Source organism: Streptomyces sp. HNM0575, from assembly GCF_012726265.1.
Taxonomy (GTDB): Bacteria; Actinomycetota; Actinomycetes; order Streptomycetales; family Streptomycetaceae; genus Streptomyces.
This window is the reverse complement of the sequence record NZ_JAASAG010000005.1, coordinates 402,983-460,653: the sequence shown is the minus strand read 5'-3', so window position 1 is coordinate 460,653 and position 57,671 is coordinate 402,983. Positions and strand designations below refer to the sequence as shown.

Below are 57,671 nucleotides of genomic sequence, written 5' to 3'. Positions count from 1 at the left end.
GAGCCGCTGAAGGCGATGGGCCGCTTCCAGCACGAGGCCGTCGCCTTCGACCCGCGCAACGGCGTGGTGTACGAGACGGAGGACGCCTTCGAGAAGCCGTTCGGGCTCTTCTACCGCTTCCTGCCCGAGAAGCCGCTCGGCGGTTACGGCTCCCTGCACGCCGGCGGAAGGCTCCAGGCGATGCGGGTGCCGGGCGTGCCCGACCTGTCCGTCGTACAGGAGCCGGGCACGGGCTTCGAAGGCATCGAATGGGTCGACGTGCCCGACCCGCTAGCCAAGGAGACCGCGATCCGCTTCCAGGACTTCGGCAAGGGCGGCATCACGCACGCCCAGAAGCTGGAGGGCTGCTACTGGGGCGGCAAGTCGGTCTACTTCGTCTCCAGTTACGCCAAGAGCGAGGAGGGCTCGAAGGCCGACCACTACGGCCAGATCTGGCGCTACGACCCGAAGCACAAGAAGCTCACGCTCGTCATCGTCTTCGGGCCCGACACGGATCTGAACCTGCCGGGCGAGGAGCCGGACAACATCTGCCTGGCCCCGAGCGGCGGGCTCATGGTGTGCGAGGACGGCGAGGGCGCACAGCACGTCTTCGGCCTCACCAAGGAGGGCGCCGTCTACCCGATGGCGCGCGGGAGGCAGGACGTCGGTACGCCGGAGGAGCCCGCGTGGGGCGAGTTCGCGGGCGTGACCTTCTCTCCGGACAACCGGACGATGTACGTCAACTGCTATGACCCGGGCACCACGTTCGCGGTGACCGGTCCCTGGAAGCACTGAACCGGGGGCGGCACTGAACAAGGGGTGCCACTGAACAAGGGGTGCCACTGAACAAGGGGGCGGCGCGACCGGGTTGAGACCCGGCGCCGCCCCTTCGCCCCCTTCTCCGGCCGTGCGGCCCGGGCCCCTCTCGGGGGGGGCACCGGGCCGTACGGGGTTCCCGGGGCGGCGGCGCGGCTCCCGCACGGCCTCAACTCCGCCTGGACGCCTGCCGGCAGGCGAAGCCCACGGCCGCCGCCGCGACGGCGACGGAGAGACCGGCCGGCATCCAGGGCACGGTCACCGTTCCCGTATGGGAGCCCGTCACCAGTCCGGAGACCGCGGCGTTCGCGGGCGAACCGCCCGCCACCAGCACCAGCAGCGCGGCAACCACCGCCGACGGCACGGCCACGCCCGTGCTGCGCAGCACCGGACGGCTGCACAGCGCACCGACGGCCGTGCCGAAGAGCGCGCAGGCTGCGACCGCGAGCAGCCCGGCGCCCGCCGCCTGCGGCAGCGGCACCTCGACATGCCCCTCGGAGCTGTGGGGTTCGCTGACCGCAACCGCGTAGAGCGTCGCCGCGGCGCCGAGCACGCACGCGGCGAGCAGCGCCGTCAGCACGCTCGCCAGATGTACGCGCCCCGGTCCCGCGGCCGCCGCGGTGCAGTGCCGGGCCGCGGGCGGTTCGCCGCTCACGCAGACCCGTACGAGCCACACGGCCACGGGCAGCAGCGCGGCGGCCGAGTAGCCGAGCGCGTCCAGCAGCGGCCTGCCCCACTGGACGCCCAGGCCCAGGAACGCCGCGTACAGCAGCAGCGGCGGCAGCCACCGCTGGGACCGCACGAGCAGTTCGGTCTGGTAGGCGAGCAGCGCCTTCACGGGGAGGCCTCCTCGACTGCGACGGAACGGATGTGCCAGTGCCCGGCGAGCAGGCTCCGCAGCAGCGCGTCGGAGTACGGGGCCGAAGCCGTCAGCACCGTGGCCCCGTCGGGGGTCCGCTCCGTGCGCGGGGCGCCCGGCAGCCCGGACGGCAGCGCGGCGCCGGGCGGGCCCTCGGCCTCGATGCGCACCCGCGGTCCGTCCGCGGGGACGCCGGCGTGGCCCGGCGGCACAAATCCGGCGACCTCTTGCACACCGCCGTGCTCGACCCGGTACGTCACATCGGCGGCACCGGCCAGCCGCGCGGGATCGTGGTCGACGAAGACGACGGTGCCGCCCTCCGCCACGCGTTCGGCGACCGAACGGTCCAGCACGGTACGGGCGTTCTCGTCCAGCCCCGTCCAGGCCTCGTCCAGGACGAGCAGGGCGGGGCGGGCCATCAGCGCCTGCGCGACGGCGACCTTCTGGCTGCTGCCCTTGGAGAGTTCGGCGAGAGGCGTGCGCGCGTAGGACGCCGCCCCGAAGCGCTCGAGCCATTCGCGGGCCTCGTCCGCGGCCGCGTCCCGTCGCAGCCCGTGCACCGTGCCCATGCGGGTGAGATAGCCGAGAGCGGTCAACGGCATGGCCGCCGGGAAGCGTTCGGGCACATAAGCGCTCTGCGGGCGGCCGGTGATCCGGCCCGCGCTGGGCGCGTCGATGCCGGCGAGCAGCCGCAGCAGCGTGGACTTTCCGCTGCCGTTGGCGCCCTGCACGCGCACCAGTCTCCGCCCGGGTAGCGACAGGCCGACGCCGCGCAGGACCCAGCTCCCGCGCAGACCGTAGCGGCGGCCGACTCCGTCCAGTCTCATACGAGTTGACAGTAGCGGAGCCCTGGCAGACTGACCTGGTGAGCGACGCAGGACAGGACGTACGTAAGGGCACGGGCCGCGAGGCGGGGCGCGCCTCGGACCGGGAGACGGGCCAGGAGCCGGGGAAGGACGCCGGAACACACCCGGAGCGGGCCCCGCGGGGACAGGCACACGAACCGGAGCAGGCGCGGGAGTTCGCGCTTCCGCTGGTCGTACGGCTGGAGCGCGGCACGCCCCCGCACCGTACCGACGCCCTGGAGACGGCAGCCCGCGCGGTCCTCACCCTCCTCGCCGACGAACGCTCCGCGGACGGCGGCGAGTGGTCGGAACGGGTGCGCAGCTGGGAGGACACCGCCATCCGCAAGGTGGTGCGGCGTGCGCGCGGCGCGGAGTGGCGCCGGGCGGAGGCGCTGCCGGGGATCACGGTGACGGGCCGTACCGCCGAGGTACGGGTCTTCCCGCCCGTGCCCGTCGGCGACTGGCCGAGGGACCTGGCCCGTTTGCAGGTCTCCGGCACCGAACTGACCGATCCGGAGCCGCCCCCGGCCCCCGCACCCGCGATGCCGGTGATGTGGCTGGCGCCGGATCTGGAGATGTCGGCGGGCAAGGCGATGGCGCAGGCGGCGCACGGCGCGCAGCTGGCGTGGTGGCGGCTGCCGGACGCGGCGCGGAAGCGGTGGCGCGAGGCGGACTTCGCCCTCGCCGTGCGCACGGCGAGCGGTGTCCGGCAGTGGTCGCGCCTGCTGGAGTGCGGGCTTCCGGTCGTACGGGACGCGGGGTACACCGAGGTCGCCGCCGGCTCGGTGACGGTGGTGGCCGACTTCGCGGGGCTGCTGGACGTGGACGCCCGGGGCTGAACGGGACGCGAACCTCAAATACGGCTCTGAATACGCGGCTTGGCGGATTCGGCCGCCCGCCGCGTGGCAGAAGCACGGAGACGGCGAGCGTACCGCTCGTATACAGCACGTATGCGCAGCCGCCCCGGCACCGGCCAGGCACCGGCACCGGCGGGCACGGCACCACACCGCGGTCTGCCGACCGCCGGGGAGACACAGCACGGAGAAGGAGGGGGGCGCACATGGGGACGACCGGCACCAGGGTGCGGCTGGGCACCGGCATCGGCTGGCGGCCCGAGATCGCGGACGGCATAGCGGCGCTGCCCGGCATCGACTGGGTCGAGGTGGTCGCCGAGAACGTCTGCCCGGATCCGGACCATCTGCCCGACGGGCTGCGGCGCCTGCGCGAGCGCGGCACGACCGTCGTCCCGCACGGCGTCTCCCTCGGAATCGGCGGCGCCGAACTCCCGGACCCCGCACGGCTGTCGGCCCTGGCCGAGCGCGCCGAGGCGCTGGACGCGCCGCTCGTCACGGAGCACATCGCCTTCGTGCGTGCGGGCGGGCCCCCGACCGGCGTGCCGCGGATGGAGGCGGGCCATCTGCTGCCGGTGCCCCGCACCCGCGACGCCCTGGACGTGCTGTGCGAGAACGTACGCGTCGCACAGGAAGCACTGCCGGTGCCGCTGGCTCTGGAGAACATCGCGGCCCTCGTGGCATGGCCCGGCGAAGAGCTGAGCGAGGGCGCCTTCCTCGCCGAACTCGTGGAGCGTACGGGCGTGCGCCTGCTCATCGACGTCGCCAATCTGCACACCAACCACGTCAACCGCGGCGAGGACCCGTGCGCCGCGCTGGACGAACTGCCCCTGGACGCGCTGGCGTACGTGCACGTGGCGGGCGGCTTCGAACGGGACGGCGTCTGGCACGACAGCCACGGGCACCCCGTCACCCGGCCCGTGCTGGATGTGCTCGCGCAGCTGCGCGCCCGTACGGAGCCGCCGGGCGTGCTGCTGGAACGGGACGAGAACTTCCCACCCGTGAGCGAACTCGCCGAGGAGCTGGAGAGCATCCGCTCCGTGCTCCAGGACACCGCTCCGGCAAGGGAGTTGAGGGAGCCGAGGGAGCCGGGCACCTTGCCCGCAGGGGGCGCTGGTCCCGGAGAGGAGCGCCGCGGGCGCGCCACCGCCAGCGCCGCAACGGAGACCCGGCAACGCCCGGCGCAGGCGCAGGACCGGCTCGCGCAGGCACGGGAACGCCTCGCGCGGGCGGAGGCCGGGCTGCTCGCCGCGCTCGTCGCGGACGCGCCCGCGCCGGAGGGCTTCGACCGCGAACGGCTCGATGTGCAGCGCCGTGCGCTGGCCGCCAAGCGGCGGGACGTGGTGGCCAAGGTGGCACCCGAACTCCCGTCGATCCTGGGCGAGAAGACCTTCCGCAGCGCCTTCGCCGCGTACGCGCGCACCGTTCCCCTGACGGGCGGCTACCGGCGCGACGCGCTGGACTTCGCCGCGTACACGCTGGACGAGGGCGCCGCGGGCGGACGGCGGACGCACGGAAGGCTGCGGACCTGGTGGCTTGAGCGCTCCGCGCCCGAGCCGCCGCCCGGCGGCCGGGTGCGGCGCATGCTGCACCTGACGCGGGAGCGCGTCCGCATGCACCGCTGACCACGGGCTCGCCGCCACCGGCTTCCACTGCCATGAGGGCCCACCGCGGTAAAGGGCCTACCGCCCTAAGGGACGGGAGCCCACCGCCGGGCCGCCCCGCCGCATTTCGCACGGCAGCGCCCACACTCCCCGCTTCGTGCGCATCACCCCCGACATCCGCCCGGGGTGCTTTACTTCGCCAACTCCCGTACGGAGCATGCGCGTTGCAGGTGTGATCACACGCTGCGCACGGACGCTCACGCACGGCACTGCTCCGAGGCCCCTGGTACGGCCGTCGGCCGACCCCTTCCCACCCTCCGGGCGCCCGTTCGCACCACGACAGGAACGAGGCACCCGGTGCGCTCAACCGCCTTGTACGGCACGCTCGGTGCCCTCGCCCTCACCGTCATGACCGTCGTCCCGGCAGGCCCGGCAGGCCCGGCCGGTCCTGCCGGTCCGGCCGGTCCGGCAGTCGGTGGCCCCAGCACGGCCTGGGGCAGGGGCACGGGCACAGCCGCGGCCAGCGCCACCACCGCTTCCGCAGCCACCAGTTCAGCAGCCACCATCACGACCGCACACGACGGTCTGCCGCTGCCCCTCCGCGACGCCCGCGCGGCCGTCGGCACGGCGATCGCAGCCGAAGCGGCGGCCGAGGCGGGCATCGACTGGTCGCGCTGCCCCGCTTCCGAGGAGCTTCCCGCGTACGCCGAGTGCGGCAAGGTCGACGTGCCGGTCGACTACGCGGACCCGGACGCCCGGAAGATCGCCCTCACCGTGAGCCGTAAGCGCGCGACGGGCCCCGCCTCCGTCCGGCAGGGCCCGCTCCTCCACAACCCGGGCGGCCCCGGGGCCGACGGCATGGGCTTCCCGCTCCACCCCACCCTGCGGGGCGGAGTGTGGAAGAAGCTCAACCGCGCCTATGACTTCGTCGGTTACGCGCCCCGCGGCGTCGGACGCTCGGCCCCCCTCCGGTGCCGGGGCCCGGAGCACACGCGCCGAACAGCGGCCCGCGGCGCACGGGCTGGGAGCGCGGAAGCGGAAGCGGGTGCGGAAGCGACGGCCGTGCCACGCTCACCCCGTACGCCCTCCGCCGCGTTCAAGCGCGAACTTCGCGCTCAGGCGGCCGCGTTCGCGAGGGCCTGCGCCCGCCGGTACGGCGACACGCTCGCCCACTTCACCACCGCCGACAACGCCCGCGACCTCGACGTGCTGCGAGCCGCCCTGCACCAGGAGAAGCTGAGCTTCTTCGGGACGTCGTACGGCAGTTACCTCGGCGCCGTGTACGCCGCCCTCTTCCCCGGCCACGTGCGCCGCCTCGTACTCGACGGCGTCGTCGACCCGCGTCCGCACCGGATCTGGTACGGCGACGCGCTCGCCCAGAGCAGCGCGTTCCAGCGCCGCTGGCGGGACTTCACGTCCTGGACCGCGCGCCGTCACTCCGTCTACGGTCTCGGCCGCACCCCGCGATCGGTACAGCGCCACTTCGACACGGCACGAGCCGCCCTCGACCACGACCCCGCCGGCGCCGCCGATTCACCGGGGGGCCAAGGCGCCGGGCTGCAACTCCTGCGCGCCGCTCTGCGAGCCGGCCACGACCAGGGGAGCTGGCCCCGACTCGCCCTGGCACTCGCCGAGTTCAGCCGGGGAGACCCTGATGCGCTGACCCGGATCGCGGCCCCCGACCCGCGCACGGAGGCCGAGCGCGACAACAGCGACTCCGTCTACAGCGCCGTGCAGTGCTCCGAGGGCCACTGGCCGCGGCGGTGGCCGCGCTGGGACCGTGACAACACCGCGATCGGCGGGGCCGCGCCGTACCAGACGTGGGAGACCGTGCGGGCCGACCTGCCCTGCGCGTACTGGCGGGGCGTGCGCTCCAGGCCCGTCGACGTACGCACCGCGCCGGGCGAACTGCCGCCGGTGCTGCTGCTCGCGTCGACCCGGGACGCCGCCACACCGTACGAGGGCGCCGTCGAGACGTGGAAGCGGCTGTCCGGCTCGTCCCTCGTCACCGAGCGGGGCGCCGTCACGCACGGCGTCGCGGGCGGAAACCGGTGTGCCGACGCTCATCTCGCCGTGTACCTGCTGGACGGCCGCACGCCCGGCCGCGCCGCGGAATGCGCGGCCAGACCCGCACCACGGGCCGCGGCCCGGCCCGGCTCCGAGGACGTGCCCTAGACGAGCCGAGCCCCCGAACCGGCCGTGACCCGGACCAACCGTGCCCCGGACCGCCCGTCCCCTCAGACGAGCCCTGCCCCTCAGACGAGCCCCGCCACCAGCTCCGCGACCGGCTTGCGCCGCCCGGTGAAGAACGGCACCTCTTCCCTCACGTGCATCCGCGCCTCGGAGCCCCGCAGGTGCCGCATCAGGTCGACGATGCGGTGCAGTTCGTCGGCCTCGAACGCGAGGATCCACTCGTAGTCGCCGAGGGAGAAGGCGGGCACCGTGTTCGCCCGTACGTCCGGGAAGCCGCGGGCCATCCTGCCGTGGTCCGCGAGCATGCGGCGGCGGTCCTCGTCCGGCAGCAGATACCAGTCGTAGGAGCGCACGAACGGATACACGCTCACGTACGCCCGCGGCTCCTCGCCCGCCACGAAGGCCGGCAGGTGCGACTTGTTGAACTCCGCCGGGCGGTGCAGCGCCATGTTCGACCAGACCGGCTCCACTGCGCGGCCCAGCCGGGTGCGGCGGAAGCGGTTGTAGGCGTCCTGAAGGGCGTCGGACGACTCGGCGTGCCACCAGATCATGAGGTCGGCGTCGGCACGGAGCCCCGAGACGTCGTAAGTGCCGCGCACCACCACGTCCTTGGCGGCGAGCTGCGCGAACAGCTCGTCGACCTCGGCCGCGTGTCCGGCGCGGTCGTCGGGCAGTTCGCCGCGCAGCCGGAAGACCGACCACAGGGTGTATCGGACGACCTCGTTGAGGTCCTTGGCCTTCTTCCCCGCGTTGGGGGCCTTCTCCGGCTTGCCCGGCTCCGGTGCAGCAGTCATGCGGCTATTCTCGCGCGCCGCCCGCGGGTGCCCGCGCCAGGGTCTCCTGGATCTCACCGGCCGCGCGCCGTCCGCTCGCGACGCACGCAGGGATGCCGACGCCCTCGTACGCCGCTCCGCACACCGCCAGCCCGGGCGCCCGGGCGACGGCGGCACGGATGCGGGCGACGCGGGCGGTGTGGCCGACCGGGTACTGCGGGAGGCCGCCGTGCCAGCGGCTGACCAGCCGGTCGACGGGGCGGGCCCGCAACCCGGTCGCGGCCGCCAGATCGTGCAGCGACAGTTCGGCGATCTCGGAGTCCTCACGCTCCAGCACGGCCTCCTCCCCGTACCGGCCGACGGAGGTGCGCAGCACGAACAGCTCCGGGTCCTGCGCGGCCACCCATCCCCACTTGTTGCCGGAGAAGGTGGCGGCCTTGATGGTGCGTCCGTCGACGGGCGGCACCAGGAATCCGCTGCCGGCGGGCGGCGGTTCGGAAGCCCGTTCCAGCTCCGAGCGCCGGAACGCCATGGTGACCAGCGCCATCGACGCGTACTCCACGGTGCGCAGCTCGGCCGCCGCCACGGGCACCTCGTCGGCCAGCAGCCGCGCGGCCTGCGGTGCGGGCACGGCGACGACGACCGCGTCGGCGTGCAGGCTCTCGCCGCTCTCGGTGACGACGGACCAACGTCGGCCGGCACCGGCATCACGACCGGAAACGGAACCGGCACCACGACCTGAACCGGCACCGGAACCTGAACCGGCGTCAGTACCGGCCACGGAAGCCGGTCCGGCCCCGGAACCCGGAACCGCCCCGTCCGCGACGGCCGACGCGTGCACGCTCCGTACGGGAACCCCCGTCCTGATCCGCGCCCCCTCCGCACGGCACGCGTCCGCCACCGCGCCCGGCAGCCGCCCGACGCCGCCCCGGATCCCCATGAAGACGGGCGCCCCCGGGGGCTGCACGGGCGCCCGCTGCTGCAAGGCGCGCACCCCCGCCAGCAGCGAACTCCCGCCGCGCGCCGCCTCGTAGAGCTGCGGCACGGCGGCACGCATCGAGATCCGGTACGCGTCGCCCGCGTACACGCCCCCCAGCAGCGGCTCCACCAGCCGGTCCACCACCTCGCGGCCGAGGCGCTCCGCCACGTACTCGCCGATCGCGGCGTCCTCCCCGATCTCCGTGCGCGGCAGCCCCGCGTCCCGTTCCGCGCGTGCGATCCCCTCGTCGGAGACCAGCCCGCGCAGCGCCTCCGGATCTCCCGGTACGCCCATCACATGGCCCTTGGGCATGGGGCACATCCCGCCCCGTGACCAGATCGCGGCACCGGCGCCGGCAGGGGCTTCGAGCGACTCACCGAGCCCCGCCGCACGCGCGAGATCCACGCCCTCGTCGCGGCGCGCGAGCATCGACTCCGCGCCCAGATCGACGGCCGCGCTCCCGGCGACGGCGCCCGGCAGCAGCTTTCCGCCCAGCCGAGCGGACGCTTCCAGTACGGTCACCGAGGCGCCGCCCGAGGAGAGCCGCAGGGCCGCGGCGAGCCCCGAGATGCCGCCGCCGATCACGATCACATGCATGTGTCCATCGTCCCAGCGCGGGTACCGCCCGCCGTAACCAGGGGAACGGGACGGAAGCGGGAGACTCCCGGGCGGCGTCCCGGCGCAGGCCCCCGACCCGCCCCATCCACGCCCGGCCCGGCCACGGTCACGGCCACGGCCACGGCCACAACGGAGGGAGTACGGATCATGGCTGCCGCACGCCGCATGGTCGTCGTCGGGGGTGACGCGGCCGGCATGACCGCCGCCTCCCAGGCACGCCGCCTGCTGGGCCCGGACGAGCTGGAGGTCGTCGCCTTCGAGCGGGGCGCCTTCTCCTCCTACTCCGCGTGCGGCATCCCGTACTGGATCGGCGGCGACGTCTCCGACCGCGACGATTTGATCGCCCGTACGCCCGGAAAGCACCGCGAGCGCGGCATCGACCTGCGCATGCACACCGAGGTCACCCGCCTCGACACGGACCGCCGCCGGGTGCTCGCCCGCGAACTCGCCCCCGGAGAGCGGCAGTCGACGACGGAGTACTGGACGGACTACGACCATCTCGTCCTCGCGACCGGCGCCAGGCCCGTGCGACCCCCGCTGCCCGGAGTCGACGCCGAGGGCGTGCACGGCGTGCAGTCCCTGGAGGACGGCCAGAACCTGCTGGACGCCATCGACCGCACGGCGGCACCCGGCGGCGAGGGCAAGCGGAGCCCCGCGGGCCCGCAAGGCGCGGAGCCCCGGCTGAAGGCCGTGGTCGTCGGCGCCGGCTACATCGGCGTGGAGATGGCCGAGGCCCTGGTACGCCGGGAGTTCGAGGTGACGGTCCTCGACCGGTCCCCGCAGCCCATGACGACCCTCGACCCCGACATGGGCGAGCTGGTCCACGAATCGATGTGCGGCATGGGCATGGAGGTCGTCACGGGCGCGGCCGTCACCGGGATCGAGACCGGAGACGACGGCCGTGCCCGCGCCGTCGTCACGAAGGAGTCCACGTACCCGGCGGACGTCGTCGTGCTCGGCCTCGGCGTCGCGCCGGAGACCTCGCTCGCACAGGAGGCGGGCCTGCCGCTCGGCGGGTCCGGCGGGCTGCTGACCGACCTGGCGATGCGCGTACGCGGACAGGAGAACATCTGGGCGGGCGGCGACTGCGTCGAGGTCCTCGACCTGATCTCGGGCCGCACCCGGCACATCCCCCTCGGCACGCACGCCAACAAGCACGGCCAGGTCATCGGCGCCAACATCGGCGGCGGCTACGCCACTTTCCCCGGCGTCGTCGGCACCGCCGTCAGCAAGGTCTGCGACCTGGAGATCGCCCGTACGGGACTGCTGGAGGCCCAGGCCCGCGAGGTGGGACTCCGGTTCGTAACGGTCACGGCCGAGGCCACCAGCCGCGCGGGCTACTTCCCCGGCAGCCGGCCGATGCGCGTGAAGATGCTCGCCGAACGCGGTACGGGACGGCTGCTCGGCACGCAGATCGTGGGACGCGAAGGCGCGGGCAAGCGCGTGGACATCGCGGCGGTCGCCCTGACCGCGGGCATGACCGTCGAGCAGATGACGTATCTCGACCTCGGCTACGCGCCGCCGTTCTCCCCCGTGTGGGACCCGGTGCTGGTGGCGGCGCGCAAGGCGACGGCGGCCGTGAAGAGCGCGGGCTGACGTCGGCACAAGAGCCCCTGCGTACGGCCCTCTCCAAGTGCCGCGGCCGCGATTCCGTCAGCCGGTTCCGTCAGTAGATTCCCTCAGCGCGCCGTCTGCTCGTGCACGTACGCCACGAGCCGGGTCAGCGCGTCCGGGTCCGTCTCGGGAAGCACTCCGTGCCCCAGGTTGAAGATGTGGCTCCCGGCGCCGCGCGCCGCGTCCAGCACCCGCCGGGCCTGCACCTCGACCGCCTCGCGCGGCGCGAAGAGCACCGCCGGGTCCAGGTTCCCCTGCACCGCCCTGCCCGGTCCCACCCGCCGGGCTGCCTCGTCCAGCGGCACGCGCCAGTCCGCGCCGACGACGTCCGCGCCCGCCTCGCCCATGGCGCCCAGCAGTTCGCCCGTACCGACGCCGAAGTGGATGCGCGGCACGCCGTAGTGCGCCACGGACTCGAAGACCTTCTGCGAGGCGGGCATGACCGAACGCCGGTAGTCGGCCTCGGAGAGGGCACCGGCCCAGGAGTCGAAGAGCTGCACGGCCGAGGCGCCCGCCTCGATCTGCACCTTCAGGAACGTGCCCGTGATGACGGCGAGACGGTCCAGCAGCGCGGCCCACAGCTCCGGGTCGCCGTACATCATCGCCTTGGTGCGCTCGTGGTTGCGCGACGGGCCGCCCTCCACGAGATAGCTGGCCAGCGTGAACGGTGCCCCGGCGAAGCCGATGAGCGGCGTCCCGCCGAGCTCCCGAGTGAGGAGCCGCACGGCCTCCGTCACATATCCGACGTCCTCAGGCTCCAGGGCCCGCAGCCGCTCCAGATCCGCGCGCGTGCGTACGGGCTCCTCGACGACCGGCCCCACGCCCGGCCTGATGTCCAGATCGACGCCGATGGCCTTGAGCGGTACGACGATGTCGCTGTAGTAGATCGCGGCGTCGACGCCGTGACGGCGCACGGGCTGGAGCGTGATCTCCGTGACCAGCTCGGGACGCGTACACGAGTCGAGCATCGCGATGCCCTGCCGCACCTTGCGGTACTCGGGGAGCGAGCGCCCCGCCTGCCGCATGAACCACACCGGGGTGTGCGGGACGGACTCCCCGCGGCACGCCCTGAGAAAGGCGGAGTCGTGCGGTACGGCAGGAGCGCCCGTACGGGCCGGCTGGGGATCGTTGACACTCACGCACCGCAGTCTCCCACGCCTCGGAGGCCCCCCGGACCGCCGAGGCGGCGCAGAGGCGGGCACCCGCCCCCGTACTCCGCTACGGCGCTCTCCTCGCGCCGCCGACGAGCCGTCGGTTGTCAGCCAATCTCGGATCCCGGCCGGCGGCCCCCGGCGAACCGGTCCCCTCCCCGTCCACCCGCGGCGACCGCCCCCACGAGCCCTTCCGCTTCTTCAACACCCACCGCTCTTCGGCCACTTGCGAGTGTCCCTACGGGTGTGTGCCTCCGGCTCGCCCTACTCTTGCGCCCCATGGCAGCGGCGCGACCAAGGATGACGGAGGGCCCCGGAGGCCCGGGCGGCGGAGGCGACGGTGCCCCTCCGCCCTTCAAGCACGCGATGGCGGCCCTCAACTCCGCGCACACCAGGCCGGAGGTACAGCTCTCCGCGCTGCCCGCCCCCAAGCGTCTCGCCCCTTTCTCCTGCGCGCTGTCCGCCTCGGTCGTCGACCCCGCCGACGAGTCGTCGGAGCTCGCCGACGGCCGTTTCGTACTGCTCCACGACCCGGCCGGACAGGAGTCCTGGCAGGGCACGTTCCGCGTCGTCACCCTCGCCCGCACCGACCTGGAGCCGGAGATCGCCGGCGATCCGCTGCTGCCCGAGGTCACCTGGTCCTGGCTGACGGGCGCGCTGGAGGTGCACTCCGCCGCGTACTCCGACTCCAGCGGCACGGTGACGCGTTCCGGTTCCTCCTACTTCGGCGGCCTCGACGAACGGCCGCCGCAGACGGAGCTGGAGATCCGCGCCAGCTGGACTCCCCGCCCCGAGGACCCGGCCGCGCCCGAGGCCCTGCCGGACATGGCGGTTCATCTGACGGCCTGGTCGGAGCTGCTGTGCCAGTGCGCCGGGCTGCCGCCGGAGCCGGGCGACGGAAGCTCCGTGGTCTCCCTGCCGAAACGGCGCGGACCTCAGCCCCTCTGAAACCTCAGCCCCTCTGAAGCCTCAGCTCCTTGAAGCCCCCCGACCATCGCCCGGGGCTCCGGATCCCCCGCCGGACCTCCCACGGGAACAGGCCCCGACCGGCTTCGCCGCTCCTTCTCGGAGCGCGCCGGAAACCGTCGTCGAGCGGCTGTCCGATTCGGGAAATATCAGTCATCAATTGGTGATCTTCCCCTAAAGCAGGCCCCCCGACCTGCCGAAGGAGTCTATGACCCTTCCACACGGAACCCCGGCCCACCCCGCGCGGTCACCGGAATCGTTCCGTCCGCAGCCAGCCCTCGGAGGCCCGGTGTCTGTTCTTCTTGAGCACCCCACAAGCCTGGTCGCCTACCGCCCCAACAAACCGACGGCCATGGTCGTCGTGGCCGACCCCCGCGTCCGTTCCACCGTGACCCGACATCTGTGGGCTCTCGGCGTACGGGATGTGATCGAGGCGTCGTCGATCGCGGAGGCACGTCCCCGAGTCGGCAATCCACGCGACATCTGCGTGGCCGACGTCCACCTCCCGGACGGTTCGGGCCTCAGCCTGCTGTCCGAGACCCGAGCCGCGGGCTGGCCGAACGGCCTGGCCCTCTCGGCAGCCGACGACATCGGCGCCGTGCGCAACGCCCTGGCGGGCGGCGTCAAGGGCTATGTCGTCACCGGCACCCGCAACAACCTCGGCGCCATGCCGACCCGGCACGGCGCGGCCCCCATCGGTGCCGCCGCCGCCCGCATGCACCGCCGTCCCGGCGGCGGCCCCGGAGGCCCCGGGCACCCCGGTGGCCAGCGTGAGCTGTCCGGGCGCGAGGTGGAGGTGCTGCGTCTCGTCGCGGAGGGCCAGTCCAACAAGGCGATCGGCGTCTCGATGGGCCTCTCGGCACTGACGGTGAAGTCCCATCTGGCCCGTATCGCCCGCAAGTTGGGCACCGGGGACCGGGCCGGCATGGTCGCCGTGGCGCTCCGTACGGGAATCATCCACTGATCATGTGACTCACCGGGTTCTCCCCCACACCTTCGAGGCGTCCGCAGGCGGCACGATCCGCAGGCGGGCGCCTCGATGTGTGCCCGCCGCGGCATGCCCGACCCGCCGCATCGCTCCGCCGCACTCGACCTGCCCCGGACGTGGCGGGAATTCCGGTGCCGTGGGCAACGGTCTGCCCGGACATCAGGACAATCACCGGCCTCACGCAGCTACCCTTGACCGGTGACCGACGCCCGAGAGACCGCATCAGCAAACTCAGCTAAGGCCCAGGCCGAGGGCCAAGACCCTGGTCAGGCGCCGGTCCCCCTGCTGGAGCCCCGCGAGGGCGTTCCACCCGTGACGGGCGACGAGGCGGCGCTCACCGAGATCATCGCGGCCTTCGGCTCGGGCAGCGGTCCGGTCGCCGTCGATGCCGAGCGGGCTTCCGGATACCGCTACGGGCAGCGGGCGTATCTCGTACAGCTGCGGCGCGAGGGTGCGGGCAGCGCGCTTGTCGACCCGGTGGGCTGCCCGGACCTCTCCGGCCTGGGCGCCGTGCTCGCCGACTCCGAGTGGGTGCTGCACGCCGCCACCCAGGACCTGCCGTGCCTGAGGGAGATAGGCATGGTTCCGCGGCGGCTGTTCGACACGGAACTCGCCGGCCGCCTCGCGGGGTACGCGCGGGTCGGGCTGGGCGCGATGGTGGAGAACCTGCTGGGCTACGCGCTGGAGAAGGGCCACTCCGCCGTCGACTGGTCCACGCGTCCACTGCCGGAGCCCTGGCTGCACTACGCCGCGCTCGACGTCGAGTTGCTGATCGACCTGCGGGACGCGCTGGAGGAGGAGCTGGACCGGCAGGGCAAACTCGCCTGGGCGCGGCAGGAGTTCGAGGCCATCGCGGCGGCGCCTCCCGCTCCGCCCCGCAAGGATCCCTGGCGGCGCACCTCCGGGATGCACAAGGTGCGGCGGCGCCGTCAGATGGCCGTCGTACGGGAGTTGTGGACGGCGCGCGACCGCATCGCGCGGAAGCGGGACGTCTCGCCGGGCAAGGTGCTCGCGGACTCGGCGATCGTCGAGGCGGCGCTGGCGCTGCCGTCCGACGCGCGCACCCTCTCGGGCCTGCCGGGCTTCGGGCACCGGATGGGGCGCAAGCAGCTGGAGCAGTGGCAGGCCGCCGTCGACCGGGCCAAGGCGCTGCCGGAGTCGGCACTTCCGCAGCAGAGCCAGGCGACCAACGGGCCTCCCCCGCCGCGTTCCTGGGCCGACAAGGACCCGGCGGCCGCCGCCAGGCTCACCGCCGCGCGCGCGGCCGTGACGGCACGGGCGGAGGAGCTGTCCATGCCGCAGGAGAACCTGCTGACTCCGGACACGGTGCGGCGGCTGTGCTGGCAGCCGCCCAGCGCCCGTACCGAGTCGCAGGTCGTCTCCGCTCTGCGCGCGCTCGGCGCCCGCGAGTGGCAGATCGAGCAGACGGCTTCTCTGCTGACCGAGGCGCTGGCGACGCCCGCTCCGTCCAAGTAGCGCCCGGCGGACGGAGCGGAGCGCCCGCCGGAACGCTGTCGAAGCGCTGTCGGAGCCCCGCCGGAGCGCTGCCCTCCGCCTGCCGGACCGCCGCTCGGCGGGCTGTGATGTGACGTGTGCCCCTCCCCCAGGTACGGGCCTTGCCCCTCAGTTACCCACGGGTAGCATGGCTCTTGGGAAGCGCGCCGTACGGCGTATCTGCACCGCACCTGGAGGAGAGCCAAAGTGCCTCGTACCGCTAGGGACGTCGTCTTCGTCGACGGCGTCCGCACACCGTTCGGCAAGGCGGGCCCCAAGGGCATCTATCACGAGACCAGGGCAGACGACCTGGTCGTGAAGTGCATCCGCGAACTGCTGCGCCGTAACCCGGACCTGCCGCCGGAGCGCATCGACGAGGTGGCGGTCGCCGCCACCACCCAGATCGGCGACCAGGGCCTGACCCTCGGCCGCACCGCGGGCATCCTGGCCGGGCTGCCCGAGACCGTTCCCGGCTACTCGATCGACCGCATGTGCGCGGGCGCGATGACGGCGGTGACGACGACCGCCGGTTCCATCTCCTTCGGCGCGTACGACGCCGTGGTCGCGGGCGGCGTCGAGCACATGGGCCGGCACCCGATGGGTGAGGCCGTCGACCCCAACCCGCGCTTCGTCTCCGAGAAGCTGGTCGACCAGTCCGCCCTGTTCATGGGCATGACGGCCGAGAACCTGCACGACCGCTTCCCGCATCTGACCAAGCAGCGCGCCGACGAGTACGCGGTGCGCAGCCAGGAGAAGGCCGCCAAGGCGTACGCCAACGGCAAGATCCAGCAGGACCTGGTGCCGATCTCGATCCGCCGTACCAACGAAGAAGCGGGGGAGACCGGTTGGGGCCTGGCGACCGAGGACGAGCCGATGCGTCCGGGCACGACGCTGGAGAGCCTCGCCGGGCTGAAGACTCCCTTCCGCGCGCACGGCCGCGTCACGCCGGGCAACGCCGCCGGTCTCAACGACGGTGCGACGGCCTCGCTGATCGCCGCCGAGGACTTCGCCGAGGAGCTGGGGCTGCCGGTGAAGATGCGCCTCGTCAGCTTCGCCTTCGCCGGTGTCGAGCCGGAGGTCATGGGCGTCGGGCCCGTGCCGTCCACGCAGAAGGCCCTCGCCAAGGCCGGGCTGTCGATCGACGACATCGGTCTCTTCGAGATCAACGAGGCCTTCGCGGTGCAGGTGCTCGCGCTGCTCGACCACTACGGCATCGCCGACGACGACCCCCGCGTCAACCAGTACGGCGGCGCCATCGCCTACGGGCACCCGCTGGCCTCCTCCGGTGTGCGCTTGATGGCGCAGCTGGCGCGGCAGTTCGAGGAGCAGCCGCACGTGCGCTACGGGCTGACGACGATGTGCGTCGGCTTCGGCATGGGCGGAACCGTCATCTGGGAGAACCCGCACTGGAGCGAGGGAGCAGGCAAGTGAGCACCAACACCGCCGAGTTGCTGAAGGGCGCGGCCGAACTGTTCCCCGACGAGGTCGTCACGCAGGCGCACGTACGCCATCTCGACCTGCCGGGCGGCGCGGGCAAGTTCGCGCTGATCACCCTGGACAACGGCTTCGACCACACCAAGCCGACCACGTTCGGGCCGGCATCGCTGGCGAATCTGAACGCCGCGATCGACCAGGTCGAGAAGGAGGCGAAGGACGGCGGGATCGTCGGCGTCGGCATCACCGGCAAGCCGTTCATCTTCGCCGTCGGCGCCGACCTCAAGGGCGTCGAACTGCTCAAGGAGCACGAGGACGCCCTCGCGATCGGCCAGGGCGGACACGCGGTGTTCCGGCGGCTGGCCGACCTGGGCGTGCCGACCTTCGCGTACTACAACGGTGCGGCGATGGGCGGCGGCGTCGAGGTCGGACTGCACTGCACGTACCGCACCGTCTCGCAGGCCGTGCCCGCGTTCGGGCTGCCGGAGGTCTTCCTCGGGCTGGTGCCCGGCTGGGGCGGCTGTGCGCTGCTGCCGAACCTCATCGGTGCCGACCGCGCGGTCTCGGTCATCGTCGAGAACTCCCTCAACCAGAACAAGCTGCTCAAGGGCCCGCAGGTCTACGAACTGGGCATCGCCGACGCCCTGTTCGAGGGCGCCGACTTCCTGGAGCAGTCGCTGCGCTGGACGGCGTCCGTGCTCAAGGGCGAGATCGAGGTCGTACGGCCCGAGATCGACCGCGACGAGGCGTGGGACCAGGCCGTGGTCCGCGGCAGGCAGATCGCCGACGACAAGGTGCACGGCGCCGCTCCCGCCGCCTACCGCGCGCTCGACATCGTCGCCGCGGCCAAGAGCGGCGACCTTCGTGCGGGCTTCGACGCCGAGGACAAGGCGCTCGCCGACCTGATCATGGGCGGTGAACTGCGCAGCGGCATCTACGCGTTCAACCTGGTGCAGAAGCGCGCCAAGCGGCCCGCGGGAGCCCCGGACAAGTCGCTGGCGCGTCCCGTCACCAAGGTCGGCGTCGTCGGCGCGGGCCTGATGGCCTCGCAGCTGGCGCTGCTCTTCGCGCGCAGGCTGGAGGTTCCGGTCGTACTGACCGACATCGACCAGGAGCGTGTCGACAAGGGCGTGGGCTACGTCCACGAGGAGATCGACAAGCTGCTGCTGAAGGGCCGCGTCAACCAGGACAAGGCGAACCGGCTGAAGGCGCTGGTGACCGGGTCGCTGGACAAGGCCGCGGCCTTCGCCGACGCGGACTTCGTGATCGAGGCCGTCTTCGAGGAGATGGGCCTCAAGCAGAAGATCTTCGCCGAGGTCGAGGCGGTCGTGCCGGCGCACGCGATCCTCGCGACCAACACCTCGTCGCTGTCCATCACGGAGATGGCCTCGCAGCTCAAGCACCCCGAGCGGGTCGTCGGCTTCCACTTCTTCAACCCGGTGGCCGTGCTGCCGCTGCTGGAGATCGTACGGGCGGAGCGCACGGACGACGCCTCGCTTGCCACGGCGTTCTCCGTGGCCAAGTCCCTGAAGAAGACCGCGGTGTTGGTGAAGGACGCCCCGGCGTTCGTCGTCAACCGGGTGCTGACGCGCTTCCTCGGCGAGGTGCTGCGCTCGATCGACGAGGGCACCCCGGTCGACGTCGCGGACCGCGCCCTGGCGCCGCTGGGCCTGCCCATGTCGCCCATCGTGCTGCTGGAGCTCGTGGGCCCGGCCGTCGCCCATCACGTCTCGGGCACGCTGCACGACGCGTTCCCCGACCGCTTCGGCGTCTCGGAGAACCTGGGCCGTGTCGTCGAGGCGGGCAAGCGCAACCTCTACGTGCCGGGCTCGGCCAAGCCGGAGCTGGACCCCGAGGTCGAGGCGCTCTTCCAGACCGGCGACGTGGTCCTCACGGAGGAGCAGGTGCGCGACCGGGCGCTGGACGCCATCGCGCAGGAGGTCCGCCTCATGCTCGACGAGGGCGTGGTCGCCGAGGCGCAGGACATCGACCTGTGCCTGATCACCGGCGCGGGCTGGCCCTTCCACCTGGGCGGCATCACGCCGTACCTGGACCGCGAGGGCGTCAGCGAACGGGCCACCGGACGGCGCTTCCTGGAGCCGGGAGTGGCGAGCGTCCCCGCCTGACGCCTGGTCAGGGCCCGCAGCGGCGCCGAGGTCCCCCGCCGGACGGCGGGGGACCTTCCCATGTCCGAGACCGGACGGCGGTCATGAGACAGCCGGGTCCGAGACCGGACGGCGGTCATGAGACAGCCGGGTCCGCGGCCGGACGGCCGTCATGAGACAGCCGGACGGCTGTCATGAGCCCCGGGCGCGCGAACGTGCGTACAGGACCGCGCCGTCGGCGGTGCCCACGCGTTCGTAGTGACGGTCGAGATACGCGCGCAGCGTGGGGGTGCGGCGCGGGCCGTACGGCTTGCCGCGGGAGTCGTCGACGACCAACGCCGGGGGATTCTCCCGCAGTTCGCGGCGGAAGTACGGCCAGGCGCCGTCCATGGCGTACCGCTCCCCCACGCGTGCGCCGCCCCGTCCGCCGCTGAAGTTGGTGAGGAAGCCGGCGGTGAGATAGCGGGAGGCGGGGGTGCGTTCCGCGAGCCAGTAGCCCTCGGGGTGCATGCCCCACAGCAGGACGCGGTCGGCCGGCGCGGTGCGGGCGCGGACCTCGGCGGCCAGCCGCTGCTGGTGGGCGAGTTCGGCACGTGGGAAGAGGAGCAGCGCCCAGGCGAGGAAGGCGGCGGCGATCACGGCGTTCACGGAGAGCAGCGCGATCAGGGTTCGCCGGGTGAGGTGTCGCAGCGCCTTGGCGGCCAACAGGGCCAGGGCGGGGGTGAGTTGGAGGAAGTAGTGGCCGAAGAACTGGAAGCCGACGGTCACCGCGGCGGCGGATGCGGCCAGCCACACCCACACGTCCGCCGTGCGCGCGGCCCGCGCCCCCTCGCCCCGGCGGGTACTCAGGACGTACAGCAGTGCCGCGGTCATGGGCAGACAACCGGCCAGCAACAGACCGCAGTTGGCGAGTGCGCGCAGCAGCGCGTGGCCCATCGCACCGTCGGCCGAGACATAACTGCCGGAGCCGGTGGCCATCCAGTAGACGAAGCGGCCGGGCCCGTGTAGCAGGGCGGCGCACAGCACAGGCAGCGCGGCCGCCGCCGAGAGCCGCAACAGCGGCCACAGGCCCGCGCGTCGGGACCACAGCAGCCACAGCACCGGTACGAGCACGGCGCCGCCGGTCTGCTTGGTGAGCACCGCGGCCGCCACGCCCAGGCCCGCGTACGCCCAACGGCCGCGGTCCGCACACCACATGGCGAGCGCCGTCCACGGCAGCATGAAGACCTCGAACGTGGCGGCCTGTGTGTCCTCCGGTACGAGGGCCACCGACGCCAGTACGCAGCAGACGCCCGCCGACGCTCCCGCCCGGTCGCCCCAGCGGCGGCGCGCGATCGACGCGAGCAGCACCGCTCCCGTCAGCACCGCCAGCACGGCGGTCACCCTCAGCGGCCACAGCGATCCGTCGCCGAAGAGCGCGAACGCGCCCCGGTAGAGCCAGGGCAGCAGCGGCGGCTTGCGGTCCACCACCGTCTCGTACAGGGTGCCGCCGGCCGCCAACTGCCGTGCCTGCGTGGCGAGATAGCCCTCGTCCGGGTTCCAGAGGGGGCGGGCGAAGGACGGCAGCCGCGTCGCCGCCGTCAGCAGCGCCAGTACGGGCAGCAGCCGCGCCCAGAAGCGGCGTCCGCGGTCGCGGCGGGCCGCGGCATCGGGGGAACGGACGGCGGCGCCGTCGTCGTGTGCGGGCACCGCGGTCGTACGGGCGGGCGGGGGCGGCATGGCACACAAGCTAGCGGGAGGCGCGGTGGACCATGCGGCAGGGCCGGGTCCGGAGCCTTCGCTGACTCCGGACCCGGCCCTGTACTGCCTTGTCCTGTACTGCCTGGGCCCGTCCTGCGTGCCCTGGCCTTGACCGTGCCCGGGCCCGGCCTCCTGTGCGTAAGCCCCTACGGGAAAGCTCCGCCGCGGCGAGGCCGGTCAGTCGCGCGCCGCCTCCGCGGCCTGCGTCTCGTAACGCCCGTCCAGCTTCGCGACGAGACCCGTCACCTGGCGCGCGATGTCCGGCGCGGTGAGCCCGATCTCGGCCATCACATCGGCGCGGGAGCCGTGGTCGAGGAAGCGCTCGGGGATGCCGAAGTCACGCAGCGGCACGTCGACGTTCGCGTCCCGCAGCGACTGCGCCACCGCCGAACCCACGCCTCCGGAGCGGCCGTTGTCCTCGACGGTGACCACGACGCGGTGCTGCTCAGCCAGCGGCGCCAGCTCCTCGTCGACGGGCTTGACCCAGCGCGGGTCCACGACGGTCGTCGAGATGCCCTGCTTGTCGAGGAGTTCGGCGATCTCCAGGCACATCGGGGCGAGCGCGCCCACCGACACCAGCAGCACGTCGGGGCGCTGGGCGTCCGCGGGCCTGCGCAGCACGTCCATCCTGCCGACGCGGCCGACGGCCGGGACCGCGGGCCCCACCTTGCCCTTGGAGTAACGCACCACGGTGGGGGCGTCGTCCACCTCGACCGCCTCGCGCAGCTGGACGCGCACCTGCTCGGCGTCGCGCGGCGCCGCCAGACGAAGGCCGGGCACGCACTGGAGCACGGACATGTCCCACATGCCGTTGTGCGAGGGGCCGTCGGAGCCGGTGACGCCGGCCCGGTCCAGTACGAACGTCACGCCGCACTTGTGCAGCGCCACGTCCATCAGCAGCTGGTCGAAGGCCCGGTTGAGGAACGTCGCGTAGACGGCGAAGACGGGGTGCAGGCCGCCGGTGGCCAGGCCCGCCGCCGACACCGCGGCGTGCTGCTCGGCGATGCCCACGTCGTAGACGCGGTCCGGGAACTCCTCGGCGAAGGCGTGCAGTCCGAGCGGGCGCATCATCGCGGCGGTGATGGCGACGATGTCCTCGCGCTCGTGACCGAGCTTGACCATCTCCTCGCCGAAGACCGAAGTCCAGTCGGCACCGGCGGACTTGACGGGCAGACCGGTGTCGGGGTGGATGACGCCGACCTGGTGGAACTGGTCCGCCTCGTCCTCCAGCGCCGGCTGGTAGCCCCGGCCCTTCTCGGTGAGGCAGTGCACCAGCACGGGGCCCCCGAAGCGCTTGGCGCGCTGGAGGGCGGACTCGACGGCGGCCAGGTCGTGTCCGTCGATCGGGCCGACGTACTTCAGGCCGAGGTCCTCGAACATGCCCTGCGGGGCGATGAAGTCCTTCAGGCCCTTCTTGGCGCCGTGCAGCGTCTCGTACAGCGGCTTGCCCACGACGGGAGTGCGGTTGAGCACCTCCTTGCCGCGGGCGAGGAAGCGCTCGTAGCCGTCGGTGGTACGCAGCGTGGCTAGGTGGTTGGCGAGGCCGCCGATGGTCGGCGCGTAGCTGCGCTCGTTGTCGTTGACGACGATGACGAGCGGACGGTCCTTGGCGGCGGCGATGTTGTTCAGCGCCTCCCACGCCATGCCGCCGGTCAGGGCGCCGTCACCGATGACGGCCACCACGTGATCGTCCCTGTGGCGCAGCTCGTTGGCCTTCGCGAGGCCGTCGGCCCAGCCCAGCACGGTGGAGGCGTGGCTGTTCTCGATGACGTCGTGCTCGGACTCGGCTCGCGCGGGGTAGCCCGACAGCCCGCCCTTGCTCTTCAGCCTGGTGAAGTCCTGGCGGCCGGTCAGCAGCTTGTGCACGTAGCACTGGTGCCCGGTGTCGAAGAGGATCCGGTCCTTCGGGGAGTCGAACACCCGGTGGAGGGCGATGGTCAGCTCCACCACACCCAGATTCGGGCCGAGGTGTCCCCCGGTCTTGGAGACGGAGTCGACGAGGAACGACCGGACCTCCCCGGCCAGCTGCTCCAACTGCTCCGGTGAAAGCTCGTCGAGGTCGCGCGGTCCCTCGACTCGGGTCAGCAGATCCCACCTTCCCCGGCGCTGCGCCTTGGGGAACTCCACCGCCCCCGACCCGGGATGACGCGCTGAGCGCGGCCCCTTATCCACGGTGCCTCCTTGCTTTCGAGCGTGAGCGAGCTGTGCCGATCCGTCGAGTCTAATGTTCCTACTGCGAAGGGGGTGGCCTGGCGGTGCGAGATCGATCACCCGTCCGGCCGGTGGCCACCGCGCCATGAGGCTCACTTGCAGGGCCGAAGGCAAGCAAGGCACACCGTGCGGCAGACCCCCGATCCGGGGAACGGGAAGCACGCGGCGGCTGCGCACCACCCGGCGCGGCGGCTCGGCCTCGGCGGGCCGGTCCCGTCGCGCGGGTCCGTCAGGGGCCGTCTCCGACCGGTCCGTACGGGCTTCCCCGCCCTCGGAGACGGCGAGGCTCGGGGAACGGTTCCGGGCGCGACTCCGGGCACGGTTCCGGCCGCTGCTTCGGGGCCGCTCCGGGACCGAAGCCCGGTCCGGCCCCAAGTCCGTTGCGCATACCTGGATTTGGCGTCGGCACGGGACGACCCGAGCGTGGGCTCGGTCCGTACGCCCGGCATCCTGCTCCCGGGCGCCGAGCGAGCCGGGCGCTGCGACCGGCCGCGCCGGGCCTGCGCACGAGCGCCGCTTCGCGCATGCCGCGGGCCCCCGCGGGGGCGTACCCCGTGGAGGCCCGACCGCCCCGGGCCCAGGTGGGGCGGTTCCAGGGCGGGCAGGCCCTGGATGGTGGTGGCCGGCGGACGTAGCCGCACGGACCGGACGAGCTGCGGACGGACGGCCGGGGACGAACCCGGCGACCGGCCAACCCTGTGAACCGGACGGCCGGGACGAACCCGGCGACCGGCCAACCCTGTGAACCGGACAGCCGGGACGAACCCGGCCCGCCCCCGCCGCCGCCCACCGCACCCGCGCGGCAGACGGCGGCCGGAAGGGATCGCCGCTGCGGCTGCCGCTACGTGCGGCCCGCCGTCTTCTGCGTACGCCGCGACACCGAGTCGATGACCACCGCGGCCAGCAGCACGGCCCCCGTGATCATGTACTGGATCTCGCTCGCCATGCCCAGCAGGTTCAGGCCCTGCTGGATGGACTGGATGACGAGGATGCCCAGCAGCGCGGACCAGATCTTGCCGCGTCCGCCGAAGAGGCTGGTGCCGCCGATGACGGCCGCGGCGATGACGTTCATCAGGGTGTTGCCCGCGCCGAGGCTCTTGGTGGCGCCGCCGGACAGGCTCGCGATGAACAGCCCGCCGAAGGCGGCGAGCATGCCGGCGATGCCGAAGACCGTGATGCGGACCCACTCGACGTTGATGCCGGCCCGCCGCGCGGCCTCCGCGTTGCCGCCGACCGCGAAGATCTGCCTGCCGTACGTCGTACGGCGCACCGCGAAGTCGGCGATGACGAGCACCGCGAGGAACAGCACCAGCGCGAGCGGCAGCCCGCGCGACTGGTTGAGCACGTACGCCGCGACGAAGGCGACCACCGCCATCACCACGGTGCGCACCACGATCTCGCTCACCGGCCGCGACGGCAGCCGGGCCGCCCGGCGTCGCTTGGCGTCGACCAGGAGGGCCGCCGCGTAGGCGAGCACGGAGACCAGAGCGAGGCCGTACGCGGCGGAGATGTCCTCGAAGTAGTAGCCGGTCAGGTCCTCGACGACGCTGCTGTCGGGGGTGTTGATGCTGCCTTCCTGGCCCATCAGCCAGATCTGGAGACCGCTCCACCCGAGGAATCCGGCCAGCGTGACGACGAACGCGGGCACGCCGACCTTCGCGAAGAAGAAGCCGTGCAGCGAACCGATGACCAGTCCGGAGAGGATGGCGATCAGCACCGCCAGCCAGTCGTTGACGTGGTGGGTGACGCTGAGCACCGCCCACACGGCGGCGCCCACACCGGCCACGGAGCCGACCGACAGGTCGATCTCGCCCAGCAGCAGCACGAAGACGATGCCGGTGGCCATGATGCCCGTACCGGCGATGTAGACGCCGATGTCGCTGACGCTGCCCGCGGAGAGGAAGCTTTCGTTCAGCGACTGGAAGATGACGGCGATGATGATCAGGCCGAGGATGACGGGCAGCGAACCGAGTTCACCGCCGCGCACCTTGCGCTTGAACTCCGTGAGATAGCCCGCGAAGCCCTGTTCGCGCACGAGCAGCCGCGGGTCGACCACGCGGTCCGCGCCGCCGCCCGCGTCGCCGTCGCCCGTTGCCGCGTCCTGCACGGCGGCCCCGGTGCCGTGCTCCTTGTCGACGGTGTCGCTCACTGCGCCGCCTCCTTGTCCGTACGGGCCTGGCGGCGGGTGACCGCGTTGTCGGAGGCGCCGGTGATCGCGGCGATGACCTCCTCGTGGGAGGTGGTGGCCACGTCGAAGACGCCGTTGTTGCGGCCGAGGCGCAGCACCGCGACGCGGTCGGCGACCGCCTGCACGTCGGCCATGTTGTGACTGATGAGGATGACGGCCAGGCCGCGTTCGCGCAGCCGCTCCACCAGGTCGAGGACCTGTGCCGTCTGCTCGACGCCGAGAGCGGCGGTCGGCTCGTCGAGGATGACCACCTTCGGGTCGCCGATGAGGGCGCGGGCGATGGCGACGACCTGCCGCTGACCGCCGGAGAGCGAGGCGACGGGGATGCGGACGCTGGGGATGCGGATGGAGAGCGTGTCCAGCAGCTCCATCGCGCGCTTCTCCATCGCGATCTCGTCGAGCACGGCAGCGTGGCGCGACTCGTTCCCGAGGAAGAGGTTGGCGACGACGTCGAGGTTGTCGCAGAGCGCCAAGTCCTGGTAGACGGTGGCGATTCCGAGGTCCTGGGCGTCGTGGGGCCGGTTTACGGTGACCGGCCGGCCCTCCCATTCGATGGCGCCCTCGTCGATGGGGTGGACGCCCGCGACTGTCTTGACGAGCGTCGACTTGCCGGCGCCGTTGTCGCCGACGAGGGCGATCACCTCGCCGCGCCGTACTTCCAGATCAACGTCGGTGAGTGCCTGTACGGCACCGAACCGCTTGGAGATCCCGCGCAGCGCCAGCACGGTTCCGTTCTCCACTGGGAAAACTCCGATCTTCGGGCTCAGGAGCCGCCCCCGCTCGTGGCGGGGGCGGTCCCTGCGTTCGTTCAGGGGGGTTCAGGCGTGGGAGGCCGCGGGAGAGCGGGGCGTGTGCCGCGAGCGGGACACGCGCCGCGTACAGCAAGTGCGGCCTCCCGGCGCTCACTTCAGACCGGCTGCCTTGCAGGCCTTGGCGAACTGCGGCGTGCAGATCTGGCCGGCCTTGTAGACCTTGTCCTTGAGGATCGTGTCCTTGATGTTGTCCTTGGTCACGATCTTGGCGTCGTACAGCTGGGCGGGGACGCCCTTCTTGCTCTTGCTGTCGACCTTCTTCGGTGCCAGCGAGCCGATGTCCTTGCCCTTCAGCAGGTTGACGGCGATCTTGGCCGTCGTCTCCGCCTGCGGCTTGATCGCCTTGTAGATGGTGAGCGTCTGGTCGCCCTTGATGATCCGCTGGAGACCGGCGAGTTCGGCGTCCTGACCGCCGAGCGGGACGTCCTTGACGCCGCCCTTCTTCATGGCGGTGGAGACGCCGCCGGCCATGCCGTCGTTGGCGGCGTAGACGCCGTCGAAGCCGTCCTTGCCGAGCTTGGTGATCGCGGCGCCCATCTTCTTGTTCGCCTCGTCGGGCGACCAGTCCGGGATGTCCTGCTCGTAGACGACCTTCTTGACCTTCTTGTCGAGCACGCTGTGCGCGCCCTTCTTGAACAGCGGCGCGTTCGGGTCCGTCGGGGAGCCGTTGATCATCACGACGCGGCTGTCCTTGGCCTTGTCGCCGAGCGCCTGGACGAGGCCCTGCCCCTGGAGCTCGCCGATCTTGTAGTTGTCGTAGGAGATGTAGGCGGAGATGTCGCCCTCGGCGAGACGGTCGTACGCCACGACCTTGACGTCCTTCTTCGCCGCGCGGTCCACCCACGACTTGGTGGCCTGGGCGTCGACGGCGTCCAGAATGATCGTCTTGACGCCCTGTGCGATGAGGGCGTCGAACTGCTTCTTCTGAAGCTCGGAATCCTGGTTGGCGTTGTTGTACTTGACCTTGCAGTCCTTGCAGAGGGACTTGATCTTGTCGGTCATGTACGGACGGTCGAACGTCTCGTAGCGGGTGGTCTTGTTCTCCGGGAGCAGCAGACCGATGGTCTTGTTGTCGCCGCCGCTGCCCCCGTCACTGCCGCCGGCCTTGCCGCAGGCTGCGAGGGAAACGGCCATCGATATTGCTGCCGTACCGATGACGACGCGACGCACCTTTGCGTTCATGGGGTCCAACCTCCCTGACGAGGCCGCGTCGTATGCGGCCGAGGTGGTCGGAAGTCAACTCCCAGGTCACGCAACCGTCAAGAAGTAAATCATTAACGAGACGGCAACGATGCCATCCGTTATCTGCGTGAACCCAAAGCGCCACGTTGCGTACTTGAACGGATTCGGAGCGGAAGCGAAATCGTCATCTGCCCGGATCCGTCGCTGCTTTCCGCTCGCCTGCTGCGTTGTTCGTTCCCGCTGTCGTTCCCGCCAGTGTCCGGCGATTCCGCGTTCCCGGACTCGGGATCTCGGATTCTGGTCCTCCGAATCCGGTTCCCGGAAGGCGGATTCCCCGGGTCCGTTTCTCGGTCTCTCCGGGTGCGTTCCATACGACTCGTACGCCGGACTCCGGGCTCGGGCGTTCGTCAGAACGAGGCCGCGACGGCCCCGACGGGCGCCCTGCGTTCGCCGTCCACGGTCCCCGTCTCGCCGCCGCTCCGTGATCCGGTGGCGTGCGCGTGCGGCCCCGCGGACGAGTCCAGCAGCGTCGCGTCGCCCATCTCGCTGAGCACCAGCGCCAGCGCCCCCAGCACCTCGGCCCGACCCCCGAGAGTGCCCGGCACGATCGTCAACTGCCGTGCGGCGCTGGGGATCGCGTAACGGGCCACCGAGTCCCGTACGGGCCCGAGCACCACGTCGCCGGCCTCCGCGAGGTCGCCGCCGAGCACGACCCGGCTGGGGTTGAGCAGGTTGCACAGGTTGGCGACGCCGCTGCCGATGTGCCGGCCCAGGTCGCCGACGACCCGCCGGCACCCGGGGTCGCCCTCGCGCGCGAGCTGCACGACGCGCGCCATCGTCAGCCCCGTGCCGTGGCTGGAGTGCAGCAGTGGCAGTACGTAGCGGGCCGCGGTGAAGGTTTCAAGGCAGCCGCGGTTGCCGCAGCGGCAGACCGGGCCCGACTCGTCGAGGGTGATGTGCCCTATCTCGCCGGCGGTGCCACCCGGGCCGCGGTAGATCTGCCCGTTGATGACGAGGCCCGCGCCGACGCCGCTGGCGACCTTGATGTACGCCAGGTCGGCGGCGCCCCGCCCGTTGCCCCACACCTGCTCGCCGAGGGCCCCGAGGTTGGCGTCGTTGTCCACGTACACCGGGACGCCCAGCCGGGCAGCCAGCTCCTCGCGGGGGTGTGTGCCGCTCCAGCCCGGCAGGATGGACGTCGAGCCCAGCTCACCGGTGACGACGTCTATCGGGCCCGGTACGCCGAGGCCGACACCGATCAGCTTCTCGCGGGCGATGCCGGTGGTGGCGATGAGCCGGTGCACCAGCTGCTCGGCCCGGTCGAAGCCCTCCGCCGCCGAGGCGTCGACGTCGATCGGCTCGGCCTCCTCGGCGAGCACCTGGTGCGCCAGGTTCCCGACGGCGACGCGCAGGTGCGAGTGCCCGAAGTCCACGCCGACGACGGCTCCCGCGTCGCCGCTCAGCGACACCGCGCGCGCCCGGCGCCCGCCCGCCGAGGTGGGCGTGACCTGCACGGTCCCGCTCTCCTTCAGCTCGCGGACGATGTTGGAGACGGTCGCCGCGGAAAGACCCGTGGTGCGGGCGATCTCGGCCTGGGTGAGCGACCCCGCCATGCGTACCGCCCGCACGACCCGTTCAAGGTTCGCCCGGTGCAGCGAGGACTGCGACCCCGGAGTCTCCACCACTGAATCCACTCCCGCCTCGACTGCCGCCGGCGCGTGACGCGGCGCGACCGTCGGACCGTCCGCCGCACCGCGTATCCGGGAAACGGCATGTCTCCAACACCTGAACTCCAAGCAGAGCCCGAGCGGTTCTCATTCGTCAAGACCTTGAACGCAGTGGGCGCCTGCCCGCGGGAGTTTCCACGGAGGGTGAGCGGGCCGAGTCCTTACTTCAGCGCGCCCGCGGTCAGACCCGCCACGACCTGCCGCTGGAAGATGATGTACGCGGCGAGCACCGGCAGCATCGCCATCACCAGACCGGCGAACAGGCCCGACCAGTCGCCCTTGTAGCCCTGGCTGGCGGCCAGTTCGACCAGGCCCTGGGTGAGCACCCGCCGGTCCGGGTCGGTGTTGAGCACCGTGGGCAGCATGTACTGGTTCCACTGCCCGAGGAAGTTGAAGATGCCCACGCTGATCAGGCCGGGCTTCGCCATCGGCAGCATCACCTGGAAGAACGTCCGGGTGTGCGAGGCCCCGTCGATGAGCGCCGCCTCCGCCACCGAGGTCGGCAGGGAGCGGAAGAACGAGGTCAGGAAGAAGGTCGTGAACGGCAGCGAGTAGGCGATGTACGCCAGGATCAGTCCGTGCCGGGTGTTCAGCAGCCCGGTGTTGCTCATCACGTAGAACAGCGGCACCAGGGCCAGGATGATCGGGAAGCTCATCCCGCCGATGAACAGGAAGTAGAGGAAGCGGTTCCCGGGAAAGTCGAACCTGGCCAGCACGTACGCCACCATGCTGCCGAGAAGCATCGTGCCCAGCAGTGAACCGCCCACCACCACCAGCGTGTTGAGGAAGTACTCGCTCATGTGCGCCTGGCCCCAGGCGCGCGACCAGTTGCCGAAGTCGAGCGAAGTCGGCGGCGACCACGGCGAGGTGAAGATGCTCTTGTCGTCCTTGAAGGAGGTCATGACCGCCCAGAGCAGCGGCATCACCACCATCACGGCCCACAGGACGAGCATCCCGTGCGAGAAGACGTTGAGGGTCTTCCCCTCGCTGCCCCGGGTGCTCTCCTTGTCGGCGGTGCCGCGCAGCGGGTCCCCGGTGAGCGCCCTGCCCACCGTCTCGGGCTCCGTCGTCTCCGGCTCCTCCGGCAAAGTTCCGGCGGTCTTCATCAGTACTCCAGCCTCTCGCGGCGTCCGAGTTTCAGTACGACGGCCGCGAAGGCCAGGGTGACCACGAGCAGGGCCACGCCGATCGTGGTGGCGTAGGCGGCCTGCCCGTCACGGAACGCCTTCAGGTACACGTACAGCGGCAGCACGGTCGTGGAGTAGGCGGGGCCGCCCGGACCGGTGGTCATGATCTGCACCACGGCGAACGCCTCGGCGCCCAGCGCCAGGATGCCCATGTAGATCCAGCCGGACTGCACGGTGTCCCACAGCAGGGGCAGAGTGATCCGGAAGAACGTGGTGATCCGGTCGGCACCGTCCAGCAGCGCGGCCTCGTAGTAGTAACGCGGGATCGACGTCATCGCGGCCGAGAAGAGCACGACGAAGAAGCCCACGGTGCACCAGACCATCACGGCCATCACGGCCCACAGCGCGGTCTCCGGGTTCCCGAGCCACGCCGTCCTCAGCGAGGAGAGGCCCACCGCCTCCAGCGCCGCGTTGAGCGAGCCGCTTCGCGGGTTGTAGGCGAAGCGGAAGAGCAGGGCGACGATGGCGATCGACAGCACCTGCGGGAAGAAATAGACGATCTTGTAGAAGCTCGACCCGCGCACGCCGGAGACGGCGGAGTTCTTCCGCCGCCGCCCACCGACGTTGATCATGAATGCGAAGAACAGCGCGAGGCTGATCGTCACCAGCGGCAGCAGCAGAAGGAACAGCAGGCTGTGCTCCAGCGACTTCCAGAAGACGTCGTCGCCGAACAGCTTGGCGTAATTGTCGAAGCCGACCATCTTGAAGTCCGGACTCAGTCCGGTCCAGTCGGTGAACGAATAGTAGATCGACTGGACGAAAGGCCAGATGACAAAGACCGTGTAGATCGTGAGGGGAACGATCAAGAACCCCACGATGAACCGGTACTTGCCGTGCTCCATTACTCACCGACTCCGATCCGCTGTGGCTTGCCGCCGCTGGTGACGAATGTTCAGTTGTGCTTGTAGTGCGTGATGGAGTCGTCCTCGCGCGCTTCGTCGGTGTACTTCTGGGCCTTCTTCATCGCCTCGGCCGGGGTCATGCGGCCGGCCATCATCTCGCCCAGGCAGGCGACGCCGATCTTCTCCTTCTGGAGGGCCACGTACCAGTCCTGGATGCGGGGGTTGACGATGTTCTTGCCCGCCTTCTCGATGGCGCCCACGGCCGAGTTGAGACCCGGGGGCAGCGAGAGGCCGTCGGTGCCGCCGTCGAACGACGTCAGCGAGGACACCTGCTTGGTGAAGTTCTTCGAGGACTCCTCACCGAGCATGATCCGCAGCTGCTCCATGCCCCCGGTGGGGTTCTTGGCCTTGGCGGGCACGATGAACGGCTCGCCGCCGGAGGCCCACAGCGTGCCGAAGGGCAGCTTGTCGCCGCTGTCCAGGCTGGACGGCGCCGAGACCCGCATCTCGAAGTCCTTCGGGGTGGTCTTCTTCGCCTCGTTCTCCACCCAGGAGCCGTTCGGGATGAACAGCGCCTTGCCCTCGTTCCATGCGGTCTGCGACTCGATGTGGTCCAGGCCCGGGGTGCCGTCGAGGATGTAGCCCTTCTTGTACAGCTCGTAGTACGCCTCGAGGGCCGCCTTGACCGCGGGCTGCTTCCAGGCGCCGGGCTCCAGGTTGTCGATCTTGTCCAGTACCTCGGGGCCGCCGATCTTGGCCATGAAGGGGTAGAGGCTGAAGGGCAGGTAGTACGGGAACTTGCCCGCGTACGTCCAGCCCGCCATGCCCTTCTTCTTCGCCTTGGCACAGACGGAGAGCATGTCGTCCCAGGTCTCCGGGTACTCCACGTCGAGCTTGTCGAGGGCCTTCTGCGAGTACCAGACGCCGTAGACGGTGTAGGCGTAGTACAGGATCCACACCGGGCTGCCGTCGAACTGGCCCATCTCCACGACGCCGGGGCGCAGGGTGTCGCGCACCTTCTTGCCCGGGTCGTCGATGGAGGGCGCGTCCAGCAGCTCCGTGAGGTCGGTGAGCTGCTTCTTGCCCACCAGCACGCCCATGTCCATCTGCTCGGCGCCCGAGTTGTCGATCAGGTCCGGCGGGGTGCCGCCGTTGAAGCGGGGCTGAAGGACGGACTGGATCTTCTGCGTCGACTTCAGCTTGGTCTTCGCCTTGGGGAAGTTCTTCTCGTAGACGGCCTGGGCGTCCTTGGCGTACTTGGTGCCGAAGCCGCCGTCGAAGATGTAGACCTCCAGGGCCGCGGACTTGTTCACCCCGAGCGGGTTGTCCTTGGTCTTCTTGCCCTTCTCGACCTTGTTGTCCTCACCGCTGCCGCTGGCACAGGAGGTGAGCGCTCCGACGGCGGGGACGGCTATCAGACCGGCTGCGGCTGCCTGCTTGATCAGATTACGGCGGTTGACGTGGTTGGGTCCCATGCTCAAGTCCTCGCCTTCTCCAGGACTCAGGCGGTGTTCCGGGGTCTCCCGACGATTCGCCCACCGGCGAAGGGCCCGACACCGCGGGTCAGTTGACGCAGAGTTGTACGTTTCTCGCTACCGCCAGGAGCGCCGCGCGCACGGGCCCTCGTGAGGTGCCGACAGGTATAGTCCACTTGGCGTCAACAGGGCAAGATCGAAGCAACCCTTTCGGGCAGTCTTTCCCGAGTTGAGACCTGGAGGACTTGCGCCCGTGGGGCGAAGACCCGGTGGCCATGGGAACACGACGCGGCGGGTGCCGGGAGCGTTTCCCGGCACCCGCCGCGTTCGCCGGCTTCGCCGGCACCTCGCCGCGCAGGGCCCACGGGCCGTGGGCGGGCCCGTCGGCGGAAGCACGGCACGCCCGTAGGCGCGCGCAAGCGCCGGGCGCGACGCGGCGGGGAGCCCGGGCACCGGCCCGGGCTCCCCGCCGCGCGAAGGATCGGCTGCGCTCAGCGCAGCAGCGAGCGCAGCACGTACTGCATGATCCCGCCGTTGCGGTAGTAGTCCGCCTCGCCGGGGGTGTCGATGCGCACGGTCGCGTCGAAGGAGACGCCCGTGTCCGTGCCGACCCCGACGGTCGGCGGGATGCCGCCGTCGTTGAGGGCGGTGACCCCCGTGAACGTGAAGGTCTCCTCGCCGGTCAGACCCAGCGACTCGGCGTTCTGGCCCTCGGGGAACTGGAGCGGCAGCACGCCCATGCCGATCAGGTTCGAGCGGTGGATGCGCTCGTACGACTCGGCGATGACCGCCTTGACGCCCAGCAGCGCGGTGCCCTTGGCAGCCCAGTCGCGGGACGAGCCGGAGCCGTACTCCTTGCCGGCCAGGATGACCAGCGGGACGCCCTGCGACTGGTAGTTCTGCGAGGCGTCGTAGATGGAGGTGACCGGCGCGTCGGGCTGGGTGAAGTCGCGGGTGAAGCCGCCCTCGGTGCCCTGGGCGAGCTCGTTGCGCAGCCGGATGTTGGCGAAGGTGCCGCGGATCATGACCTCGTGGTTGCCGCGGCGCGAGCCGTAGCTGTTGAAGTCGCGGCGGGCGACGCCGTGCTCCGTGAGGTACTGCCCGGCGGGGCTGTCGGCCTTGATCGCACCGGCGGGCGAGATGTGGTCGGTGGTGACGGAGTCGCCCAGCTTGGCCAGCACACGGGCGCCCTGGATCTCCTCGACCGGGGAGGGCTCGAGGCCCATGCCGTCGAAGTACGGAGGCTTGCGTACGTACGTGGACTCCGGGTCCCACTCGAAGGTGTTGCCCGTGGGCACCGGCAGCGCCTGCCACTGCGCGTCACCGGCGAAGACGTCGGTGTAGCCCTTGGTGTACATCTCCTGCCCGATGGCCGAGGCCACGACCTCCTCGACCTCGTGCTCCGAGGGCCACAGGTCCGCCAGGTACACCGGGTTGCCGTCCTGGTCGGTGCCCAGCGCCTCGGTGGTGATGTCCACCTTCATCGAGCCGGCGATCGCGTAGGCGACGACCAGCGGCGGGGACGCGAGGTAGTTCATCTTCACGTCCGGGTTGATCCGGCCCTCGAAGTTCCGGTTTCCGGACAGGACGGAGACGACGGCGAGGTCGTTGTCGTTGACGGCCTGCGAGATCTCCTCCGGAAGCGGGCCGGAGTTGCCGATGCAGGTCGTGCAGCCGTAGCCGACGAGGTTGAAGCCGAGCTTGTCCAGGTACGGCGTGAGGCCCGCGCGGTCGTAGTAGTCCATGACGACCTGGGAGCCGGGAGCGAGCGTGGTCTTGACCCACGGCTTGCGCGTGAGGCCCTTCTCCACGGCCTTCTTGGCCACCAGCGCGGCGCCCACCATCACGTACGGGTTGGAGGTGTTGGTGCAGGAGGTGATCGCGGCGACCGCGACGGCACCGTGGTCGATCTCGTACGTCGCGCCGTCGGCGCCCGTGACCCGCACACGCTTGGTGGGGCCGCTGTCCGCGTCCGCGCCGATGGCGGCGTGCTGCGGCTTGCCGGACCCGTTCTCCTGGTGGCCGTAGGCCGGGGCGTCGCTCGCGGGGAAGGACTCGGTGCTCGCCTCGTCGACGGGCGACTGGGAGGTCTTCGGGGCGCCGCCCGCCGCCGCGCCCGCGTCCGGCACGTAGGCGGGCAGGTCGGCGAGGAACTGCCGCTTGGCCTCCGAGAGCGCGATGCGGTCCTGCGGGCGCTTGGGCCCGGCGATCGACGGCACGACGGTGGCCAGGTCCAGCTCCAGGTACTCGCTGTACTCCGGCTCGTGCGCCGCGTCGTGCCACATGCCCTGCTCCTTGGCGTACGCCTCGACGAGCTGGAGCTGGCTCTCCGAACGGCCGGTGAGCTTCAGGTAGTTGATGGTCTCCTCGTCGATCGGGAAGATCGCGGCGGTGGAGCCGAACTCGGGCGACATGTTGCCGATCGTCGCGCGGTTCGCGAGCGGCACCGCGCTGACGCCGTCGCCGTAGAACTCCACGAACTTCCCGACGACGCCGTGCTTGCGCAGCATCTCGGTGATGGTGAGGACGAGGTCGGTGGCCGTGGTGCCCGTGGGCAGCGAGCCGGTGAGCTTGAAGCCGACGACGCGCGGGATGAGCATCGAGACCGGCTGGCCGAGCATCGCGGCCTCCGCCTCGATGCCGCCGACGCCCCAGCCGAGCACGCCGAGGCCGTTGACCATGGTGGTGTGCGAGTCGGTGCCGACGAGGGTGTCGGGGTAGGCCTGGCCGCCACGGACCATGACCGTACGGGCGAGGTGCTCGATGTTGACCTGGTGGACGATGCCGGTGCCGGGCGGAACGACCTTGAACTCGTCGAAGGCGGTCTGGCCCCAGCGCAGGAACTGGTAGCGCTCGCGGTTGCGCCCGTACTCCAACTCGACGTTCTGCGCGAAGGAGTTGGCCGTGCCGAACTTGTCGGCGATCACGGAGTGGTCGATGACCAGCTCGGCGGGGGCGAGCGGGTTGATGCGGTCGGCGTCGCCGCCCAGCTCCTTGACGGCCTCGCGCATCGTCGCCAGGTCCACGACGCACGGGACACCGGTGAAGTCCTGCATGATCACGCGGGCCGGCGTGAACTGGATCTCCTGGCTGGGCTGGGCCTTCGGGTCCCAGCCGCCCAGGGCGCGGATGTGGTCGGCGGTGATGTTAGCGCCGTCCTCGGTGCGGAGGAGGTTCTCCAGCAGCACCTTCAGGCTGTACGGGAGGCGGGCCGAGCCCTCCACCTTGTCCAGCCTGAAGATCTCGTACGACTCGTCGCCCACCGGCAGCGTGCTGCGGGCGTCGAAGCTGTTCGCCGACACGACAGTCTCCTTAGTGCGTCTTGGCATCCGTCCCCTGGCCCTGCGGCCGGAGACCCCCAGTGGGCCGGGCTCGACGGCAAGCGGCGGCAAGCCTGCGAGCTCTGCTCAGCTGCGGTCGTATGGGTGGGCACGCCCTGGTGTGCGCGCGCCTGCAAGTTATCTCGATGTCGAGATAACCCTAATACACGTCCGCCGCCCGGTCATGCGCGGTGCGCACCGTTCTGCCGAGGAGGACGCACGGCGAACAGGACGTTCACCTCCCGTAACGGAGGCCCCGCGGAGGGGAGTCGGGGAGGGGGTCCGGGATCTGCGCGGGGAGGCGGCACGGGCCCGCCGTTATTCGATGGCGCGGCCGGCCGCGTGCTGGTTGACTCCACCGCCGTGACCGGACTCAACGATCCCGCGTTCTTCGACCGCTACGCCAACGAGTACGACGAGAACGATTACGAGCCGACGCCGACCGTCGACTTCCTGGCCGGACTGGTCCCGGAAGGCGGCCGCGTGCTGGAGCTCGCGATCGGCACGGGACGGGTGGCACTCCCCCTGGCCGCGCGCGGCGTCTCCGTCGAAGGCATCGACGGCTCGCCCGCCATGGTCGAGCAGCTGCGCGCGAAGCCGGGCGGCCGGGACATCCCCGTGACGATCGGCGACATGGCCGACGTGTCGGTCGACGGGCCGTTCCGCCTCGCCTACCTGGTCTTCAACACCCTGTTCAACCTGCCCGACCAGGCGCGTCAGGTCGACTGCTTCCGCAACGTCGCCCAAGTCCTCGAACCGGGCGGGCGGTTCGTGATCGAGTGCTTCATCCAGGACCTCACCGAGTTCGACCGCCATCAGCGGGTCGCCACCCGGGCCCTGTCCGAGGACGCGGTGAACATGGAGTTCCTGCGCCACGATCCCGTCGAGCAGGCGGTCACCTATCAGCGCGTCACGTTCGACGAGCAGGGCACCACGCTGCGTCCGCTGCGGCTGCGCTACTGCTGGCCGAGCGAGCTGGACCTGATGGCCCGGCTCGCCGGCATGCGACTGAGCGAGCGCTGGACCGACTGGGACCGCAGCACGTTCGACGCGTCCAGCCGCAAGCACGTATCGGTCTACGAGAAGCCGTGACCGGCCCCGGGGAGCGGCGGCCGGTGATGCTGCCACTCCCCGAAGACGGACGCTTCAGTCCGGCTCCGGCGCGGAGATCCGCTTCTCGAACCAGTGGTGCGCGTACGGCTCGTCGTTGAAGGCGGCGACCTCCTCGAAGCCGTACGTCCGGTACAGGCCGATCGCGGATTCCAGGGTCTTGTTGGTGTCCAGGCGCAGCACGTCGCGTCCGTGCCCGGCGGCCCGCGCCTCCAGCTCGGCCAGGAACCGGCGGCCCAGACCGAGGCGGCGGGCGCGCGGCGCGACCCACATGCGCTTGATCTCGGCCGGCGCGCCGGCCGGCAGCTTCAGACCGGCGCAGCCGACGGGCTCGCCCTGTAGCCGGGCGACGAGGAACAGGCCGTGCGGAGGCCGGAGTTCGCCCGCGTCGGGCAGCAGGCTCAGCGCGGGGTCGAAGCCCGTCTCGAAGCGCTGCTGCAACTCCGTGAAGTAGGACAGCAGACAGTGCCGGGCGTCGGGATGCTCCGGGTCGACGTCGTCGAGCGTGACCGTCGCGGCGGTCAGCAGCCGGTCGACCTCGGCCATGGCGGCGACCAGCCGGGCGCGCTGAGAGTCGTTGAGCGGCCCGAGCAGGGACCGGGCCAGCCCGTCGCTGCGGTCGTCGAGCATGGCGTGCTCCTCACGGCCCGTCTCCGTGAGCCGTACGGTGCGCACCCGCCGGTCGCTCGCCAGCGGCTCCACGGTCACCAGCCCGGCGGCCTCCAGCGAGCGCAGCAGCCTGCTGATGTAACCGGAATCGAGCCCGAGCCGCTCGCGCAGGCGCCGTACGTCCCGCTCCTCCTCGCCGATCTCCCACAGCAGCCGGGCCTCCCCGATGGGGCGGGCCCGTCCCAGGTAGCGGTCGTGGAGCACGCCCACGCGCTCGGTGACGGTGCGGTTGAAGCGGCGTACCTGGTCGATCTGAGCTGAGTCCATTCTCTGACTCTAGTCAGAGAAACCGCGGCGCGGCCAGGGCTGCCGGGGTGCGGGCCTCGGACCAGGCCTTGCAGTGCGGACGCAACCCGGGGCTTCGCCCGCGGATCCGGAATGAGCCCCGGCCTCGCGGAGCGCTCGACACCGCACCGTCCGCGCCCGCCACGCCCGGAGCGCGAGCGGTCCACCGGGGGCCGGAACCGGGCCTGAACAGGCCGTACACCACACGGACACAGGCTCGGTGCGAAGTCATCTCACATGTGAGATATTCTCATCGCATGACTGATGACTACCTGGCCCGCATCGGGCAACTCATCCGCGACGCCCGTCAGCACCGGGGCTGGACACAAGTGAAACTGGCGGAGGCCCTGGGCACGAGCCAGAGCGCAGTGAACCGCATCGAGCGGGGCAACCAGAACATCAGTCTTGAGATGATCGCGCGCATCTCCGAGGCACTCGACAGCGAGATCGTCTCGCTCGGCTACTCGGGCCCGATGCATCTGCGGGTCGTGGGCGGCCGGCGGCTGTCCGGCAGCATCGACGTCAAGACGAGCAAGAACGCCTGCGTCGCGCTGCTCTGCGCCTCGCTCCTCAACTCCGGGCGCACGGTGCTGCGTCGGGTCGCCCGGATCGAAGAGGTCTTCCGCATCCTGGAGGTGCTCTCCTCCATCGGCGTCCGCGCCCGCTGGATCAACGACGGTGCGGATCTGGAGATCGTGCCCCCGGCGGAGCTGGACCTGGAGGCCATCGACGCCGACGCGGCGCGGCGCACCCGCAGCATCATCATGTTCCTCGGGCCGCTGCTGCACAGGATGGAGCAGTTCAGGATTCCCTACGCGGGCGGCTGCGACCTCGGCACGCGCACCGTGCAGCCCCACATGATCGCCCTGCGCCGCTTCGGACTTGAGATCACGGCGACCGAGGGGCTCTACCACGCCGTGGTGGAGCGCTCCGTCACGCCCGGCGGGCCGATCGTGCTGACCGAGCGCGGGGACACCGTCACCGAGAACGCCCTGCTGGCCGCCGCGCGGCACGACGGCGTGACGGTCATCCGCAACGCCTCGTCCAACTACATGGTCCAGGACCTGTGCTTCTTCCTGGAGCAGTTGGGCGTGAAGGTCGACGGCATCGGCACGACGACGCTGACCGTGCACGGCGTACCGGTGATCGACGTCGACGTGGACTACTCGCCGTCCGAGGACCCGGTCGAGGCGATGAGCCTGCTGGCGGCGGCGGTCGTCACCGGTTCCGAACTGACCGTCTGCCGCGTGCCGGTGGAGTTCCTGGAGATCGAGCTCGCGGTGCTGGAGGAGATGGGCCTCGACACCGACCGCAGCCCCGAGTACGCGGCGGACAACGGCCGTACGCGGCTCGTCGATCTGACGGTGCGCCCCTCGAAGCTGGAGGCGCCCGCGGACAAGATCCACCCGATGCCCTTCCCCGGCATCAACATCGACAACGTGCCCTTCTTCGCGGCCATCGCCGCCGTCGCCGAGGGCCAGACGCTCATCCACGACTGGGTCTACGACAACCGCGCCATCTACCTCACCGACCTCAACCGGCTGGGCGGACGCCTCCAACTCCTCGACCCGCACCGCGTGTTGGTGGAGGGCCCGACGCGCTGGCGCGCCGCGGAGATGATGTGCCCGCCCGCGCTGCGACCCGCCGTGGTGGTGCTGCTGGGAATGCTGGCGGCGGAGGGCACCTCCGTGCTGCGCAACGTCTATGTGATCAACCGCGGTTACGAGGACCTGGCGGAACGGCTCAACGAAGTCGGCGCGCAGATCGAGACGTTCCGCGATATCTGATCCGCCGATGCCGTCGGGCCTGCCTGACCGGTGGAAGACGGGTCAGGCGGGTGACCGGCCCCGCCGCGCTCTATCCCCAGCCGAGCTCTATCTCCCCGCCAAGCTCTATCGATGCCTCGTACGGGAGTAGTGCGACCGCGCCTTCGCGCGGTTCCCGCAGCGGCTCATCGAGCACCATTGGCGGTTGCGCTGGGGCGACGCGTCCGCGAAGCGCAAGCCGCAGTCGTCCGCCTTGCAGACGCGGACGGTCTGCGGGTCCGTGGCCAAGTGGACGGCGTCCGTGGCGAGTACGGCGAACGCTGCGCCTGCGGGGTCGGCCGGGCGGGGCACACGGCGGGACACCGAGCCGTCCGCGGCGACGCTCAGCCGCGCGACGGGCGGCGGTGACGCGGCAGCCGTCTCGTTGAGCAGCCGTACGTCGGCGGCGCGCGGCCTGTGGCCCGATGCGACCGCCTCCAGTACGCGATCGATGCTCTCCCGCAGCTCACGCGCAGCCGTTACGTGTTCGGCGCGCACCGCGATCCTGCCGAATCCCGCCAGTCGCAGCCACTCCTTCAACGCCGCCGTGCCGACGAGCAGTTCACGTCCGCCGCGGACGCGATCGCGCAATGTGTTGACGAGATCGAGACACGGCCGCCCGCCGTCGAACACCCACTCCATGCGGACAATCTAACGCTTGCCCGGAGCGGAGCGGGCTCATTACCCTCTAACCCCGTAAGAGGGTTAGGAGAGGGGACCATGGAAGCAGCGACGGCGAAGGTGAACGGCATCCGCATGCACTACCTGCGCGGTGGGGACGGGCCGCCACTGGTGCTGCTCCACGGCTGGCCGCAGACGTCCCACTGCTGGCGGTTCATCGCCGGGCCTCTGTGCGAGACCCACACCGTGATCGTCCCGGACCTGCGCGGTTACGGCCGCAGCGACAAGCCGCTCGGCGGCTACGACAAGCGGACGATGGCCACGGACGTCGCCGAGCTCGTCGGCTCGCTGGGGTTCGACCGCGTGAGCGTCGTGGGACACGACCGCGGGGCCCGTGTCGGACACCGCTGGGCGCTCGACCGGCCCGACCAGGTCGAACGGCTGTCGGTTCTCGACATCGTGCCGACCCGCGAGATGTGGCGCCGCTGGAACACCGAGGTGGGCGCCGCCTACTGGCACTGGATGTTCCACCTCCAGCCCGACCTGCCCGAACTGCTCGCGGGGAAGGACGTCGCCGGCTATCTCGGCTACTTCTTCGAGCGCTGGACGTATCGGCGCGACGCCTTCGACCCGGCCGCGATCACAACGTACGTCAACGCCTTCTCCGCACCGGGCGCGCTGCGCGCGGGCTTCGACGACTACCGCGCGTCGTTCCCCACCGACAGCGAACACGACGACGCGGACGCCGATTCGGGACGCAGGCTCGTCATGCCGGTCCTCGCCCTGTGGGGCGGAAACGGACTGCTGGGGAAGCTCCCGGCACTGGAGATCTGGCAGGACTACGCCGACGACGTCCGCGGGTGGGCGATCGCCGACTGCGGGCACTTCCTGCCCGAGGAGCAACCCGGAGAGACTCTCCGCGCGCTTCAGGGATTCCTGACCGCCTGACCGGCCCACGGTCCGCTCGACCACACTCGACCACACTCGCCCACGCTCGCTCACCCGCTCAACGCCCCGCTGTCCGGGCGTTGTTGACGAACACGTTGACGGCCCTGTGCCGGATCGGCCCGCCTGGCCGGCCGGTGGACGACGGGTCAGGCAGGTGGGCGGAGAAAGCTCATCGGGGCCGAGCCGGCGCGGGCCGGCAGCGCGGAGCCCAGGCGTGAGGTGAGCTGCGAGACCAACTGCTCGGCCTGGGGCACCAGTCGGGGCCCCACCGAGGAGGTCCCGATGGCGACGGCCACTCCCGCCCAGGCCGTCGGGCCCAGAGGCGTACACCCGAAGAAGCGGCTGACGACAGGCGTCTGGACGAGAGCGGCGAGAACGGCGGCGGTGCCGAGGACCGTACCGAGGACCAGGGGGCTGTCGCGGCGTCCGGCCACGGTCTGGGTGAGCTGGGAACCGATCACGCCGCACAGGGCCATGGTGCTGGTGCGCTGTGCCGATCCGGGGGTGAGGCTGCCGATCAGCCACGCGGTGGCCGCGCCCGCTCCGGTGACCAGGCCACGCTGGCGGATCTCGTGCGTGAGCGGCTCCCCCAGGTCGGCGGGGCGTGCGGAGTGCCGCTCGGCCAGGGCGTCCTCCGAGGCGGGGCCCGGGTCGTGAGGCGTGACCGCGATCGCCATGGCCGGGAACATGTCGGTGAGCAGGTTGACCAGGAGCAGCTGGCGCGCGGACAGCGGCGACGTACCGGAGAGCAGCGTGCCCAGTACGGAGAAGCCGACCTCGCCCGCGTTGCCGCCGAGCAGGATGCTGATGGCGTCGGCCACGTTGCGCCACAGGGCCCGTCCTTCGGCGATGGCGTCGATGAGCACCGGGAGTTCGTTGTTGGTGATCACAAGGTCGGCGGCGTTGCGGGCGGCCGCCGAACCGCGTGCGCCGATGCCGATCCCCACGTCGGCGGCCCGGATCGCGGCGGCGTCGTTGGCGCCGTCCCCGACCATGCCGACGACGCGTCCCGCCTCCCGTAGCGCCTCGACGACCTGGAGCTTCTGCTCGGGCGCGACGCGGGCCACGACGCCGCAGTCCTTCAGGGCACGCGCACGGCCCGCCCGGTCCAGCGCCGCCAGGTCGTGACCCGTGACCACGGTGACGTCGTCGGGCCAGCCGAGGGTGACCGCCATGCACCGGGCGGTCTGGGGATGGTCGCCGGTCAGCATGACGGGACGTACGCCCGCCTCGCGCAGCCCGGACACGAGCGGGGCGGAGCCGGCGCGCGGGGTGTCGGCCAGAGCCACGAACCCGATGAGCTCCAGCAGTTCGAGCGGCTTGTCCAGGGCGTCGGCCGCCTCGTCCGCGCCGAGGGACCGCTGGGCCACGGCGATCAGCCGCAGTCCCCGGGCGGCGAGGGCGTTCGCCGTTCCGATCGCCGCCCGGTCAGCATCGGGGCAGCAGGGCAGTACGACTTCCGGGGCGCCCTTGACCACCAGCGTCCCGTCACCGTGCGCGCCCCTTCCGACGGCGGCTGCGAACCCGCGACTCGACTCGAAGGGCTCGGCCCGCACGGTGGTCCATCCGGTCTCACGCGGGGCGGCCGCCAGGACGGCCTCGTCGGTGGCGTGGGCGTGGACACCCACCCGGTCCCGCGGGGCCGGGCAGGCGCGGGCGGCGATGCGCAGGACCGGAAGCGCCTCGCGGTCGGCCGCCTCGTGGGCGTCACCGCTCGCGGTGACGACGCTGACGACCCGCAGCCTGTTCTCCGTGAGGGTCCCGGTCTTGTCGAAGCAGACGGCGTCGACTCGGCCCAGGGCCTCCAAGCTGCGCGGCGTACGGACGAGGACACCGAGCCGGCTGAGCCGCGTCGCGGCCGCCATCTGCGCCACGGTCGCCACCAGGGGCATGCCCTCGGGCACGGCCGCCACCGCGACGGCGAGCCCTCCCTGGAGTGCCATACGCATCGGGCGTCCGCGCAGCAAGGACAGCCCGGCGACGGCGGCACCGCCGACGAGGGTGAAAGGCAGCACCCGCCTGGTCAGCCTGTGCAGGCGTGCCTGGACTCCCGCCGAGACGGGGACCCTTGCGGCCAGGGACGCGGCACGGCCGGCTTCCGTCTGGTGGCCGGTGCCCACGACGACGGCTCGGGCGGAGCCGGCCACCACCGTGGTGCCCTCGAAGACCATGCAGCTTCGGTCGGCGAGCGAGGCGCCCGGAACGGCGGCCACGTGTTTGGGAGTCGGCAACGACTCCCCGGTCAGGGAGGATTCGTCGACCTCGCATCCGGCGACCTCCAGCAGCCGCGCATCCGCCGGGACCACGTCGTTGACGTGCAGATCGATCACTTCGCCCTGCGCCAGGCGGGCCGCCCCGACGACGGAGACCTCACCTGTCGACGGCTCGACCCACCGGGCCATGCGCCGCTGCTCGGTGGCGAGAGCGAACAACGCCCTCTGTGCGCGCAGCCGTTGCACCCCGCCGACGAGGGCGTTCAACCCGACGGCGCCGAGGACGAGATACGCGTCGACCGCCGAGCCCAGCAGTGCCGACGCGGTGGCGCCGACCACCAGCACGGGGGTGAAGGGGTCGTCGAGTTCGGCCCACACGGCGCGGGCGAGCTGGACTCCCGTCCGTACGGGCGCCAGCGCCGGGTACCTGGCCGCGACCAGCGCGAGACGACCGGCATGGCGCCGTGTCTCCGACCATCCGGTGGGCCCGGTCCGAGGCGTCCTTCGCAGCCGCGCGAGGACCTCGTCCGGCGGCAGGGCATGCCAGGGCACCCGTGGTTCGGGCCGTGGCGTCGTTCCGGCGGCCACGGCCGATGCGGCGGCCCAGCCCCACGCCAGCGACACGGCCGTGGCGACGGAGACCGGGCTGAGGCGTACCCCGAGGACGGCGGGCGCCTGCTGGGACCGTGCCTCCCGGGTGAGCACCAGCAGTTCGGAGAGCGCGGCGCCCGCCTCCGCGGCGAACTTGCCCCATCCGCTGACCGCCCGGGACAGGGTCACCGCGGACAGCAACCGCCAGACGCCCTCCAGCCCGCGCAGGGACAGCACATCGGCGTCCCAGACGACGGCACTGCCCTCGTCGGTGACCGCGACGGCGATGTCACCACCGAGCAGCCCGGCCACACAGTCGCGGGCGGAAGGAGCCCGCTGCGGTCGTCCGGTTCTCCGGTCGTGCGGGACCCGCGCCACGGTGAGGACCGTACGGCCCTCGTCCTGGAGAGCGGCGACGGTGTCGGCGAACGGGACGTCAGCCGAAGCGAGTTGATCGGCCAGCGCGCCGAACTCGCCGAGGCCGTGCTCGTCGACGAGCACGACGTGCAGCCCCGCCCGGCGCGCCGCGTCCAGCGCGGCCTCGGCCATGGGCTCGACCTCCCAGCCGACGAGGACGGTGCCCACATTCCTGCCGCGAACCGAGGCGGTCATCAGCCCCGCATCCGATGCCGTCTCGTCGGGCGGACGAAGTTCGAGGCGGGGCTCCCCGGTTGGCTTCGCCCGGTCCTCGGGAGCGCTGAGGGTCTTCATGGCCGCGTGCCACAGCCGGCGGTGATCCCAGCCCGCCGAGTCGGGATGGACTTCGAGCACGGTGCGGCGCGTACTGCGGAGGGCTCCGGAATGCAGCACGACGGTGTCCACGAGCTCCAGGCGTCGGAGCCTCGCAGGATCGCCGACCAGCATGTCGTTGCGCGCGAGGACAGCGGCGAGCCATGCGGTGAAGGCCGACGGACCGAACCGCGCGGCCTTGGGCACGCCCGCCAGTACGGTCTCCGCGGCCCTGTCGAGGCTGCGGGTGAACAGGAGCGTGGCGAGGGCACCGCCCACCATCCCGTTCACCGCGGTGTTCGAGTACGACTCGTCGGGGCATGTCCGCAGTGCCGGACGCACGGTGGCGTCCTTCGCCACCGTCAGGCGGTCCGGAGCGCAGAGGGTGTCGTGCACCGCCTCGAACGTCGCGAGTTGGGTGAGCGATCGCACCAACTGGGTTGCCCGCAGCGCGGCGTCGAGCAGCAGAGGTCCCGGCGACCGCGCGAACCCGCAGACAGCCGCCTGGGCCGCGCCCAGCAGCAGGTCGCTCGCGTCCGGGCCCAGCAGGCGGGCTGCTGTCCCGCGTACTCGCGAGTCCTCACGCAGCAGGGAGACCGACGCCACGAGGGCTTCGGGCGCGCGTGCCGGGAGCACCGCCCGAGCCGCGAAGGCCGTGGCGATGCCTGCGATGTCCAGCGCGAGCGCGGCAGCCTCGACGCGGGCGCCCCTGACGTCACCGGGGTGGCCGTGCTCCGGCGCCGGTTCGCTGACGTGTTCAAGCCCGTGCTCGGCGGCGAGTTCGGACGCCCTGGCCGCCACGCGCTCGCCGACCGCGTCCTCGGCGGTCGTGACGACCACGCTCCCCAGGCCGCCGTCCCAGTAGGCGAGCAACACGTCGGGGTGCTCGGCCAGTTCGACGGCCACCTTCCCGGCGGCGGTCTCGAGCCGTTCCGCGGTGCGCACGGGTGCGCCGGGCGGGAACCGCAGCCCCAGGTGCATCCGGGATCCCGCGCGCCGGGGGCCGGAACGGGGCGCCACCGTGTCACGGGCGACCCTGCCGAGCTGCCCGGCGGTCGCGCACGCTTCCGCCGCACCGCTCACCGCCTCGTGCACACCGACGCTCACGAGCCTGCCCGTCAGGCGCGCCGCCGCGGCCGCCGGCGGCGTGATCCGGCGAGTGGCCTTGGCAGGCAGTGCCAGAGCGCTCTCGAGAAGTGAGGTGGCCAGGTTGGGCAGCCCGGCCAGCAGTCGAAGCAGCATTCCTCACCTTCGCGGGGATTCCGTACGGGCGTGGGAGGGGGCCGGGGGGGGGAGAACTGGGGGGAACTGGTGGGAACTGGGGGGAACCGTCTCGCGGCGGGCGAGGAGGGAGGGCTCAGCTCTTCTTGCGTGCGCCGGCCCTTGGCCGTGAGGCGCTCGCGGTGGTCTTGGTGGTGCGCTTGGCGGCGCTCCTGCTCGATCCCTTCTTCGCCGTCCTCGCGCCGTTGCCGGACCTGGAGGCAGCCTGCTTCGTGCTCCGCTTCTGCGTACGGGCCCCGTTGGTGCTCTGTGCCCCCGCGCCGTCCATGTCCGCGGGACGAGGCTGCGTCAGCCACACCGCCGCGGCGCCCGCCACTGCCACCGGCCACTCGACGAGACCCGCCACGCCGAGGATCCCCGCCCCCGTGTACGCGGCAACGCGCCGTGCCTGCGGCGAGACGATCCCGACGGTGTTGAGCATGTCGTCGAAGACCCCTCTGACCCGCTCCGCCCCGGGGACCCTCTCGGCAGCGGTCCTCATCGTCCGCATCGGATACGTGACCGTCTCCTGGACCTGCTGCTGCTTGCCATTCGGGCTTCTTGAACTGGAACGGTCAGGCATGGGAACTCTCCGTCCTCGAGAAGGTGAGGTGTTGCCGAGGGGCGCTGACACGGCTCACTCTTCGTACCCTTACCTGGACGAATGGGACCGGCAAGCCCGGGGCGTCCGCATGCGGCCGAGCGAGGTAACCGGCGGCCACGAGGTGCCCGGCCCGCCGGTGGAGACCGCTGCCAGGGGGCGTCCGGCGGGTGGCCGGGGGCGCCCGGCCCGGCGGCGGGAGCGGGCTAAGGAGACCCGCGGTCGGGCCGGGGGGGGCAGACGCGAGCGTCAGAAGCGGTCGATGACCGCCTTCTTGGCCGCGGTGAACTCCTCGTCGGTGAGCACCCCTTCGCGGTGCAGCTCGCCGAGTTCGCGCAGGCGCCGCAGCAGCCGGTCGTGGTCCGCCTCGGCCGGGTCGGCGGGCCTGTCCGCCGGGCCCCCGCCACCGTCCTCCACGAGCGACGGCGCGAGTCCCTCCGCGCCTGCTCCCACGGGCGGCCTCGCCCCGGCCGGATGAGGCAGCCGGGCGGTCACCGCGGCGGCCAGCAGTACGGAGCCGCCCGTCTCGCGGGCCTGCCGAATGCCCCACAGCATCAGGCAGTTCGGGTCGTGCTCCGGCTTGAGGAAGGCGTTCCCGCCCTTCTGGCGGAAGCGCAGCGAGCCGTTCTCCCAGCCGATCGCGGGCGTCCACTCCACACTGTCGAGTTCGTCGAGGGCGAAGCTGCGCGGGCCCCCGTGCGACTTGCTCTCGCTGGCCATCCAGTTCCACTCCAGCTGGACGCGCTCGCCGTCGAACGAGGCTGTCCCGTCCGTGCCGCCCGCCGTGAGCGGAACCGCGGGCCCCGGCAGCAGATAGCGGTCGCTGGGCGTGTCCGGCACGCCGTCCAGCAGCAGTGCGCGGCGAAGTTCCGCCACGAAGTACTCGGCGACGCCGGAGCGGTCCTTCTCCACCGGCAGTTGATAGGGGTCCGAGGCGTCCGGCAGACGTCCGCTCGCCACCTGTGCGAGCGGGTCGGCACCTTCCCGCAGGCGCAACCGCAACCGGCCGCCCTTGCGGCCCGGCTCGTAGGAGAGGCCGGAGATCGCCGTGATCGGTACGGCCACCTCGCCCAGCACTCTGCGCAGCGGGTGCATGTGCTTCCCCACGGCGGGCACGATCCGCACCGTCTCGCCGTCGAACGTCCATGTGCCGGTGCGCTGGATGATCTCCGCCATGCGGCGATTATCCGAGACCGGGCCACCGGCAGCCATCGGCCGGGAGGTCCTGCGTCATCACGCGGCCGGTGTCCGCTGCCTCGTCGGCCGCGGTCCCGATACCGGCCGGGGTCACGGCCGGTGTCCCTGCGTCAGCTGTCGCCGCGTGCCGTGCGCGCCGCCGTCGCCAGGTCCAGGTCCGTGGTCTCGGGGGCCAGGAAGTGCGACACCACTCCCCCGAGCGCCAGGACACCCGCGCCTGTCAGCAGCACGAACTCCACGCCGAAGCGGTCGAGTCCCATCGGGAGCAGGAAGGTGCCCACCGCGGCGCCGACCCGGCTCATCGCCGTGGCGAAGCCGACTCCGGTCGTACGGACCGATGTCGGGAACACCTCCAGGGGGTAGACGGCCGTGAGGGCGCTGGACGCGGCGTTCAGGAAGATGAAGAAGAGGAAGCCCGCGACGATCACGAATGTGGACTCCGGCCAGACGGCGACGAGGGCCAGACCGGCCGCGGTGATCCAGAACGGGGGGATCAGCAGCCTGCGGCGGCCTATGCGGTCCACCACCAGGCAGCCGGCCGTGACGCCGGCGACCGCCGTGAAGGAGTAGACGAGCAGCGCGGCCGCGGCGTTGTCGCCCATGCCCAGGGCCTCGAACACGGGGCCCCAGAACGTGCTGATGGCGAAGTACGGCAGCACCAGGCAGGCCCAGAACGTGCCCGCGAAGACCGTGGACCGGATGTGACGGCGGGTGAACAGGGCCCGCAGAGCGCCTTGTCGGCGTTCCATCGACTGCCGGCCCTCGGCGAGTTCGCCGTCGACATCGACCTCGATGCCGTAACGGGCGATCAGTGCCTCCGCCTCGCTGCGACGGCCGCGGCTGAGCAGCCAGCGCGCGGATTCGGGGATTCCGCCGCGCAGGGTGAGACACACAGCGGCGATCAGCGCGCTGCTCGCCAGCGACCAGCGCCAGCCGCCCTCGACGCCGGCCAGGAGCGCGCCGACCACGGTGGCCAGCGCGTAGCCGACGTACCAGCTGATCTCCAGGCTCGCCAGCAGCCGGCCGCGGCCCCTGCTCGGCGCGTACTCGGACAGCAGCGGCGCCCCGATCGCGTACTCGCCGCCGATGGCGATGCCCATGATCAGGCGGACGATGAACAGTTGGGCGCCGTCGGTGACGAAGAACTGGAGGACCGAGCCGATCAGGAAGATCAGCATGTCGCACAGGAAGAGGGGACGGCGGCCCATCCGGTCGGCGAGCCAGCCGAGGAACGGGCCGCCGACGAAGATGCCGATCAGGGGCGATGCGCCGACCAACCCCTCTTCCAGGGTGGAGAGATGGAGGTCCGCGGTGAGCGCGGTCAGGGCGAGTCCGATGCCGCCGATGACGTAGCCGTCGAGGCCTTCGCCTATCTGTGTGGCCAGTTTCAGCTTGGTGTGCAGTCGTTTGCGCTCGCGCGGCGACGCCACGTCACCGGCCGGCGGCTCGTGGACAAGCGGATCGGTGGTGGGGTCGCCAGCCATGTGCGGGTCCTTGTCTGTCGGTGTCCGGGCAGGCGTGGACCCCAGCCGAGCTGCTCTTTCGTCCGTGCCGGAGCGGGGCCCGTCCGGTGCGCGGTGAATCTACGAGCGCGTCATACGGGCGACAAGGCTGCTTCGAGGATCGCAACTGCGGTTGCTGTGAGGGCAACTCACGCTCGGCGGCGGCACGTGACTTCTGTCCGTGGCGCGTGACTTCCGTCGGCGGCACCCAACTTCCGTCCGCAGCACGTGACTTCCGTCGGCGGCACGCCACTTCCATCGCCTGCACGCACATCACGCACCCGCGCCGGGCGGGCGCATGCCCGAGCAGCGCCGGAACTCCGCACTGCCTCGCCGAGGTGCACAGCTCAGGTGCCGAGGTCCGAGGTCCGAGGTCCGAGGTCCACAACTCAGGTGAGGCGGTGGCCCCTTGGCAAGGTGCGCGGGGGCTCCCAGCCCATCAGCGCCGAGACGCGGGCCGCCGCCGCGGCCGTCGTACGGCCGGCCTGGTCGAGCCGCCGGCCGAGGCGGGACTTGGGCGCGGAGATGTTGATCGCCGCCACGACCCGGCCGCGGAAGTCGCGTACCGGCGCCGACACTCCGACGAGCCCGGCCTCGAACTCCTCGTCGACGCGCGCATAGCCCAGCCGGACCGCCTCCTGTATCAGCCGCCACACCTCGGGCACGGCCAGCTCTCCCGTGCCGGCGGTGCCGAAGCGGACGTACAGCTCGTCGGGTGTGGTGTCGGCCAGCAGGACCCGTCCGGCGGAGGTCTGCCACGCCGGCACTCCGCGGCCCTCCCAGCCGTGCACGCGGAAGGAGTGCCCGGAGACGGAGAGCAGCGTGAGCACCTCGCGGTCGCTGAGCACGCACAGATGGCTGGTCTCCTCGATCTCGGCGCAGAGCGCGTGCATGACCGGCTCGGCCACCCTCACCAGACGGTTCCCGGTGGTGCGCGCCACCATCGAGAACAGCCGCCAGCCGAGGCGGTACTCCAGCGTGTCCGGGTCCCGCTCGACGATTCCCTCGGCCGTCAGGGCCTTGAGCGCCCGGGAGACCTGGGTCTTCTCACGGCCGACGAGCTGTGCCAGCCGTACGACTCCGAGGCCGCCGGCGCTCTGTGCCTCGTCCGAGGCGAGTGCCTCGAGGAGGTCGATGTCACGGCGGAGGCCGTGTCCGCGCTGCGGGGTGGTGGACGACTCGGTCACGCGCGTCATCCTAGGCGCTCGCGCCGACGCCGAAACCAAGAGGAACGTGCAGGTCAAGTACGGGAGTTGCCGGGAAAGCAACCCGCGTTGCAATTCCCCCCGACGGCCTTGCGGCGGCACGGCGCCGGACCTAGTTTCGCCGCATCGGGCCGGACGAACTGCCGCGATTGCGAGGTTCCTCCCGGCAGCGGCCCGCCTCCCAGGAGCCAGGAGATCTCATGTCCTTCGCCCCCACCGCGCTCGTCGGCGAGTCCTTCGTCGGCGCGGGTGCCAACGCCGCCCACACGAACGCAGTGATCGGACGCAAGGGCGGCCCGGTCGAGACGGCGTGGGCGGCCGCGCTGGCGACGCCGACCACGGGGCATGTGCCGTTCATGACGGTCGTACGGCCTTCCGTGCCGGTGAAGCCGCTGACCCTGTTCGTCAACAAGGCAGCGGCGTCGGGCGAGTTGCATGAGCGCGCCACCTGGGGCTCCGCCCAGGCAGGGCTCGCGCGCGGCGTCGCGGACGCGGTCGAGGCCGGTCTGATCCCGGCATCGGAGGCGGACGAACTGCTGATCATCGCCGCAGTCTGGGTCGACCCGGCCGTCGACGACCTGGACGAGTCGTTCCTCAACCAGCGCACCGCCGCCCATCGGGCGATCGAGGCCGCCGTGCGCTCCACGCCCACGGTGGGCGATGTGCTGGCCGCCGCGGCGGAGGGCCCGGCGAACCCCTTCTACACGCCCGGCGCCGAGGTGCTCGCCCGATGAAGATCACCGACATCACGCTGGACCGGCTGCGCCTGGAGCTCGATCCACCGTTCCGTGCCGCATGGGATCCGGAGCCGCGCCGCCACTTCGACGCCACGATCGTCCGCGTGCAGACCGACGAGGGCGTCACCGGCATCGGCTCCGGCGACCGCATGGACGGCTTCGAGACGTACAAGCCGCTGTTCGTCGGGGAGGATCCGCTCGACATCACCCGGCACGTAAGGGCGATCGAGACCGCCAACTTCCACGGCGCGCACTACTGGCCGCTGGAGGCCGCGCTGTGGGACGTCATCGGCAAGGTCCACGGCAGGCCCGTCGCCGAACTCTTCGGCAACGCCGCCAAGAAGCTGCCGGCCTACGCCTCGTCCGGCGAGCTGAAGTCGCCCGAGGAGCGGGTGGCGACGGCGCTTGAGGTCCGCGATGCGGGCTTCCGGGCCATGAAGATCCGTATCGACCGGAACAGGATCGACGAGGGCGTCGCGGCGGTACGTGCGGTGCGCGAGGAGCTGGGCGAGGGCTTCGAGATCATGGTCGATCTCAACCAGTCCTGGCGGATGGCGGGCGACACCGCGCACGCCTCCGATCTCGCCGGGACGCGCAAGACCGTGGCACGGCTGGCGGAGCTGGATGTCTTCTGGGTCGAGGAGCCGCTGCCGTACGCCGATCTCGACGGCTTCAAGCGGCTGGGCGCCGAGAACCCGGGGGTGCGGATCGCGGCCGGTGAGATGCACCGTTCGACGGCCGAGTTGCTGCGCTTTCTCGAAGAGGACGCGCTGGACGTCTACCAGATGGACGTGGTCCTGGCGGTCGGCATGCACCGCGCCCGCACCCTCGCCGAGCTGGCGCTGCTGAAGCACCGTCAGTTCACCCCGCACAGCTGGACCAACGGCATCGGCCTGCTCGCCAATCTGCATGTGTCCGCCGGCGTCGGCGGGGGCCCGTTCTTCGAGTTCCCGTACGACCCGCCCGGCTGGACCCCCGAACACCGCGACTTCATGCTCGCCGAGCCGGTGCGAGTCAACGGCGACGGAGACCTCGAGGTGCCGGACGGGCCGGGCCTCGGCGTGGAACTGGACGAGGACGCGGTCGACCGCTGGAGGATCAAGTGACGTCGCAGAACGCCGCGTACGGCATCGAGGAGCTGCTGGCACGCTCCTACGAGGAGTGGCTGACCGCCGCGGAGCAACTCAGGTTCGAGACCCGGCCGTTCATCGACGGCGCCTTCACGGACGCCCTGTCCGGCGACGCCTTCACATCGGTCTCGCCGCGCGACGGCGCGCCGCTCGCGCAGGTCCAGTCGTGCGGTGCCGAGGACATCGACCGTGCGGTGCGCGGCGCGCGTGCCGCCTTCGACGACGGCCGGTGGCGCGAGCTGCCGCCCAAGGAGCGCAAGCGGACGCTGCTGCGCTGGGCGGAGCTGATCCGCGCGAACGCCGAAGAGCTGGCGCTTCTCGACACGCTGGAGATGGGCAAGCCGATCACCGCGTCGGTCCGCGTCGACGTCGACAAGGCCGCCGAGACGATCGCCTGGTACGCCGAGGCGATCGACAAGACCTATGACGAGATCGCACCGACCCCCGGCGACGCGCTCGCGCTCATCAGCCGGGAGCCGCTGGGCGTCGTCGCGGCCGTCGTGCCGTGGAACTACGCGCTGCTGATCGCCAGTTGGAAGCTCGGCCCGGCTCTCGCCACGGGCAACAGCGTCCTGCTCAAGCCCGCCGAGCAGACCTCGCTGGCCGCGCTGCGGCTCGCCGCGCTGGCCACCGAGGCAGGGCTGCCCGACGGCGTGCTGAACGTCGTCCCGGGCCGGGGCGAGGTCGCGGGACAGGCCCTCGGCCGACACCCCGACGTCGACAAGATCGCCTTCACGGGCTCGGCAGAGGTCGCCAGGCTGTTCCAGGTCTACGCGGGGGAGTCCAACGGCAAGCAGGTCGCCGTCGAAGCGGGCGGCAAGTCACCCCAGCTCGTCCTCGCCGACGCCGACATCGGGGCCGCGGCGTCCGCCGTCGCGTGGGGCGTCTTCTACAACGCGGGCCAGACCTGCAACGCCGGTTCACGAGTCGTCGTCCACGCGAGCGTCAAGGACCGACTCCTCGACGAAGTACGCCGGATCACCGACGAGACCTTCCGCGTCGGCGATCCGCTCGACCCGGCCACGGTGATGGGACCGATCGTCGACGAGCACCAACTGGGCAGGATCCTCCGGTACGTCGAGCAGGGCACCCGGGACGGCGCGACCCTGTTCCTCGGCGGCGAGCGCACTCTCGCCGGGACCGGCGGCACCTATCTACAGCCGACCGTGCTCGACGGGGTCGACAACACCTCCGCCGTGGGCCAGGAGGAGATCTTCGGCCCGGTCCTGGCGGTCGTGACGTACGACGGCGACACGGACGAGGGCGTACGGCTCGCCAACCAGACCGACTTCGGGCTCGTGGCCTCGGTGTGGACGCGCGACGTGACGGTCGCGCACCGCACCGCAAGCCGGCTGCGCGCCGGCACCGTCTGGGTCAACACCTTCGACGCCAGCGACGTCATCACGCCGTTCGGCGGTTTCAAGGCGACCGGCGCGGGCCGCGACAAATCGCTGCACGCTCTGGACGCGTACACCGCGCTCAAGACCACCTGGATCAACCTCGCCTGAACCGCCGCCGATTCACGCACCCGTCTTCCCTCCCGCTTCCTTCCCGCACTTCTCCCCCGTTCACCTCTCACCGCTGCGAGGACAACGATGAGGATCGGTTTCATCGGCCTGGGCAACATGGGTCGCCACATGGCCCGCCATCTGATCCGCGCGGGACACCTGGTCACCGTGCACGACTCCAGGCCTGAGGCCGCCGCCGAGCATCTGGCGCTGGGCGCCCGCTGGGCCGCGACGCCCGCCGCCTGCGCCCAAGGCACCGAAATGCTGATCACCATGCTGCCCGGTCCGCGGGTCGTGGAGGAGGTGCTGCTGCACGGCGGAGCGGCCTCAGCCCTGACACCCGGCGCCCTGTGGACCGATATGTCGACGTCGACTCCGGCTGCCGCCGAGCGCGTGGCGGCCGAGGTCCTGGACGCCCGCGGGGTGCGCAGGCTCGACGCGCCCGTGAGCGGCATGGCGCGCGGCGCGGACGCCGGGACACTCCAGATATTCGCCGGCGGCACGGACGACGACTTCCGTGCGTCGCTGGCCGTGTTCGAGGCGATGGGCGATCCGGAGAAGGTCCTGCACGTGGGCCCGCCCGGCACCGGCTACACCGTCAAGTTGATGATCAATCTGCTGTGGTTCAGCCATCTCGTGGTCACGTCCGAGGTGCTGGCGATGGGCGCCAAAGCGGGTGTGGACCTCGGTGTGCTGCGCGGCTCGCTGCTGGCCAGCCCGGCCGCGTCGCACTTCCTGGAGAACGACATCATGTCCGTGCTGGCGGACGGCGATTACGACGACTCGTTCGCGATGGCGCTGGCGTGCAAGGACCTGGGTCTCGCCGTCGACGTCGGGCGTGACCTCGGCGTCGCCACCGAGCTCTCCGCGCTGGTCGAGCAGATCTACCGCCGCTCCAAGGCCGAACACGGCGATCTGGCGGGCGAGATGAGCCCGGTACGGCTCTACGAGGCGCTCGCCGGACGCGAGTTCCGCCTTCCCGGCCCGGCGACCGCTTTCGGCGACGCGGCCCTCACCGCCTGAACCTCACCCTCAGCGCCAGGAGCCCTCCATGACATTCCCCGAGCGCGACAGCCTCGCGCCGCTGAGCATCGAGCCGACCTGCCGCATCGAGTTCGGCCCCGGCCGCCTCGGCCGGCTGCCGGAGCTGATCGCCGCCACCGGTCATCCGCGCGCCTTCGTCGTCACCGACCGCGGGCTGCGAACCGCGGGCGTCGTCGACCGGCTGCTGAAGGTGCTGAACGTCGCCGGCATGGAGTACGCCGTCCACGACGAGATCTCGCCCAACCCGTCCACCGGCGACGTCGACGCGGGCGCGGCACGGGCCCGGCGCTTCGGGCGCGCCGCGGTCGTCGCCCTGGGCGGCGGCTCCGTGCTCGACGCGGCGAAGGGCATCGCGCTGCTCGTCGGCAACCCGGACGCCCGGGCCGCCGACGCCGACGCGCTGTGGGAGGCCGCCGACGGTCTCCCGCTCGTCGCCGTCCCCACCACCTCCGGCACCGGAGCGGAGACCAACGGGTTCGGCGTCATCGAGGACACCGCGGCCTGCCGCAAGGTCTATCTCGGGCACGCGTCGGTCAAGCCCGGGGTCGCGCTGCTGGACCCCGAGCTGACGCTGGGGTTGCCCGCGCACGTCACCGCGGCCACCGGCATCGACGCGCTGGTGCACGCCATCGAGTCGCTCGCCTCGCGCGGGGCGAGCCCGGTCTCCGCCGCGCATGCGACACAGGCCGTCGCCATGGTCGGCCGGGCGCTGCCCGCCGCGTACCGCGACGGCTCCGACCTCGACGCACGCGCCGAGTTGATGATGGGCGCACATCTCGCCGGACAGGCCCTCACGCTCTCCGGCCTCGGCCTGGTCCACGGCATCGGCCACGCGCTCACCGCCCACACCGGCACCCCGCACGGTGTCGCGCTGGCGGCCGTGCTGGAGGAGGTCATGGAGTTCAGCGCTCCGGACGCCGCCGGCGCGTACGAGACGACGGCAAGGGCGCTGCGCCTGGATCCGCCCTCCGACGGCGACTGGGCGCGGGCCGCGATAGGGGCCGTGCGCGAGATCTCCGGCGCGGTCGACGTCAAGAGGCCGCTGCGTGAGTTGCGCACGACCCGGCAGCTGCTGCCGTCTGTCGCCGCGGGCGCGGTGACAGACCCCGTCACGCGCAACGCCCCACGGCAGCCGACCGAGCCCCAGGTCCTCGAACTGCTGCGCTCGGCGTACTGACGGCCGCCGGTGAAGCAGTCGCCGTTGAGTCCGCCCGCCGCTCCGCGCAGCGGCGGACGGAACGCCGGAACACGATCACCTCGGGTGGAACGCCGATGCGCGGTTCGGGCAGACGCCGGAGCACGATCACCTCGCGCGGAACGCCGATCCGCTGCCGGCGTACGGAGAGTCAGCGCGGGTCAGTGCAGCGCGGATCAGTGCAGCAGCACGATCTTGCCGCGGGCGTGGCCGCCTTCGCTCAGCGCGTGGGCGGCAGCGACCTCGGCCAGTGGGAATGCCCCCGCGACGGGGATGCGCAGCCGACCCTGCTCGGCCAGTTCGACCGCGATCGCCAGGCCGTGTGCCGCGGGCGGATCGGGAGGACCCACGGAAGCGCCCGGCGCCGTATGGGACATGTGCACGCCGTGGGCGGCGGCGGTGATGTCCGCGACCGTCACCACGCGGGCCGGGTCGCCGGCGATGGCGACCAGGTCGGGCAGCACGCCCCCGGCACAGTCGAAGACCGCGTCCACACCCGACGGCGCGAGTGCGCGGATCCGCTCGGCCAGCCCCGGCCCGTACGTCGTCGGCTCCGCGCCGAGGGAACGCAGGAAGCCGTGGTTGTGCTCGCTCGCGGTGCCCAGCACGGTCGCGCCGCGCGCGGCCGCGAGCTGCACGGCGACGCTGCCGGTACCGCCCGCCGCGCCGTGCACCAGCACGGTGTGCCCGGCGCCCACCGCGAGCCGGTCCAGGACGCGGAAGGACGTCTCGACGGCACCCGTCGCCCCCGCCGCCTCCTCCCACGTCCACCCGGCCGGTCTCCGGGCCCACATGGCGAGGTTGACGTGGTCGGCGTTGGAGCCGCGGGCGGTCATCGCGGTCGCGCCGAAGACCTCGTCCCCGACCCGCGTACCGGTCACGCCCTCGCCCAACTCGTCGACCACGCCCGCGGCGTCGTAGCCGGTCCGGACGGGGAAGACCGCCGGCAGCACCTCCCGCATCGCTCCGGACCGGCTGCGCACCTCCCCCGGTGACACGCTCGATGCGCGTACGGCGATGCGGATCTCTCCCGGGCCCGCGTGCGGTTCCGGCTCCTCGACGATGCGGAGGACACCGGGCGGGCCGTACTCGGCGTACTGGACTGTTCTCATGGCGCCGAACGTAGGCGGGCCGGACGGGCGGCCTGGCTAAAGTGAGAGCGTGACGAGCGAAGTGAGTCGGTTGCGTTCGGACGCGGGCGACAACCGCGAACGCATCCTGGCGGCGGCCCGGCTGGCCTTCACCACCGGTGGACTCTCCGTGCCGGTACGGGAGATCGCCAGGCTCGCCGAGGTCGGCCCCGCCACCGTCTACCGGCGGTTCCCCACCAAGCAGGCGCTGTTCACCGCCGCCTTCGGCGAGGAGATG

The 57,671-nt window shown here is 71.7% G+C and carries 42 protein-coding genes (2 of these 42 running past the window's edge); 19 read left to right on the top strand and 23 right to left on the bottom strand.

Features of this window, described 5'->3' with window-relative positions:
* On the top strand, positions 1–774 hold the 3' portion of the coding sequence (locus tag HCC61_RS15525) for an alkaline phosphatase PhoX (RefSeq protein WP_169136022.1). The gene continues 612 nt to the left of window position 1, outside the view; only the last 774 of its 1,386 coding nucleotides appear in the window; its start codon lies beyond the left edge, outside the window; its stop codon occupies positions 772–774.
* A 190-nt stretch (positions 775–964) separates the two neighbouring features.
* Here HCC61_RS15525 and HCC61_RS30220 read toward each other — a convergent pair whose 3' ends face one another.
* Positions 965–1,633: an ABC transporter gene (locus tag HCC61_RS30220; protein WP_346777214.1), complete on the bottom strand. Its 669-nt coding sequence runs from the start codon at positions 1,631–1,633 to the stop codon at positions 965–967.
* The gene (locus HCC61_RS30215; protein WP_206322506.1) at positions 1,630–2,481 is read right to left on the bottom strand and encodes an ATP-binding cassette domain-containing protein; all 852 of its coding nucleotides are present in this window, start codon (positions 2,479–2,481) and stop codon (positions 1,630–1,632) included. The genes HCC61_RS30220 and HCC61_RS30215 overlap by 4 nt, the downstream gene beginning before the upstream one ends.
* 38 nt (positions 2,482–2,519) lie before the next feature.
* Between HCC61_RS30215 and HCC61_RS15515 the strand changes: the two genes are divergently transcribed.
* The 3 genes from HCC61_RS15515 (at position 2,520) to HCC61_RS15505 (ending at position 7,129) form a co-directional block, all read left to right on the top strand.
* Positions 2,520–3,338: a peptidyl-tRNA hydrolase gene (locus HCC61_RS15515; RefSeq protein ID WP_169136021.1), complete on the top strand. Its 819-nt coding sequence runs from the start codon at positions 2,520–2,522 to the stop codon at positions 3,336–3,338.
* A 221-nt stretch (positions 3,339–3,559) separates the two neighbouring features.
* Positions 3,560–4,975, top strand: a complete 1,416-nt coding sequence (locus tag HCC61_RS15510) for a DUF692 domain-containing protein (RefSeq protein WP_206322505.1) — start codon at positions 3,560–3,562, stop codon at positions 4,973–4,975.
* 336 nt (positions 4,976–5,311) lie between these two features.
* Complete coding sequence (locus HCC61_RS15505; RefSeq protein WP_346777213.1) at positions 5,312–7,129, top strand: alpha/beta hydrolase; 1,818 nt, start codon at positions 5,312–5,314, stop codon at positions 7,127–7,129.
* An 80-nt stretch (positions 7,130–7,209) separates the two neighbouring features.
* Here HCC61_RS15505 and hemQ read toward each other — a convergent pair whose 3' ends face one another.
* Together hemQ and hemG are read right to left on the bottom strand one after the other, a co-directional pair.
* A complete protein-coding gene (hemQ, locus tag HCC61_RS15500) occupies positions 7,210–7,941 on the bottom strand; it encodes a hydrogen peroxide-dependent heme synthase (RefSeq protein WP_169136020.1) in 732 nt (243 codons plus the stop codon).
* A gap of 4 nt (positions 7,942–7,945) precedes the next feature.
* Positions 7,946–9,496 (bottom strand): protoporphyrinogen oxidase, encoded by a 1,551-nt coding sequence (gene hemG / locus HCC61_RS15495; protein ID WP_169136019.1) that lies wholly within the window; start codon positions 9,494–9,496, stop codon positions 7,946–7,948.
* A gap of 168 nt (positions 9,497–9,664) precedes the next feature.
* Here hemG and HCC61_RS15490 point away from each other — a divergent pair, with 168 nt between their 5' ends.
* Positions 9,665–11,113 (top strand): FAD-dependent oxidoreductase, encoded by a 1,449-nt coding sequence (locus HCC61_RS15490; RefSeq protein ID WP_169136018.1) that lies wholly within the window; start codon positions 9,665–9,667, stop codon positions 11,111–11,113.
* A gap of 83 nt (positions 11,114–11,196) precedes the next feature.
* On the opposite strand, the gene hemE is transcribed toward HCC61_RS15490, so the two are convergent.
* Positions 11,197–12,270, bottom strand: a complete 1,074-nt coding sequence (hemE, locus tag HCC61_RS15485) for a uroporphyrinogen decarboxylase (protein WP_169136017.1) — start codon at positions 12,268–12,270, stop codon at positions 11,197–11,199.
* A 291-nt stretch (positions 12,271–12,561) separates the two neighbouring features.
* On the opposite strand from hemE, the gene HCC61_RS15480 reads away from it, so the two are divergent.
* The 5 genes from HCC61_RS15480 to HCC61_RS15460 all read left to right on the top strand — a co-directional run bounded on the left by HCC61_RS15480 (position 12,562) and on the right by HCC61_RS15460 (position 19,290).
* On the top strand, positions 12,562–13,230 hold the full coding sequence (locus tag HCC61_RS15480) for a DUF3000 domain-containing protein (RefSeq protein WP_169136016.1): 669 nt from the start codon (positions 12,562–12,564) through the stop codon (positions 13,228–13,230).
* 307 nt (positions 13,231–13,537) lie between these two features.
* Positions 13,538–14,212, top strand: a complete 675-nt coding sequence (locus tag HCC61_RS15475; protein ID WP_028433019.1) for a response regulator transcription factor — start codon at positions 13,538–13,540, stop codon at positions 14,210–14,212.
* A gap of 222 nt (positions 14,213–14,434) precedes the next feature.
* Positions 14,435–15,712, top strand: coding sequence for a ribonuclease D (locus HCC61_RS15470; RefSeq protein WP_169136015.1), 1,278 nt, complete (start codon positions 14,435–14,437; stop codon positions 15,710–15,712).
* A gap of 225 nt (positions 15,713–15,937) precedes the next feature.
* Entirely contained in the window at positions 15,938–17,161 is a 1,224-nt protein-coding gene (locus HCC61_RS15465; protein WP_169136014.1) for an acetyl-CoA C-acyltransferase, read from the top strand.
* Positions 17,158–19,290 carry a 3-hydroxyacyl-CoA dehydrogenase NAD-binding domain-containing protein gene (locus HCC61_RS15460; protein ID WP_169136013.1) on the top strand — a complete coding sequence of 711 codons (2,133 nt, stop codon included), beginning with the start codon at positions 17,158–17,160 and terminating at the stop codon, positions 19,288–19,290. The genes HCC61_RS15465 and HCC61_RS15460 overlap by 4 nt, the downstream gene beginning before the upstream one ends.
* Before the next feature lie 171 nt (positions 19,291–19,461).
* Here the strand turns inward: HCC61_RS15460 and HCC61_RS15455 are convergent, their stop codons facing one another.
* The 10 genes from HCC61_RS15455 to HCC61_RS15410 form a co-directional block, all read right to left on the bottom strand.
* Positions 19,462–20,988, bottom strand: a complete 1,527-nt coding sequence (locus HCC61_RS15455) for a glycosyltransferase family 39 protein (protein WP_169136012.1) — start codon at positions 20,986–20,988, stop codon at positions 19,462–19,464.
* Between the two features lie 198 nt (positions 20,989–21,186).
* Entirely contained in the window at positions 21,187–23,097 is a 1,911-nt protein-coding gene (dxs, locus tag HCC61_RS15450) for a 1-deoxy-D-xylulose-5-phosphate synthase (RefSeq protein ID WP_206322561.1), read from the bottom strand.
* A 964-nt stretch (positions 23,098–24,061) separates the two neighbouring features.
* The gene (locus tag HCC61_RS15445) at positions 24,062–25,327 is read right to left on the bottom strand and encodes a sugar ABC transporter permease (RefSeq protein WP_346777224.1); all 1,266 of its coding nucleotides are present in this window, start codon (positions 25,325–25,327) and stop codon (positions 24,062–24,064) included.
* 38 nt (positions 25,328–25,365) lie between these two features.
* Positions 25,366–26,133 (bottom strand): ATP-binding cassette domain-containing protein, encoded by a 768-nt coding sequence (locus HCC61_RS15440; protein WP_169136067.1) that lies wholly within the window; start codon positions 26,131–26,133, stop codon positions 25,366–25,368.
* A 177-nt stretch (positions 26,134–26,310) separates the two neighbouring features.
* Positions 26,311–27,402, bottom strand: a complete 1,092-nt coding sequence (locus tag HCC61_RS15435; protein ID WP_206322504.1) for a substrate-binding domain-containing protein — start codon at positions 27,400–27,402, stop codon at positions 26,311–26,313.
* A gap of 407 nt (positions 27,403–27,809) precedes the next feature.
* Positions 27,810–29,084, bottom strand: coding sequence for an ROK family transcriptional regulator (locus HCC61_RS15430; protein ID WP_169136066.1), 1,275 nt, complete (start codon positions 29,082–29,084; stop codon positions 27,810–27,812).
* 206 nt (positions 29,085–29,290) lie between these two features.
* Positions 29,291–30,235, bottom strand: a complete 945-nt coding sequence (locus HCC61_RS15425; RefSeq protein WP_169136008.1) for a carbohydrate ABC transporter permease — start codon at positions 30,233–30,235, stop codon at positions 29,291–29,293.
* A complete protein-coding gene (locus tag HCC61_RS15420; protein ID WP_169136007.1) occupies positions 30,235–31,158 on the bottom strand; it encodes a sugar ABC transporter permease in 924 nt (307 codons plus the stop codon). The genes HCC61_RS15425 and HCC61_RS15420 overlap by 1 nt, the downstream gene beginning before the upstream one ends.
* A gap of 50 nt (positions 31,159–31,208) precedes the next feature.
* A complete protein-coding gene (gene ngcE / locus HCC61_RS15415; protein WP_169136006.1) occupies positions 31,209–32,633 on the bottom strand; it encodes an N-acetylglucosamine/diacetylchitobiose ABC transporter substrate-binding protein in 1,425 nt (474 codons plus the stop codon).
* A gap of 491 nt (positions 32,634–33,124) precedes the next feature.
* Positions 33,125–35,935, bottom strand: coding sequence for an aconitate hydratase (locus tag HCC61_RS15410; RefSeq protein ID WP_169136005.1), 2,811 nt, complete (start codon positions 35,933–35,935; stop codon positions 33,125–33,127).
* 381 nt (positions 35,936–36,316) lie between these two features.
* Between HCC61_RS15410 and HCC61_RS15405 the strand changes: the two genes are divergently transcribed.
* A complete protein-coding gene (locus HCC61_RS15405) occupies positions 36,317–37,045 on the top strand; it encodes a class I SAM-dependent methyltransferase (protein ID WP_169136004.1) in 729 nt (242 codons plus the stop codon).
* Positions 37,046–37,099: 54 nt separating this feature from the next.
* Here the strand turns inward: HCC61_RS15405 and HCC61_RS15400 are convergent, their stop codons facing one another.
* The gene (locus HCC61_RS15400; RefSeq protein WP_169136003.1) at positions 37,100–37,999 is read right to left on the bottom strand and encodes a helix-turn-helix domain-containing GNAT family N-acetyltransferase; all 900 of its coding nucleotides are present in this window, start codon (positions 37,997–37,999) and stop codon (positions 37,100–37,102) included.
* A gap of 275 nt (positions 38,000–38,274) precedes the next feature.
* Here HCC61_RS15400 and HCC61_RS15395 point away from each other — a divergent pair, with 275 nt between their 5' ends.
* The gene (locus tag HCC61_RS15395) at positions 38,275–39,804 is read left to right on the top strand and encodes a UDP-N-acetylglucosamine 1-carboxyvinyltransferase (RefSeq protein ID WP_169136002.1); all 1,530 of its coding nucleotides are present in this window, start codon (positions 38,275–38,277) and stop codon (positions 39,802–39,804) included.
* 105 nt (positions 39,805–39,909) lie between these two features.
* On the opposite strand, the gene HCC61_RS15390 is transcribed toward HCC61_RS15395, so the two are convergent.
* On the bottom strand, positions 39,910–40,464 hold the full coding sequence (locus HCC61_RS15390; protein WP_169136001.1) for an ABATE domain-containing protein: 555 nt from the start codon (positions 40,462–40,464) through the stop codon (positions 39,910–39,912).
* A gap of 78 nt (positions 40,465–40,542) precedes the next feature.
* Between HCC61_RS15390 and HCC61_RS15385 the strand changes: the two genes are divergently transcribed.
* Positions 40,543–41,391, top strand: coding sequence for an alpha/beta hydrolase (locus tag HCC61_RS15385; RefSeq protein WP_169136000.1), 849 nt, complete (start codon positions 40,543–40,545; stop codon positions 41,389–41,391).
* A gap of 146 nt (positions 41,392–41,537) precedes the next feature.
* Here HCC61_RS15385 and HCC61_RS15380 read toward each other — a convergent pair whose 3' ends face one another.
* The 5 genes from HCC61_RS15380 to HCC61_RS15360 all read right to left on the bottom strand — a co-directional run bounded on the left by HCC61_RS15380 (position 41,538) and on the right by HCC61_RS15360 (position 50,680).
* Positions 41,538–46,166 (bottom strand): cation-translocating P-type ATPase, encoded by a 4,629-nt coding sequence (locus tag HCC61_RS15380; protein ID WP_169135999.1) that lies wholly within the window; start codon positions 46,164–46,166, stop codon positions 41,538–41,540.
* A 115-nt stretch (positions 46,167–46,281) separates the two neighbouring features.
* On the bottom strand, positions 46,282–46,767 hold the full coding sequence (locus tag HCC61_RS15375; RefSeq protein ID WP_169135998.1) for a hypothetical protein: 486 nt from the start codon (positions 46,765–46,767) through the stop codon (positions 46,282–46,284).
* Positions 46,768–47,034: 267 nt separating this feature from the next.
* Positions 47,035–47,961: a DUF4429 domain-containing protein gene (locus tag HCC61_RS15370; RefSeq protein ID WP_169135997.1), complete on the bottom strand. Its 927-nt coding sequence runs from the start codon at positions 47,959–47,961 to the stop codon at positions 47,035–47,037.
* Between the two features lie 131 nt (positions 47,962–48,092).
* Positions 48,093–49,466 (bottom strand): MFS transporter, encoded by a 1,374-nt coding sequence (locus HCC61_RS15365; protein WP_169135996.1) that lies wholly within the window; start codon positions 49,464–49,466, stop codon positions 48,093–48,095.
* Between the two features lie 407 nt (positions 49,467–49,873).
* The gene (locus HCC61_RS15360) at positions 49,874–50,680 is read right to left on the bottom strand and encodes an IclR family transcriptional regulator (RefSeq protein ID WP_169135995.1); all 807 of its coding nucleotides are present in this window, start codon (positions 50,678–50,680) and stop codon (positions 49,874–49,876) included.
* Between the two features lie 209 nt (positions 50,681–50,889).
* Between HCC61_RS15360 and fae the strand changes: the two genes are divergently transcribed.
* The 5 genes from fae to HCC61_RS15335 all read left to right on the top strand — a co-directional run bounded on the left by fae (position 50,890) and on the right by HCC61_RS15335 (position 56,285).
* Positions 50,890–51,423 carry a formaldehyde-activating enzyme gene (fae, locus tag HCC61_RS15355; RefSeq protein ID WP_169135994.1) on the top strand — a complete coding sequence of 178 codons (534 nt, stop codon included), beginning with the start codon at positions 50,890–50,892 and terminating at the stop codon, positions 51,421–51,423.
* A complete protein-coding gene (locus HCC61_RS15350; RefSeq protein ID WP_169135993.1) occupies positions 51,420–52,532 on the top strand; it encodes a mandelate racemase/muconate lactonizing enzyme family protein in 1,113 nt (370 codons plus the stop codon). The genes fae and HCC61_RS15350 overlap by 4 nt, the downstream gene beginning before the upstream one ends.
* On the top strand, positions 52,529–54,064 hold the full coding sequence (locus tag HCC61_RS15345) for an aldehyde dehydrogenase (protein ID WP_346777212.1): 1,536 nt from the start codon (positions 52,529–52,531) through the stop codon (positions 54,062–54,064). Before HCC61_RS15350 ends, HCC61_RS15345 begins: the two co-directional genes overlap by 4 nt.
* A gap of 87 nt (positions 54,065–54,151) precedes the next feature.
* Positions 54,152–55,087, top strand: a complete 936-nt coding sequence (locus HCC61_RS15340; protein ID WP_169135992.1) for an NAD(P)-dependent oxidoreductase — start codon at positions 54,152–54,154, stop codon at positions 55,085–55,087.
* Between the two features lie 28 nt (positions 55,088–55,115).
* A complete protein-coding gene (locus HCC61_RS15335; RefSeq protein ID WP_169135991.1) occupies positions 55,116–56,285 on the top strand; it encodes an iron-containing alcohol dehydrogenase in 1,170 nt (389 codons plus the stop codon).
* A gap of 194 nt (positions 56,286–56,479) precedes the next feature.
* On the opposite strand, the gene HCC61_RS15330 is transcribed toward HCC61_RS15335, so the two are convergent.
* Positions 56,480–57,415 (bottom strand): NADP-dependent oxidoreductase, encoded by a 936-nt coding sequence (locus tag HCC61_RS15330; protein ID WP_169135990.1) that lies wholly within the window; start codon positions 57,413–57,415, stop codon positions 56,480–56,482.
* A 49-nt stretch (positions 57,416–57,464) separates the two neighbouring features.
* Between HCC61_RS15330 and HCC61_RS15325 the strand changes: the two genes are divergently transcribed.
* Positions 57,465–57,671: the 5' end (the start) of a TetR/AcrR family transcriptional regulator gene (locus tag HCC61_RS15325; RefSeq protein WP_169135989.1), read on the top strand. The gene runs 408 nt beyond the window's last position; 207 of the gene's 615 nt are visible here — the first part of the coding sequence; the start codon lies at positions 57,465–57,467; its stop codon lies beyond the right edge, outside the window.

What these genes read in the sequence shown, in the direction of transcription:
- HCC61_RS15380 (WP_169135999.1), bottom strand. Translation starts at nt 46,166, where the DNA reads ATGCTGCTTCGACTGCTGGCCGGGCTGCCCAACCTGGCCACCTCACTT.
- hemQ (WP_169136020.1), bottom strand. Translation starts at nt 7,941, where the DNA reads ATGACTGCTGCACCGGAGCCGGGCAAGCCGGAGAAGGCCCCCAACGCG.
- HCC61_RS15490 (WP_169136018.1), top strand. Translation starts at nt 9,665, where the DNA reads ATGGCTGCCGCACGCCGCATGGTCGTCGTCGGGGGTGACGCGGCCGGC.
- ngcE (WP_169136006.1), bottom strand. Translation starts at nt 32,633, where the DNA reads ATGGGACCCAACCACGTCAACCGCCGTAATCTGATCAAGCAGGCAGCC.
- HCC61_RS15340 (WP_169135992.1), top strand. Translation starts at nt 54,152, where the DNA reads ATGAGGATCGGTTTCATCGGCCTGGGCAACATGGGTCGCCACATGGCC.
- hemG (WP_169136019.1), bottom strand. Translation starts at nt 9,496, where the DNA reads ATGCATGTGATCGTGATCGGCGGCGGCATCTCGGGGCTCGCCGCGGCC.
- HCC61_RS15335 (WP_169135991.1), top strand. Translation starts at nt 55,116, where the DNA reads ATGACATTCCCCGAGCGCGACAGCCTCGCGCCGCTGAGCATCGAGCCG.
- HCC61_RS15510 (WP_206322505.1), top strand. Translation starts at nt 3,560, where the DNA reads ATGGGGACGACCGGCACCAGGGTGCGGCTGGGCACCGGCATCGGCTGG.
- fae (WP_169135994.1), top strand. Translation starts at nt 50,890, where the DNA reads ATGTCCTTCGCCCCCACCGCGCTCGTCGGCGAGTCCTTCGTCGGCGCG.
- HCC61_RS15390 (WP_169136001.1), bottom strand. Translation starts at nt 40,464, where the DNA reads ATGGAGTGGGTGTTCGACGGCGGGCGGCCGTGTCTCGATCTCGTCAAC.
- HCC61_RS15330 (WP_169135990.1), bottom strand. Translation starts at nt 57,415, where the DNA reads ATGAGAACAGTCCAGTACGCCGAGTACGGCCCGCCCGGTGTCCTCCGC.
- HCC61_RS15385 (WP_169136000.1), top strand. Translation starts at nt 40,543, where the DNA reads ATGGAAGCAGCGACGGCGAAGGTGAACGGCATCCGCATGCACTACCTG.
- HCC61_RS15400 (WP_169136003.1), bottom strand. Translation starts at nt 37,999, where the DNA reads ATGGACTCAGCTCAGATCGACCAGGTACGCCGCTTCAACCGCACCGTC.
- HCC61_RS15455 (WP_169136012.1), bottom strand. Translation starts at nt 20,988, where the DNA reads ATGCCGCCCCCGCCCGCCCGTACGACCGCGGTGCCCGCACACGACGAC.
- HCC61_RS15480 (WP_169136016.1), top strand. Translation starts at nt 12,562, where the DNA reads ATGGCAGCGGCGCGACCAAGGATGACGGAGGGCCCCGGAGGCCCGGGC.
- HCC61_RS15395 (WP_169136002.1), top strand. Translation starts at nt 38,275, where the DNA reads ATGACTGATGACTACCTGGCCCGCATCGGGCAACTCATCCGCGACGCC.
- HCC61_RS15425 (WP_169136008.1), bottom strand. Translation starts at nt 30,235, where the DNA reads ATGAAGACCGCCGGAACTTTGCCGGAGGAGCCGGAGACGACGGAGCCC.
- HCC61_RS15365 (WP_169135996.1), bottom strand. Translation starts at nt 49,466, where the DNA reads ATGGCTGGCGACCCCACCACCGATCCGCTTGTCCACGAGCCGCCGGCC.
- HCC61_RS15375 (WP_169135998.1), bottom strand. Translation starts at nt 46,767, where the DNA reads ATGCCTGACCGTTCCAGTTCAAGAAGCCCGAATGGCAAGCAGCAGCAG.
- HCC61_RS30215 (WP_206322506.1), bottom strand. Translation starts at nt 2,481, where the DNA reads ATGAGACTGGACGGAGTCGGCCGCCGCTACGGTCTGCGCGGGAGCTGG.
- HCC61_RS15350 (WP_169135993.1), top strand. Translation starts at nt 51,420, where the DNA reads ATGAAGATCACCGACATCACGCTGGACCGGCTGCGCCTGGAGCTCGAT.
- HCC61_RS15370 (WP_169135997.1), bottom strand. Translation starts at nt 47,961, where the DNA reads ATGGCGGAGATCATCCAGCGCACCGGCACATGGACGTTCGACGGCGAG.
- HCC61_RS15420 (WP_169136007.1), bottom strand. Translation starts at nt 31,158, where the DNA reads ATGGAGCACGGCAAGTACCGGTTCATCGTGGGGTTCTTGATCGTTCCC.
- HCC61_RS15435 (WP_206322504.1), bottom strand. Translation starts at nt 27,402, where the DNA reads ATGAACGCAAAGGTGCGTCGCGTCGTCATCGGTACGGCAGCAATATCG.
- HCC61_RS15360 (WP_169135995.1), bottom strand. Translation starts at nt 50,680, where the DNA reads ATGACGCGCGTGACCGAGTCGTCCACCACCCCGCAGCGCGGACACGGC.